Source organism: Actinomadura sp. GTD37, assembly GCF_041951365.1.
GTDB lineage: Bacteria > Actinomycetota > Actinomycetes > Streptosporangiales > Streptosporangiaceae > Spirillospora.
Genome location: NZ_JBGNUS010000005.1, coordinates 1 through 55144, shown reverse-complemented (window position 1 = coordinate 55144; position 55144 = coordinate 1). Strand labels below are relative to the sequence as shown.

The window sequence follows — 55144 nt, the reverse complement described above, 5'->3', positions numbered from 1 at the left end:
CATCGGCCGGCTCGACGAGCTGGCCGCCGCGCTCTCCGCCTGAGCAGGTGGCGGTGGCCTGGTCCGGGGGCTCGGGGTCAGGCCGGTCGCGCCGACGCCGTTCCTTTCAACGCACCCGCACTCTCCGCGCTGCGGGACCCAGGTCCCGTCCGTCCAGCATTTCGATGCCGGTCACGGCTGTTGCGGTCGTATCCAGGCTGAGCCAGATCGATTCCTCGCCGTTGCGCTGAAGCTGGATCATGAGGGAACCCGACGACCCAAGCGGCGCGGTCAAGAGATTGGCGCAGGTAGGACTGCACGTGCACGGGCCCAGGAACGGCAAATCTGCGATCGTGTCAGCGAGCGGCTCACCGTCGGCTGCCAGCAACTCAACGATATCGGCCACGAGCTCGGGGAAGACGTCCACCGCGCGATCTGAAGATCGTCTCGATGAGGGCCTCCGGGTCAGGGGCGTTGACGATCCTCCATCGCGTCCCGCCGGGGACGAGCGCCCACCACTCCTCGGTGTAGGTGCCCCACCAGCAGATGACGCCGGAGCGGTCTTGCAGGTCGGCGATCGTCGCCGCGTGGGGCTGGTCCGGGTGGGGACGAAGGATGGGGCGCTCCTCGCCTGTCCTCTCGCGCCGGTGGGTCCGGGCGGCGAGGACGGCCGCCACGTACGGGGTGAGGATCCGAGTGATCTGCTCGGCCGCGCGGATCGGCTTGGTGTGCGGGGCCAAGTCCTCGCCCGTGCTCGACCGGTACCACCAGACATCGGGCGTCGTTCCGGGGACGAGCGTGATGCTCTCGCCGAAGTCAGGGACGGCGGGGTCGAACACGCGGAGGAGCGGGCACGGGCCGTCGTAGCGCGGGACGGCCTTCCAGCCTTCCTGGATGACTTCTTGGGCAAGCCGGTCAAGATGGACGACCGGGACGCGAGATGCCGGACTGGTCGGGACAGGCGCGCCGGGCCCCGTGGCCGGTAGCGGCGATCTGCGCCGCCGCGCTCCGCGTGTCCTGCTTCGGGCGGGACAATCACGCCCATGTCCTTCGGCCGGCCCGATGCCACCCCGACCCCGATGATCAGTTTGAGGAGGCTCGCGCAGATCGGTTGCGTCACCGTCGCCGTCGCGCCCGCCTTCGTCCTCCTCCTGCTGTGCTTCTGGCTGCCGTGGTGGCTGGACGGGCCGACGCGCGACGCAGAACGGCGGGTCGAGGAGACGATGACCGCCGGCCTGGAGGCGGCGGCCCGCGCGGGCGGCCTCGACGCGCACGCCGCGCTGCGCACCGCGGAAGCGTCCCATGTCCGGCTGCTGCTCTTCGCCGACGACGCGGACGGCACGCGGATCGACGTCGAGCATCTCGGGTACGGCAGCTTCGGCGCCAGGACCGTGACGGACTTCTGCTACCGCTTCGCCGTCGAACGCGGCCCGAAAGCGCGGGTGAGAGCGATCGAGCAGGACCGGTGCGCCCGTCCGCCCTCCGCCCCCGGCCAGGCGACGGCGCGGATCCGGGAGGCCGCCGAGGAGACCCGCGCCGCACTTGCCGCCGCGAACAAGAGCGGGCCCGTCACGCGGGAGCGGGCGCGGCCCGTGGTCACCGGCGACCTGAGTGCCCTGTGGTCCTTCCAGCGGGAGAGCGTCACCGAGACCATCGCCGTCGCCGACTACATCTCCCTCACCCCGACCGGACAGGTCGAAGCCGCCGAATGCATCGAGTTCAGCATCATTCGGGAGCCGGAAAAGCGCGAGGTCACCCTGCACCGGCTCCCGGGCTGCCGAGCCCCCTGACCACCGCGGCCAGGCGCCCGTAGACGGCCGTGACCAGCGACGACCGTTCCAGGCCATGGCCCGCACATGGCCCGCACATGGCCCGCACATGGCCCGCACATGGCCCGCGAACAGCGAGCGCAAGCGGCAACCTGTGCACACCCGTGAGACAAGATCAACGCCAGCCAGGGACACGGAGCGCCCGATCCGCAGGTCGACCAACATCCTCGCGCGTCAACGGAGCGGAACCCGACCTTTCAGACACCGCCCCGCCAGAGCACCGGTTCACTTGCGGCGTGTTGTTGTTATCGGCCTGGCCATAGCAACAACACGCCGCAGGTCAACGGAGGACGGCGCTGGATCACCGCAGCACGGTCGCCGTTGAACGCGGCTGGGCACAGGCCCTGCGGCGTACCCGCGACGTGATCGACGGCCCCGATCGGGAACCGGCTTCCCTCCGGGGCGGGTCTACGGCCTGTGAGCCGTCAGGGCATCCGGGGCCACCCCTGGAGGACGAGCGGATGCGGGCCGCGCCGTCCTCGGAGTGTCGATGGCGCCCGTCAACGGTGCGGCTCCGCGTTCCGCTATCGCGGATGGCGCCGCTCGGGGATGGGCTGGGGCCGCCATGCTGTCGCGGCCATGGCGAGCAGGAGCCCGGTGAGGGTAGACCAGTAGGCGACGTCCTGCGCGTTCGGCGGCGGGTTGGCCAGGGGGGAGGCCACGCCGGGCAGGACGTAGACGGCCGCCGCCAGCGCCCAGCGCGGGCTGCGCGCGATCGCGGTGGCCAGCACCCCGGCGAACAGGATGGCGCACTCGGTGCCCGCCCTGGCCACCTGCCAGGTCTGGCCGTACTCGCGGATCCCGGGCAGGTAGGCGAGCACCACAGCGGCTGCGGGGATAACCAGCCACCACAGCGGGCGCGCGCGAAGTCTCCGTGGCCGGTCCGACCGGCCGACCGCGAGGATCACGGCCCCGAGCGCCAGCACGCCGTAGGGGGCCAGCGAGATCCAGTTGTGGTACGCGGGCCCGAAGTACTGCGGCGGCCAGGACGCCGTCTCGGCTCCCAGCAGCATGGCCCGGCTGGTCGTGAACGCCACGGCGAGGGCGAGCGGCAGGGCCACCAGTGCCCAGCCGCGCAGCAGCGCGCCCACCAGCACTGCCGAAGCAGCCAGCCACCAGGGCGGCGCATGGTCGCCTACGCCGTCCACCAGGCTGGCCAGCGCCAGCATCAGCAAGCCGAGTTGCAGGCCGTCGGTCCACCACGGCGTGGCGGTGGCCGCCCGGACCCGCGCGGCCGAGCCCGCGGCGAGGAGTCCGGCCGTCTCCCGCGCCGAGGGAACGCGGCGCGGGCCGTCGGCCAGCAGCGTGCCGACGATCTCGGCGCCGTACTCGGCGCGGTGGCCGGGCGGGAACGCGGTGAGGAACAGCCGGTACCAGCGTTCGGCGAATGATCGGCTCATGCTCCGGCGTCCCCCGTCGCCGGGAAGATGCGGCCCGTGACGACCCGGGCGGCCTGCTCCAACCGCGAAGCCTCCCGGGTGACGGCCAGGCGCCCGTCCTCGGTCAGCCGGTAGTAGCGGCGCGGACGGCCCTGGACGACCTCTTCCCGGTCCACGACGATCAGCCCGTCGCCCGCCAACCGGTCGAGTGCGCCGTAGAGGGTGCCGACGGCCAGCCGGACCCGCCCGCCCGACTGCTCCTGAGCCTTCTTGATGATCCCGTAGCCGTGTACCGGCCCGTCCAGCAGCGCGGCCAGCACGAAGTACGTGGGCTCGCTCATCACCGTGGTTCGTTTGACCATACGGGGAACGATATATCATCCGCCGAAGTATGGGAACCGGACCCGCCCGCGCCCGCTGCGTCGCCGGCCTCCAGGAAGCGGCGCGCCAAGCGCCGCCCCATGCCCTCCGCGATCGCCGCTCTGCGGGAGTCCTGCTCACCGGCGGACGCGGATCTCCGGCGGTGCGTCGCGCCCCTCACCAGAGTCGGTCAGGACGCCGTCGACCGCTCCCGCACCGACCACACCCTCGCCGCCGATGTGACCGCCCGCGACATCGCGTACCAACTGCTCGGGTTCGTCCGCATCACACCGCTGATCCTCGACTCCGAACCCGACACGGTCGGACACCACGTGGACCTCGCGCTGCGCGGCCTGGCCGCGAAGTAGCGGCGCCGGGACGGGGCGCCCCTCACGCCTGAGCGGCGGGTGCTCGCCGGACGGTTCGGCCCCGCGCGCCGCCTGTACCGGCGGCTCATCGGTGTGAGACCCGCCGAGACCGCCCACCTGGAGTTCACGCCCGGGGACCGCCGGCCCCCTCCGGCTCTGGGAAGTCGACCCTGCTCAACCTGCTCGGCCTACTGGACCGGCCCACGGACGGCAGTTACGGACTCGACGGCCTGGACATGGCGGATCTGCGCGACGCCGAGCGGGCCGCCGTCCGCGGCCAGCGGATCGGGTTCGTCTTCCAGTCGTTCCATCTGCTCCCGCACCACAGTGCGCTGGAGAACGTCCTGCTGGCCCAGCTGTACGGCAAGACATCACGCGCACGCCGCCTGGACGCGGCGAGGTCGGCGCTGCGCCAGGTCGGGCTGGAGCACCGCATGGACGCCCTGCCGACCACGCTCTCCGGCGGCGAGCGGCAGCGCGTCGCGATCGCACGGGCATTGGTGAACAGGCCGCGCCTGCTGCTCTGCGACGAACCGACGGGCAATCTCGACACGGCGACCGCGGCCACCATCCTGGGGCTGCTCGAAGAACTGCACGCGGCCGGGCAGACGGTGCTCACCATCACCCACGATCCCGCCGTGGCCGGACGGGCCGGACGGCTCGTGACGATCAGGGACGGGCGGCTCACCGACGAGGCGGCGCGGTGAAACGGTCCCGGACACCCTGGCGTGCGCCCGTCCCGCCGTCCCGGCTCGGCTGGCGGGACCTCGTCACCGAGGCGGGCGCCGGCCTCACCCAGCGGCCGGTCAGATCGGCGCTGACCATGCTGGGGACGGTCCTCGGCGTGGGCGCGTTCGTCGCGGTCCTCGGCCTGACGGCGACGGCGTCGGGGCAGATCAGCAAGCAGTTCAACTCCCTGACCGCCACCACGGTCATCGTCACGGCCGCCGACGGGCAGGCTGCCCCGGACCACGCCGCCGGCAGTCCGGGCGACGCCGCCGCCGAGACGATCCCGGCCGACAGCGATCGCCGGGTGGGCCGTCTCAACGGCGTGGTCACGGCGGGCACCTGGCGGCAGATCCGGTTCGGCGGCGCCCCGCTCATCAGCGCGTCCCCCATCGTCCGGCAGGGGGCCGAAGCCGACATGGGCGGGATCACCCCCGTCTTCGCCGGAACCCTCGGCGCGGCCGAGGCGACGGTCACCCAGGGCGTGCCGTTCAACGCCTTCCACGAGGGACGGGCCGAGCCAGTCGCCGTGCTCGGCGCCACGGCCGCCAAGCGGCTCGGCATCACCCGGCTCGACGCCGGTCCGGCGGTGTTCATCAACGACCGCGCGTTCACCGTGATCGGTATCATCGGCGACACCGAGCAGCTTCCGGAACTGCTGGCCGGCGTCGTCATCCCGCGCCCGACGGCCAGGCGCGTCTTCGGCCCACCGCCCGTCGACGGCCAGGGTCAGATGATCATCAGGACGCGGCTCGGCGCGGCCGAGGTCATCGCTGATCTCGCACCGCGCGCCCTGCGGCCCGACCGGCCCGGCCTCGTCACCGCGATCCCCCCGCCCGCCCCCAAGGTCCTGCGCGGCAAGGTGACCGACGAGCTCACCGGCCTGTTCCTGCTGCTCGCGGCCATCTGCCTGGTGATCGGGGCCGTCGGCATCGCCAACACCACCGTCGTGGCGGTGTTCGAGCGGACCAGCGAGATCGGGCTCCGCCGGGCGCTCGGCGCCCGGCCCCGGCACATCGCCGTCCAGTTCCTCGTCGAATCGACTGCCCTCGGGCTCCTCGGCGGGCTGATCGGCACGGCCCTCGCGATCACCACGGTCGTGGCCGTCGCACTCGCCAAGCAGTGGACGGCCGTGCTGGAGCCGATGTCGGTCTTCCCCGCCCCACTCATCGGCGCCGTCGTCGGACTCCTCGCGCCTCACCCGCTGCCTCCAGCACGAACTGGGCATCACCGGACTGTCCGACAGTTTCGGACCGACGACGCTGAGCACCCTGCAGGCGAAGTGGCCCACGATCAGCCAGACGTCGATCCCGCCCGCGAACATCATCCGGATCCTGCAGTCGGGCCTGTACTGCAAGGGCTACGACGGCGGCGAGATCGACGGGGTCCACAACGACCGGGTGTCCGCCGCCGTCACCAGCCTCAAGGTCGACATGGGAGTCGACGGCGCCTACCCCGGCGACGCGACCATGCCCAAGGTCTTCAAGGGCCTGCTCAACATGGACGCCTACGTCGTCGTGAGTGGCGGCTCCGGCACGATCCGCACCATCCAGAGATGGATGAACGCCCGGTACATCCACCGGCGGAACTTCTTCGTCATCCCGTGCGACGGTCACTTCTCCCGGGACGTCCAGAAGGCACTGATGCTCGCCATCCAGTATGAACTGGGCATGAGCGACGACGTCGCCAACGGGGTCTTCGGACCGGGGACCAAGGCGGGGCTGCAGGAGAACACCCTCTCTCAGGGGTCGTCCGGGGTCTGGGTGAACCTGTTCAGCGCGGCGATGATATTCAACCGCCGCAGCGGCGTGGCGTTCACCGGCACCTTCACCGCCGGCCTCGCCGACGCGGCACGTTCCTTCCAGTCCTTCGTCAAGCTCCCGGTCACCGGCCGGGGAGACTTCCAGACATGGGCGTCGCTGCTGGTGTCCACCGGCGACCCAACGCGCAGGGGGACGGCGCTCGACTGCGTCACCGAGATCACCACGCCGCGCGCCCTCGCCCTCAAGGCCGCGGGCTACCAGATCGTGGGCCGCTACCTGTGCAACGTCGCCGGCACCACGCTGAACAAGAAGATCCAGCCCTTCGAGCTGACCACGATCGCCGGCCACGGGCTCCGGGTCTTCCCGATCTACCAGACCTACGGCGGGGCCGTCACCTACTTCAACTCCAAGCAGGGCGCGGCCGACGGCTTCGACGCCATCGTGTGGGCGCGGCACCACGGGTTCAAGCCGGGTACCCGCATCTACTTCGCCGTCGACTACGACGCCATCGACGCCGACGTCACCAGCAACATCATCCCGCACTTCCGCGGGATCAAGCAGTCCATCGACGAGTACGGCGGCGGCTACACGATGGGCGTCCACGGGCCCCGGAACGTGTGCAGCCGGGTCGCTGCGCAGGGCCTGACCTCTGCGAGCTTCGTCTCGGACATGTCGACCGGGTTCAGCGGCAACCTCGGATACCCCATGCCCGAGGACTGGGCCTTCGACCAGATCGCGACGATCGTCGTCGGCTCCGGCGACGGGCGCGTCGAGATCGACAACAACATCGTCTCCGGACGCGACAATGGGCAGAGCAGCTTCGACAGCCCCGGGATATCCGAGGAACTTGACGTACCCTTCGACTCGCAGTACCTCGGCACACTGCTCTCCGACATCCGGCACTACTTCTCGACAATCGGGATCGAGGAGTCCGGCGTCGGCCAGCCGTACCCTACGGAGGAGTCCTTTCGGATCCTTATGGCCTACGACCGCCTGATCACCAACCTGGCCCGCACGCTGAGAATGCGCAAGTCGCTGATCCAGGTGCCGCTCCTGTGGGAGATATGGCACTATTCGGACCTTGACATCGTGTCCGATGAACTGGTGCGCCAGCACTACCAGAACGGGGTCGGCGGAAAGATGGACGGAAGTACTGGGCTGGGGCAGATCTTCGCGGCGACCGCCATCAATTCCCGGAACTACTCAGTCGACCACAGGGCCGCCGGCCGCCCCGCAACGTCGCCCGAACGGCGGTGGGTCCGGCTGTGAACCTTGTTCTCGGATATGCCGGAATATACCCGATCGGCATCACCTGGTACGTTCTGCAGAACACGCTTCTCGCGAGTCTGGGATTCGTCCACCGCGATCCCACCTTCGACGAGGGAATCGTCCTTCCGTTCGCGTACACGGGCTTCTTCCTGTTCACGTTCGCGGTGATCTCGGGTATCGCCAACTACTTCCTCGTGCGGATATGGCCGTTCGCGAAGAAGTGGTACTGGCCGATCGCCGCGGCACTGCTCGTCCTCCCCGGCCTCTTGGTCATCGCCAGCCCTGGTCTCTGGGATTCGATCCGGTGGCGCTAACCGTCGAAAGGACATTTCTGCGATGAAGAGCAACGACGATACACCCACCCGACGCGCGGTACTCCATGGAGCGGCCGGCACCGCCATGGTCGCCGGAATCACCACCTCGGGCGTCGCGGCATTGACGGCGCCCGCCGCGGCGACGCCCGGCCCGAAGAAGGAGGCCGCCCTCAAGAAGGCCATCAAGAAGGCCAGAGCCAGGGTCGAGACGGGCCGGCGCAGCGCCAACGGATGGGCGATGGAGAAGGCCACCGACGCCGGAGGCTCGGTCTGACCAAGACGGCGCCCGGCAGCGACGTCTCCGTCGCCTTGCGCATCGGCGACGTCGCGACCGTGCTCACCCATGTGATCCGCCGCTACCACTACGAGATCGACACTCTGGAGAACAGCGAGGTCATCGGCTCCGCAGCTGCGGTTCCCGCGCCGCTGGGAGGGCAACCACGCGTCGGGCACGGCGGTCGACATCCGGCCGGGCTGGTACCCGGCGGGCGCGAAGGGCGGCTTCTTCCCGCACCAGATGGTCACCATCCGTGACATCCTTGCGGACTGCGAGGGTGTTGTGAAATGGGGCGGCGACTTCGCCACCCCGGATGAATCGCACTTCCAGATCGACGTCCGGCCCGACGACGCGCGGCTGAGGAAGGTGGCCGACAAGCTTCGCGGCTGGAACGCCAGCCCCAGCGAAGGCGCCGGAGTGCTCGTCGACACCCTGGCCCCCCAACGCCGGGCCCGTGCCAAGGCCCTGGAGAGGCGTCAGCGGCGCCATTGAGCACCGTCCCGACCGACACCTCGGCTCCCAGCCTCCCAACGGGAGGTCAAGGACTATCTTTGAGGCGCGTCTCACGGGTCGGGGGCGCGTGCTGGGAGTCGTGGGGTGGCGGAGCTTTACCTGCGGGACGTGCTGGAAATACCCGAAGAGATCCTCGCCGGTGACTACAAGGTCGAGCTGACCGGCGGGTTCGACGAGGCCGAGCAGCGGATCGAGGAGCACGTCGTCACGCCGAGCCTGGCGCGGGCGTTCCGGGAGTCGCTGACCTGGTGAAGGCCTCCGCGCGCGCGAACAAGTCGAACGCGGAGTACCTGCACGGCGATGAGCTGATGGAGCGGCGGCTCGCGTCCGTGGCGCGGACCACACCACCGTTCGCCGCCCGCGCTGCGCGGCTACCGCAAGGACGGCGACGGGAACCGGTTCCGACGCGGTTCTGCTCGCCCCGCCGCGGGTGCACCACGGAGGCGGCGGCATTTCCTCCGCTGCCGCGCTTGGAGACCTATGCCGGCTCGATAGGACCCCGCGCCGCGCTCTGGCACGGCGGCGTCCGCCTTGCCCGCCGTCCCATCCAGCGGGTCGGCCTCTCCGCCACAGCCGGCGACCCGGACGAGCTTCTACGCGGGCGGCAAGGCGCCGGCGACCGACCCGCGCGGGCCATCGCACCCGCGGCATCACCACGTTCCTGTCCCACGCGTCCCTGAGGTTGCGTCTATGGTGACAGCGCCCGAGGCGGAGTTGCAGAAGAGCAGCAAGAGTGACAGCTCCGGTGGGGCGTGCGTCGAGGTGGCGGGCTTGGCGGCGGCCGTGGCGGTGCGGGACTCCAAGGACCCGGACGGGCCGAAGCCGGTGTTCGACCCGTCCGCCTGGCGGACGTTCGCGACCCAGGTCAAGACCGGCGGCCTCGACCTGGCCTGAGCTCCGACGAGACAGAGCCCTCGGCCCGACCGAAGCCCAGGGGCCGGGGGCTTCGTGCGTGGGGCGTCCGTGCGGGCCCGGCTCGCATGTCGGCTCGGCCCCGTACCCCCGGTGCTGTGCCCGTTTGCGTCCGGTCTCCGGTGCCGCCCACGGACGCCCAGGCAGGCACACGCTGCCTGGTTCTACGCACGACAACCGGCCTCACCGTACGAACGTGTTCCGGCGCCGCTTGCCGTGATCAGGAGCCTTGACCACGAACGACTTCTAGGCCCCACACGGTGCTGGAGCCCGGCTCGAGCAGGGAGCCGCACTCATCAACGTGAAGGGAGCCATTCCTGGAGTCCGGTGAGATGCCCGAGTTCGGACTCGATGCGTTTCCTGTCGTCCTGGGCGAGTTCCAGAGCACGCAGATCGGCGAGCCAGGGGCCGGTGGGCTCGCCGAGGACCGTGGCCAGGTCGATGAGGTGGCACAGGGCGATGGCGCGCTCGGCCAAGGCGGCGTCCGCGCCGTGCCTGCGGAGCGCGGACTTGAGGGCTCGCGCCACGTCCGAACGTGAACCCGCTTCGCGGGGGACCGCGGCCCTGAGCCACGGGTGACGGCGACCAGGCAGGGCCGGTGCGCCCCGGCCGCGTCACGTCATTCGGGGTCTTCGGTTGGGCGTGCTCGCCGTCCCGCTGTGACCACCATGGCCACGGCGGTGGCTCCGCCGAGTGCCATGACCGTTTGGACGGACGTGGCGTCCAGGACGATGCCGCCCGCCAGGGCACCGGTCGACAACGTCGCCTGGAAGGACGCCGTGAACAGCACCGAGGCCGCCTCCGGCGCGTGCGGGGCGGCCCTGGTGAACCAGGTCTGCGAGCAGACCGGGACGGCGCCGTAGCCGAAGCCCCACACGATCAGCAGGACGACCGCGCCCGGCTCTGATCGCCCGAGCGAGGGCAGCGCCAGCGTGGCGACGGCGATCAAGGCCCCGGCGGCGGCGAAGGCGGCTCGCGGGTGGCGCGCGACGGCCGCGCCCGCCACGAAGTTCCCGGCGATGCCCGCAACGCCGTACGCCAGCAGGAACACTGTGATCGCGCCGGACGACACGTGCGTGACCCGTTCGAGGAACGGCGCCACGTACGTGTAGGTCCCGAAATGCGCGAGCACGATGAGGACGGTCACGACCAGCGCGAGCCGTGTGCCGCCGCTGCGGACCATCTTGCGCAGGACGCTGAGCCGCGTGACGTGTTCGGCGGGCAGCGGCGGAACCAGCACGGCGAGCGCGATGAGGACTGCCGCCGACACCAGGCCGAGCGTCACGAAACTGGTCCGCCATCCGGCCAGGTCGCCGATCAGCGTCCCCAGCGGGACACCGAGCACCGACCCGAGCGGCACGGCCGAGAAGACCACCGCCTTCGCCCGCCGCGCGGACCTCGCCGGGACCAGCCGGTCGGCCAGGCCCGCCCCGATCGACCAGAAGCCGCCGATGACGATCCCGACGAGAACGCGGGAGACGAGCATCGCCCAGTACGCCGGTGCGGCGGCGGCAATGAAGTTCGCGGCCGCGAGCAGGAACATGAAGGTGCACAGCATCATCCGCCGGTCGATCCGCGCCGTCATCACGGTGAGCGCGGGCGCGGAGACCGCCGCCAGGTATCCGGGCAGGGTCATCATCAGCCCGGCCGTCCCGTCCGAGACGGTGAAGCCGGCCCCGATGGACGTCAGCAGCCCGATCGGCAGGATCTCGGTGGTGACGATCGCGAAGATGCCGACCGTCACCGACAGCACGGCCGGCCAGCCTGCCGGTGCCGATCGCGCAGCCGTGGCGCGGTCGCCGGACGAAGTGGTGAGCATGGATTCCACCCAACCGGCGCGCTCGGCCGGCCCCCGGCGGATTCCCGACGTCACCGTTCCCGCGAGACCATGACGTCGCTTTTCCGCGCTGTGACCCGCGTCATATGCGGGTCCTGTCAGGAATCGGGGTCCTGTCCCGCTCAACTCACGAAGAGCGGAACGAACCGACAGGAGCATCACATGAAGCACCGCATCGTCGTTCTCGGCGCCGGCTACGCCGGGGCCTACGTGGCCGGGAACCTGGCCCGCCGGCTGTCTCCGGCGGACACCGAGATCACCGTGGTCAACGCCGTGCCCGACTTCGTCCAGCGGCAGCGGCTGAACCAGCTGGCGGCCGGCCGGGAGATCGAGGCCCCGCAGCTCACCGACGTCTTCGCGGGCACGGGAATACGGCTGCGCCTGGCCCGTGTCACCGCCGTCGCCCCTGAACGCCGGGTCGTCGCCGTGGCCGACGCCGACGGCGGCGGCGAGATCGGCTACGACACGCTTCTGTACGCGCTCGGCAGCCGTGCCGCCGACCAGAGCGTCCCCGGCGTGGCCGAGCACGCCTTCGACGTCGCCGGCCGGCCCTCGGCGCTGCGCCTCCGCGAGCGCCTGGACGGCCTGGACAGGCGAGGCGAAGGCGGGAGGGTACTGGTCGTCGGCGACGGGTTGACGGGCATCGAGACCGCCACCGAGATCGCCGAATCCCGGCCCGGCCTGTCGGTGACGCTCCTCGCCCGCGGCGAGCTGGGAGCGCGGCTCTCCGCCGGAGCCCGCGGCCACCTGCGCCGGGCCTGCGACCGGCTGGGCATCACCGTTCTGGAGCACACCAGCGTCGAAGCCGTCGAGGCCACGCGGGCGCGGTTCGCCGGCGGCACCGTCATGGCGTCCGACGCGACCGTGTGGACGGCCGGGTTCGCGGTCAGCCCCATCGCCGCCGCCGCCGGGCTCGAGGTCACCGAGAACGGTCAGATCATCGTCGACCGCACCATGCGGTCGGTCTCGCACCCGGACGTCTACGCCGTCGGCGACAGCGTCCACACCCTCGGCGACAACGGGCGGCCGCTTCCGATGAACTGCGGTTCGGCCGGCTACACCGGCCGGCAGGCCATCGAGGCGATCGTGGGACGCCTGACCGGTCGCGAGATCGCGAACGTCAAGCTGGTCTACCGGTACAACGCCATCAGCCTCGGACGGCGGGACGGGATCCTGCAGCTGATCGACAGTGCGGCGCAGGCAAAGCCGAAGTACCTGGGCGGCCGGAAGGCCGTGCGGGTCAAGGCGGGCATCCAGAGGGGGGCGCTGTGGGGCGCCTCGCACCCGACCTTCGGCCTGCCCAGGCGCAGGCGCCGCGTGACCGCCGCGCCGGACGCGGTCGCCGAGCAGGCGGCCGAGTCCGCTGAGCAGGCGGCCGCGTAGCCGCCTCGTAGGGTGTTCCGCGTGGACAGCGCCGCCGCCGATCGCTTCGACACCGGCCGGTTCGAGGCCAGCCGGATCCGGCTGGCCTCACTGGCCTACCGGCTGCTGGGCTCCGCCGCCGACGCCGAGGACGCCGTGCAGGACGCGTTCCTGCACTGGCAGGCCGCCGACCGGCGGCGGATCGAGGTCCCGGAGGCATGGCTGACCAAGGTCGTCACCAACCTGTGCCTCGACCGGCTCCGCTCGGCGCAGTCCCGCCGCGAACGCACCGCCGGCGCGTGGCTCCCCGAACCGCTCCTGGACGGCGACCCGATGCTCGGCCCGGCCGACACTTTCGAGCAGCGCGAATCGGTATCCCTGGCCGTCCTGACTCTCATGGAGCGCCTGTCACCCCTCGAACGGGCCGTCTACCTCCTGCGCGAAGCGTTTTCCTACACCCACGCAGAGATCGCCGAGATCACCGGGATCACCGAGTCCGCAAGCCAGCAGCACCTCCACCGGGCCAGGCGCCGCATCACCGCGGCGCGCCCCCGCGGCGGCGAAGTCGACCCGGCGTCCGCCCGCAGGGTCGTCGAGGAATTCCTCACCGCCGCCGCCTCGGGCCGCACCGAACCGCTGGTGGCGCTGCTCACCGACGACGCGACCGCGATCTCCGACGGCGCCGGTCTGACCGAGACGCTGCTGCGGTACGAGACTCCGCAACGCATCGCCGCCGTCGCACGCGCCGGCTTCACACCCACATCCGCGAAGCGGCGATTCGCCGGGGGCACGCCCGCCGTCCACTACGCGCTCGTCAACGGCACCCCCGCCATCCTCTTCGTGCTGGGCGGCCAGGTCGTCGGCGCCGTGACGTTCGACATCACGGGCGGCAGGATCGCCACCGTCCGCGGCATCGCCGCCCCCACCCGCCTCGTCCGACTCACCGAGGCGTGGCGGCAGCACGAACCGGACACGCCGCTCATCGCCCGGTGGTGACCCGGCGCCGCCCCGCCCGCGAGGCGTACATCAGTACGCGACGCGGTACCAGTGCGCGGATTCCTCTGCGAGCGGTTCCAGCCGCACCCGCTCGCCGCCCGGGTTGTCGAACAGCGGCACCCCGTCGCCGAGGAGCACCGGGGCGACGAGGACGAGCACCTCGTCGAGGATCCCCGCCTCGATGCACTGCCTGGCGACGTCCGCGCCCAGGACGTTGACGTAGCGGTCCCCGGCGGCGGTCTCGGCCTCCGCGACCGCCGTCGTGAGGTCGGTGGCGAACGTGACCCCCGGAACGGGCTCGGCCGGCGGCCGGTGCGTCAGGACGATCGTCGGCCCGTGGTACCGCCCGCCGAACGCGCCCTCCGCCTCGGTGCCCTTGTTCGGGTCGTCGCCGCCGAAGGTGCGGTTGCCGACCAGGAGCGCGCCGACCCGCGCGAGCAGGCGTTCGGCCGCCGGGTCCGGTTCGCCCAGGTACTCGGTCAGCCAGGACATGTCACCGCCCGGTCCGGCGATGAAGCCGTCGAGCGACATCGTCGCCGAGTACAGCAGCTTGGCCACGTGTTCTCCTTCCGTCGTCTTCCCAAGAGGAGACTCTCCGCGAACCCGGGAGTCATCGGAGTCCCGGCGGGCACCGTCCACCGCCACGCGAGGCCGTCGCGCACTGCAAGGTGGGACGCTCTGCGCCAGGTGTCTCAGCCTCCTTCGCCGTGGAGGAGCCGAACCGGGATCTCCGGTCAATGCATCAGGACGATCTTGCCGCGGGCGTGGCGGGTCTCGCTCAGCTCGTGCGCGGCCGCGGCCTCGGCGAGCGGGAACGCCGCCGCGACCGGCACCCGCAGCCGTCCCTCCCCGGCGAGCGCGACCGCGATCTGCAGGCCGTGCACCGCCTGCGGGTCCGCCGAGGCGCCGAGCGCCGCGCGCGTCTCGCCGGCCGGCGCCCCGTGCGACATGTGCACGCCGTGGGCCGCCGCGCGGAAGTCGGCGATCGTCACCACCCGCGCCGGGTCCCCGGCGACGGCGATCAGGTCGGGCAGCGCCCCTCCGGCGCAGTCGAACACCGCGTCCACCCCGGCCGGCGCCAGCGCGCGGACCCGTTCGGCCAGCCCCGTCCCGTAGGCGGTGGGCTCCGCGCCGAGGGAGCGCAGGAAGTCGTGGTTGCGCTCGCTCGCCGTCCCGATGACCGCGGCGCCGCGCGCCACCGCCATCTGGACCGCGATCGTCCCGACGCCCCCGGCCGCGCCCTGCACCAGCACGGTGTGCCCGGCGCCGACCGCCAGCCGGTCCAGCACCCGGGTGGACGTCTCGACGGCGCCGGCCGCGCCGCCCGCCTCCGCCCAGCTCCACGCGGCCGGCCGGGGCGCCCAGGCGGTGAGGACGACGTGATCGGCGTTGGCGCCGCGCCTGGTCACCGCGGTCATGCCGAACACCTCGTCGCCGACGCCGGCGCCCTTGACCCCGTCGCCGACCTCGTCGACGACGCCCGCGGCGTCGAAGCCCGTCCGGTAGGGGAACGCGGTGGGCACGATGTCGCGCATCCTCCCGGAGCGGATGAGGGTCTCTCCCGCCGAGACCCCGGACGCGCGCACGGCGATGCGGATCTCGCCGGGCCCGGCGTGCGGCGCCTCGACCTCGGTGACGTGGACGACACCGGCCGGGCCGTACTCGGTGAACTGAACAGCTCTCATGCCGTGGACCGTAAAGGGCCGCCCGCTATGGCTGGCTAAAGTGAGAACGGTGACGGCCGAAGTGGGAACGCATCTCCGATCGGACGCCCGCGACAACCGCGTGCGCATCGTCCTGGCCGCCCGCATGGCCTTCGCCGCCCGAGGCGCCGACGTGCCGATCCGGGAGATCGCCCGGCGCGCGGAGGTGGGCGTCGCGACCGTCTACCGGCACTTCCCGTCCAAGGATGCGCTGTTCACCGAGGCGTTCGCCGAGCAGATGGCCGTCTGCTCGGCGGTCGTGGCGGAGGGCCTGGCGGCGTCCGACCCGTGGCGCGGTTTCCGCCTGGTGATCGAGAAGCTCCTGGAGGCGCACGCCCGCGACCGGGAGTTCCGCGCCTACGTCGCCCAGCTGCCCCGGACGGCCGACTCCACCGCCGACCGCGACCGCGCGCTGCGCATGCTCCTCGAACTGATCCGGCGCGCGAAAGCGTCCGGTGACCTGCGCCCGGACATCGTGGTGGAGGACATCGCCCTCGCGCTGATGGCGAACGACGGCATCCGCGCCGAGTCACCCGAGCTGCGGGCGGCGGCGTCGCGCCGACTCGCGGCCCTGATGATCGAGTCGTTCCGCGCGACACCGGCCGCGACCCCGCTTCCGCCAGCCGTCCGACTGCCTCTCACCGCCCGCTGAACCAGGACGATCGAAGGGCGTCCCGCCGCTGCCGCGCACACGCGTCCTGCTCCGTGGGCGCTGGTTCAGCTGCCCGGCGCCGCCAGGGGAGCTTCCGGACGCACGTCGAAGCCCGAGTTCGCGGATCGTCCACGAAGTGCAGCCTGTACCCGACGTCCGATACGTCACGGAATGCGGGCCAGATGGTGATCCACCGGGTGACGGCACAGCGGCGAGCGCACCCAGCGGTACGTGTGACGGGGTCAGGTGCCGGTGGCGGGGCTGCGGCGTTCCAGGAGTACCACGTCGCGCCAGCGGCCGTGGTGGCGGCCGATCTTCTCGCGGGTGCCGACGACGCGGAAGCCCGCGTTGGCGTGCAGGCGGAGGCTCGCGGTGTTCTCGGGGAAGACGCCGGACTGGACGGTCCAGATGCCCGCGGTCTCCGTCGAGTCGATGAACGCGCGCAGCAGGGCGGAGGCGAGGCCCCGGCCGTGGTGGCCGGGGTGGATGTAGACGCTGTGCTCGACGACGCCGGCGTACACGCACCTGTCGGACACCGGGGTCGCGGCGATCCAGCCCAGGACCTCGCCGGACGCGGCGTCGGCCGCGACGTGCCGGTGGCCGGGCAGTTTGACGCGGTCGAACGTCTCCCAGGAGGGCGCCGCCGTCTCGAAGCCGGCGCCGCCGGTGTCGAGCCCGGCCTGGTAGACCGCCAGGACTTCGGCGGCGTCCCCGGCGCGCATGGGGCGGATGACGGTGCCGGGCGGGGACGCGGGCTTCGCGGCCCGGACGGTCGCCGAGTGCGGGCCGGGCGCGGCCCGGTCCAGCGGGGTGACGGCGGCGGTGGTGAAGCCGGCGGCCAGCAGGTCGCGGCGGTACTCCTCGGCGGTCGCGTACCGGCCGGGACCGGCGGGAGGATCCGCGACGAGGTCGGCGACGCCGAAGCGCCCGCCGGGCCGCAGGACGCGGAAGGCCTCGGCGAGCACGCGGGGCTTGTCGGCCGCGAGGTTGATGACGCAGTTGGAGATGACCACGTCGACGCTCGCGTCCGGCAGGGGAACGTCCTCGATGCGGCCGTGCAGGAAGCGGACGTTGCCGGCACCGGCTTCGGCGGCGTTGGCGCGGGCGAGGGTGAGCATGGCCACACTGGCGTCCAGGCCGTAGGCGGTCCCGTCCGGGCCGACGCGGCGCGCGGACAGCAGGACGTCCAGGCCGCCGCCCGAGCCCAGGTCCAGCACGGTCTCCCCGGGCCGGAGATCCGCCACGGCGAGCGGGTTGCCGCATCCGAGGCTCGCGCGCAGCGCGGCCTCGGGCGCGTCGTCCTCGTCCAGGTACGGGGCGGCGCCGGAGCAGGATTCGCCGCCGTCCCGGGGCGCGCCGCCGGCCAGGGCGAGGCGTGCCAGCTCGGAGTACCGCTCGACGACGGCCTCGGTGTCGGTTTCGGTGTCGTCCATCACGCGCCTCCTTCGGGCGGGCAGGTCGGCGCCACCGGCGCTGGACGTCCCATCACGATGTCGGCGGCGGTGGGGAAGCAGTCGACGCACGCGGTGTTGATCCGGTAGTAGCGGGCGGTGCCGTGCTGCTCGGCCAGGACGAACCGGACCTCCGACAGCACCTTGAGATGCGCGGAGACGGTCGACTGCCCGACGTGCACGGCATCGACGATCTCGCCCACGTTCATCGGCCGCCCCCGCCGCGCCAGCAGCGAGACGATCTGGACCCGGGTCGGGTCGGCCAGCGCCTTGAACCAGGACGCGTACTCCGCGGCGGTGGGCCGGTCGAGCGGCCCCTCCTCAACTTTCATCGTTAATCGACGATAGACGATAGACGATTCTTTGGCGACGGGGAAGACCCGCGCCCGGTTCGCGACCGGCGTGCCGGTCGCGGCGGCACCCGAAGGCGGCCGGTCACTCTCGCGTGGGGGATCGGCCGGCAGGGGTCCCGACGGCGCTGTCGGGCCCGCTCCGGTTCGCGCCGGTCCCGGCCCGGCTGTGCGCGGGACCTGCCGGACGCTGGAGGCTGCGGGTTCTCAGAGTTTGAAGAGCTTGGTGAAGGGGGCGAGGATCTTGACCTTCTGCGTCCCGAAGTCGACCAGGACGCAGTGTCCGCCCTGGACCTCCAGGATGCGGCCGAGCCCGTACTTGTCGTGCGTGACGAGCTCCTCGGCCGCGAACACCTTCGCGGGCGGTGCGGCGGGCGGGGGCTTGAAGGGGCTGGTCGGGAGGTGTCGCCGCCTGGCGGGTCCGGTGGATTTCACTCTCGCAGTATGCGCGCACCCGGGGAGCGCGAGGGCCGTCTTCGGCAGGGCGTTATGGAAACGATCACACAGGACGCCGGTGCGCGGCCCGATCCCGGCCGCCATGTGGTACCTTTAAGTCAGTTGCGGTTCCCAAGACATGTGCATGCGCCTGCGGATCAACTTCAGCAGGCGCATTTTTTGTTGCTCTGGATTTTCCGGATGGGCCATCGCGGCGTCCCCGGTCGCGCAAGGTGTGCGCCCGGGAACCAGACCAGAAGGAGAACGACCATGGCCACCGGCACCGTCAAGTGGTTCAACGCGGAAAAGGGCTTCGGCTTCATCGAGCAGGACGGCGGCGGCGCCGACGTCTTCGCCCACTACTCCAACATCGCGGCCCAGGGCTTCCGTGAGCTGCAGGAGGGCCAGAAGGTGTCGTTCGACATCACGCAGGGCCAGAAGGGCCTGCAGGCGGAGAACATCGTCCCGGCCTGATAGCCGAGCGTGTGGCGGGGGGGGGGCCCCCCGCCCCCCCCCCGCCGCGCGAGGTGCCCCGAACGGGGCATCGCCTCTGGAGGGGCGCGCCGCGCCCCCACCCCGACCCGCACGTGCTGCGGGTTACGCCCCGGTTCGTCTTGAGAGCTGTCCGTCCGGCCCCCTGGCCGCGATTCCGCGCCGCGGAGCATTTCCTCGACACGCACCGCTTTCGAGGAAGGCTTCCACCATGCCCCGCACCCCTGCCCCGGCCGCCCGGTCCCGCCGCGGCGGCGGAGGCCGCCGCCGTCCGGCCCAGGCCCAGGCCCAGGCCCAGCGGCCCGACGCCGGCCCCCCGCAGACCGTCACCCCGCCGCTTCCCCCGGTCGAGTCGTTCGCCGACCTGCGGATGCCGGCCCCGCTTCTGGCGGCCCTGGCCCGCGAGGGCGTGACGACCCCGTTCCCCATCCAGGCCGCGAGCCTGCCGAACGCGCTCGCCGGGCGGGACGTCCTCGGCCGGGGACGCACGGGCTCCGGCAAGACCCTCGCCTTCGGACTGGCCGTCCTCGCCCGCACCGCCGGGCACCGCGCGGCACCGCGCACCCCCTCGGCCCTCGTCCTCGTGCCCACCCGCGAACTCGCCCAGCAGGTCACCGGCGCGCTCACGCCCTACGCGAACGCCGTCGGGCTCCGCCTGGCCACCGTCGTGGGCGGCATGCCGCTCTCGCGCCAGGCGAGCGCCCTCAAGAGCGGCGTGGACGTCCTGATCGCGACCCCCGGGCGGCTCGCCGACCTGATCGAGCGCGGCGACTGCCGGCTCGGCGAGGTGCGGATCACCGTGCTGGACGAGGCCGACCAGATGACCGACATGGGATTCCTCCCGCAGGTCACCCGGCTGCTGGAGCAGACCCCGGGCGACGGCCAGCGGATGCTGTTCTCCGCGACGCTCGACCGCAACGTCGACCAGCTCGTCCGCCGGTTCCTCAGCGACCCGGTCACGCACTCGGTCGACCCGCCGGCCGGCGCCGTCGCCACCATGGAGCACCACCTGCTGCACGTCGCCGACGCCGACAAGCACGAGACGACCGTGCACATCGCGTCCCGCGAGGGCCGGGTGATCATGTTCGTGGGCAAGAAGCACGCCGCCGACCGCCTGGTCCGCAAGCTGACGGCGCGCGGCGTCCGCGCCGCCGCCCTGCACGGCGGCAAGACGCAGTCGCAGCGCAACCGCGCGCTGAACGGCTTCCACACCGAGGACGTCAACGTCCTGGTCGCCACCAACGTCGCGGCGCGCGGCATCCACATCGACGACCTCGACCTCGTCGTCAACGTCGACCCGCCCGCCGACCACAAGGACTACCTCCACCGCGGCGGGCGCACCGCCCGAGCCGGACGCGCGGGAACGGTGGTCACCCTCGTCGTCCCCGACCAGCGCCGCGAGATGAACGACCTGATGGCCAAGGCCGGCATCACCCCGCGCACCGCCAGCGTGCAGCCCGGCGATGCGGAACTGGCGAGGATCACCGGCGCGCGGCCCCCGGCTCAGCCCGCCCCCACCGGCGCCGCGCCGGGCCGGACGCCGCGCAACGGCGCATCCGCCCCGCAGGCCGGGAACGCCCGCGGCTCCGCTCCGGAGCGCAGGCCGCGCAACGGCGCGCCGGCCCCGCAGGCGGGCACCGCCCGAGGCGGCTCCCAGGGGCGCAGGCCGCGGCGCCGCGCGTCCTCCCTCAACTCCTGACCTCCCTCAACTCCTGACCTCCCTCAACTCCTGACCTCCCTCAACTCCTGACCTCCCTGAACTCCTGACGCCGCCCGGACGGCGGCGGCCGGTCACATCGTGTCGAAGAGGTTGCGCTGGCCGGCGCGGTACCGGCGCGCGTCGAGGTCCTTCAGGCCGTCGAGTTCGGGGGGCTGGTAGAGGGGCCAGACGGGGACCTGCCCTGCGGGGGAGCCGGCGGCGTCCAGCAGGGCGTTGACGGCGGCCCTCCCCGACTCGTTGGCGCCCTCCATGGTGGCCAGGTCGACGCCCGTCCGGACGTAGTCGCCGGCCATGAACAGGTTCGGGACCCTCGTCCGGGGGCGGGGCCGGTTCTTCCAGCTGCCGACGGTGTTGACCATGAGCGGGTCGTCGTTGGCGTTGCGCCCGGTGGCCGGGTTCCAGCTGATCGCCGGGTCGAGGAACCACGAGTGCAGGAGGTCGTCCGGCAGGACGGACCGGCCGGTGTCCTCCAGGTGGTCCTTCATCTGCGCCCACGCCTCCGCGGCGATCTGGGCCGGGCTGCACCGCTTGGCCGGTCTGCCGTACCGGATGCCGGGCGTGTCCCAGTCGGAGATGTCCAGGGACAGGCAGTCCACGACGCTCCCGTCGCCGTAGTCGCGCGGGATGTCGCGGTCCCACAGCCTGCTCTGCAGGACGGCGGTGATCTGCCAGGGGGAGTCCATGAAGTTGACCTCCTGTCCGATGCCGTCCGGGGTGCGGCGCAGGAAGAACTGCAGGCCGTTCATCCACTCGGTGCGCAGGTCCTTCAGCGTCTCCAGGGAGGGGTCCAGGGCCAGGACGGCGGGGGACAGCAGGGCCCGCGCCCGCTCGACCGGCATCGCGCTGATGAACCAGTCGGCCTCGGCGGAGCGGCGGGTCCCGGCGGCGTCCACCAGGCGGACGGAGCGGATCCGGCCCGCCGCGGTCTCCAGGGCCTCGGCGGTCTGCCCCACCTCGAAGCGGACGCCGCGTCCGCGCAGGTAGTCCACCCAGGGGTCGATCCACGCCTCGTTCGTGGGGGCGTTGAGCATCCTGGCGAGGCCGCCGTCCGTGCCGAGGCCGATCCCCGACAGCACGAACGCCTGGCCCATGGCGCCGACCGTCTTGGTGCTGGCGACCTCCTCCTTGACGGCGACGAGCCCGCGCGTCAGGAACCGCGCCACGATCGCCTGGTAGTCGCGCGACCTGCCCTCCGCCCGCACGTACTCCCACCACGGGACGTTCTCCCACTGGCCGAGCCGCCGCTCGTCGCTGCTGGTGAGGTAGACGACGAACCGGTTGACGAACAGGGCCAGCTCGTCGGGCGGGATGGCGCCCGCCTGCTCGACGACGCCGGTCAGCGTCTCCTGGAGCGCGGCCAGGTCGAACCCGCCGCCCGCGCCGGAGAAGTCGGGGGTGATGATGTCCGAGCGGCCCCCGTTGCGGGCTATGCGCGTCGAGGTCAGCGGGAACATGTTGTCGTGGACGCCGTTGGCGTTCCCCGGCACCGGGATGCGCCGCATCGTGTCCGGGACGTTGCGGTAGAAGCCGGGGAAGAAGCGGAAGCCGTGCTCGCCCTGGAGGTCGCGTCGTCCGCCCCTGCCGGTGCCCTTCACCGGGATGCTCCGGGCCTTCCCGCCGAGGGCCCTGCGCTCGAACACCGTCACTTCGAAGCCGCGTTCGACCAGTTCGTGGGCGGCGGCGAGGCCGGACATGCCGCCGCCCAGCACGGCCACCCGCCGCTTCGCCCCCGCTCCCGCGCGGGCGGACGGGACGGGCAGCAGCGCCGCCGCGCCCGCGGCCGCCGTGCCGTAGAGCATCCGGCGCCGGGAGAGGTCCGCGGTGCCGCCGTGGTGTGCCGGTCGTGGCATGGTCGCCGTCCTTTGCGGGTCAGGAGCGCGGCAGCCGCGAGGGCAGCGTGCGGATGTGCTCGATGAGGCCGAGTGAGCCGGGGACGGTGCGGCCGAGCGACTCGGGCAGCGCGAGCAGGCCGGCGTCCAGGATGAACGGGTCGACGACGTGGAAGCTCCGGTCGAGGCCGGGCCGCTTCCCCTTGAGGCCCTCGGGCGTGGCGAGCAGCGACGACGGGCACGTCAGCCGGGTGGTCTCCGGGTAGGAGAACAGGCCGGACACCCGCCATTCCGACAGCCTGATCGTGGACATGCAGCCGTAGGTCCCGCGGGGCGTCGCCCGGCCGACCACGCCCTGCCAGGTCCCGTCGCCCTTCACCACGCCGCCGAGCAGGGTGGCGGTCCCGTCGGGCTCGTGGGAGACGCCCCACTCCCACCCGGAGTACCGCTGGTCGACGACGCTGAACTGCCCCCAGTTGTGGTCGTGGTAGCCGCGCCAGCCGGTCACGCTGATCCGGGACGCCCCGGGCGGCTGGAGCCAGCCCGTCACCCGGCTCGTCGCGACGGGGGACGTCCAGTACATGGTCTGCCCGCCGTCGTAGCGGATGGGGCCGCCGGTGACGCCGGGCACCGCGTCGTCGAACCAGATGTCGCCCTTGGCGAAGAGCCCATGCCAGGACAGGTGGTAGGCGCGCCGCTCCGCGTCGTAGACCAGGTCGCCGGCGCTGCTGCGGACGACCGGGCCCTCGGCCGCCCTGACGTCCAGCGCGGGCTCGGGGAGCACCAGCTTCTGCCCCTCCTCCGGATACCAGAAGATCAGCGCGGTCGGGACGGGCGCGGTGAACAGCATCGCGATGAAGGTGCGCTTCGTCGCCGGGTCCATGACGTGCGCGTACCACCACTCGGTGGCGGACCCGGGGTGCGGCCCGTCGTCCCGCGGCTCCGCGAGCTTGCCGGGCACCTGCGTGAGGTCCGAGCGGGTGATGTCCGTGCGGGGGATCCACGACCCTGGGTCGTCGGCGCGCGCCGCGGGACGGGTCGCGGCGGCGGTCAGCGCCGTGGCGGCCAGGACCAGCGCCGCCAGGGCGGCGAGGTTCCGCCGGAGGGTGTCGGGACGTACCACGTTGAGCCTCCTCGGCCGAGCCCCCCGTGACGTCCGGCCCCTGGTGCGGAGCCGTGGACCGAGTGTGGTTCGGTCGCGGAACGCTGTCAAGCACTGTGTCGACACACTGTCCGACAATGGCCGGTGGCGGGTACGCTGCGGCCATGGCCTCCACCACGCAGCCCCGCCGGAAGGTCCGCGAACGCCGCGAGGACGTCCGGAACCGGGTCCTGCGGGCGGCGACGGAGATGATGGCCGACGGGACGCCCTACACCGAGCTGCCCGTCCAGCGCATCGCCGAGCGGGCCGACGTCGCGCGGTCGACGTTCTACCTGCACTTCCCCGACAAGGGCCGGCTGCTGATCGCGCTCGCCGAGCAGGCGGTCGAGGCGCTGTTCGGCGAGGCCGTCAGCTGGTGGCGGGCCGACCACTCCGGCGGAGAGGAGGGCGTCGCGCACGCCATGCGGCAGATGATCGCCGCCTACCGCGAGCACCGCCGGGTCCTCGACGCCCTGGGCGAGGTCGCCGGCTACGACCCGGACGTCGCGGCGTTCTGGCGCGACCGGATGCGGCGGTTCGACGAGGTCGTGCGCGACCGGCTCGACGCCGAGCGGCGGGCGGGCACGGTGGACCCCGCGATGCACGTCCCGCCGACCGCGCAGGTGCTCATCTGGATGGTGGAACGGACCATCGCGGGGCACTGCCACCACGACGAGGGCCCGGGGGACGAGCAGATCGCCCGCACCCTCGCTCGCGCGATCTGGCTGACGGTCTACGGGGCGCCGCCGTCCCCGCCCGTCCGCCCTTGATTGTGGACAGCTGTCCAGACTAGATTCCACCTCGTGCAGAGCGCTGATCTCCCCGAACTGGGCTGCTACGGGCTCGCCGGTCACTCCGGCAGCCCCCGCGATCTCCTCGGCGAGGTCGCCGACGCCGAACGGCTGGGCCTCGGCGCGGTCTTCCTGTCCGAGCGCTTCACCACCAAGGAGGCCGCCGCGCTCGCCGGCGCCGCCGCGGCGGTGAGCGAGCGGATCGGCATCGCGACCGCCGCCACCAACCACAACACCCGGCACCCGCTGCTGACCGCGACCTTCGCGACGACCGTGCACCGGCTGTCCGGCGGGCGCTTCGCGCTCGGCCTGGGCCGCGGCTTCGACATGCTGTTCGACGTCATGGGCCTGCCCCGCGTCACCACCGCGCAACTGGAGGACGTCATCGGCGTCCTGCGCCGCCTCTGGCACGGCGAGGCCGTGGCCGGCCACGACGGGCCCGCCGGGAACTTCCCCTACCTCAGCCAGGACCCGTCGTTCGACGAGGACATCCCGGTCATCCTCACCGCGATGGGGGAGCGGACGCTGGAGTTCGCCGGACGGGTCGCCGACGGCGTCGTCCTGCACACCTTCTTCACCGACGAGACGCTCGCCAAGTCCGTGGCCGCCGTCCGGCGCGGAGCCGACCAGGCGGGGCGCGACCCCGCGTCCGTCCGGGTCTGGTCGGTGCTGGCCACGGTCGGCGACCACCTGGACGAGGAGGCGCGGCTGCGCAAGCTCGTCGGCCGCCTCGCCACCTACCTGCAGGGATACGGCGACCTGCTGGTCAGGGTCAACGGCTGGGACCCGGCGGCGCTGGCCGGGTTCCGCGCCGACGACCTCGTCGCCGGCTATCCCGGCGCCTTCGACGTGATCGGCACGGCAGCCGACCTGCGGCACGTCGCGGACCTCGTCCCGGACGAGTGGCTCGCCGCGTCCGCCACCGGGTCGCCCGAGCGGTGCGCGGCCCGCGTCCTCGACCAGTTCGACGCGGGCGCCGACGGCGTGATCCTGCACGGCGCGACGCCCGCCGAACTCGCCCCCGTCCTGGACGCCTACCGGCGCGTCCGGCCGGACGGGTTCGGCGGCCTGCCCCGCAACCCCGGACGGACCCGCCCGTGATCACCGCGCCCTGGCTCGGCGGCGTCCTGGACGGCCGGGTCGACGAGGTCGCCATGGAGCCGATCGGCACCGGCCAGATCGGCTCGGTGTACCGGCTGAGCCTCGCGGGCAGCGGCGTCCCTCCCCGCCTCGTCGCGAAGCTCCCGCTGGCCGACCCCGCCGCCCGCGCCATGCTCGGCGGCACCTACCGCACCGAGGTGCTCTTCTACCGCGACATCGCCGGAACCGTCGCCATCCGCACCCCGCGCTGCCACCACGCCGAGATCGACCCCGACACCTTCGAGTTCGTCCTGCTCCTGGAGGACCTCGCCCCGGCGGTGCAGGGCGACCAGCTCGCGGGCTGCTCGGCGCGGGACGCGCGCGACTGCGTCGGCGGCCTCGCCGGTCTGCACGGCCCCCGCTGGTGCGATCAGTCCCTCCTGGAGGTCGGCGGGCTGAACCGCCCGACCGGGGCGGACGCCGCGACCCTCGCCGAGGTCTACGGCCCCGCCGTCGAGATCTTCATCGACCGGTTCCCCGGCCGGCTCGGCCCCGAGGACGCGGACACGCTGCGGAGCACGGTCGACGCCGTCGGCCCGTGGCTGGTCGGACGCTCCGAGCGGTTCGGCCTCGTCCACGGCGACTACCGCCTCGACAACCTGCTCTTCCCGCCGGAGGACGTCCCGGTCACCGTCGACTGGCAGACCCTCACCATCGGGTTGCCCGCACGCGACCTGTCCTACTTCCTGGCGACCAGCCTTACCGTCGCCGACCGCCGCACCCATGAACGGGACCTCGTCGCCCACTACCACCAGGCGCTCGAAGGGCACGGTGTCCGCGGCTATCCGCTCGACCTCTGCTGGGACGACTACCGCTTCGCGCTCCTGCAAGCGCCCCTCATCATCGTCCTGGGCTGCGCCTACGGAACTCCCACCGAGCGCGGCGACGCCATGTTCCTCGCCATGGCCGCCCGCGCCTGCGCCGCGATCCGCGACCATTCGTCGTCCCGTGAGGGGTAGGGTCGCCCGGTGGCCCCGACACTCCGGACCGACCGCCTGCTCCTGCGCCGCTGGAAGGACGCCGACCGCGGGCCGTTCGCCGCGCTGAACGCCGACCCCGAGGTCATGGAGCACTTCCCCGCGCCGCTGACCCGCGGGGAAAGCGACGCGATGATCGACCGCCTTGAGGCCGGATTCGACGAGCGCGGGTTCGGCCTCTGGGCCCTGGAGACCGCCGCCGGCGAGTTCATCGGCTTCGCCGGGCTGTCGGTGCCGCGCTTCCGCGCCCACTTCACCCCGGCGGTGGAGATCGGCTGGCGGCTCGCCCGCTCCGCCTGGGGCCACGGCTACGCGACCGAGGCCGCCCGCCGCGCGCTGGCCTTCGCCTTCGACGAGCGCGGCCTGGACGAGGTCGTCTCCTTCACCAGCGTCCCCAACCTCCGGTCCCGGGCCGTCATGGAGCGCGTCGGGATGTCGCGCGACCCGTCCGGCGACTTCGACCACCCCCTCGTCCCCGAAGGCCACAGCCTGCGCCGCCACGTCCTCTACCGGACCACCGCCGCCGACTGGGCGGCCCAGGCCCTCCCCGGGACGGACGTTTGACCCCTGGTGACGCCGAGCCCGGACGAGACGGGCGGGGCGGACCGCGCCGGACGGAGGATTCTCAGGGCTCTTCCGCGGGCGGGTGATCCTCCGTGGGCGGAAGAGGGGTCTCCTTCGTCGGGGGCTGGAGGAAGGTGTGCGCGACCGCGGCGACGACGGCCCCGACCATGGGGGCGACGATGAACAGCCACACCTGCGACAGGGCCGTCCCGCCGACGACCAGGGCCGGGCCGAGGCTCCGCGCGGGGTTGACCGACGTGCCCGTGATCGGGATGCCGATCAGGTGGACGGTGGTGAGCGCGAGGCCGATGGCGACACCGCTGACGGACGCGATCGCGGCCGGGCTCGTCATCGCCAGGACGGCGAACACGAACAGCGCCGTCAGGACGACCTCGGTGAGGAAGGCGCCGCCCAGGTTGATGCGGATCATGCTGGCGGCGCCCCAGCCGTCGGTGCCCAGGCCGACGGTGGAGCGGCCGTAGAGCGGGGAGCCGGCGAACGTCGCCCAGAGCAGCAGCGCGCCGGCGATCCCGCCGATGAACTGGGCGATCCAGTAGCCGACCGCGTCGAACGGGGTGATCCGGCGGGCCAGCAGCACGCCCAGCGTGACGGCCGGGTTGACGTGGCAGCCGGAGATCGGGCCGATCGCGTAGACGAGGACGAGCAGCACGAGCCCGAACGTCAGCGCCGTCGCGATCACCCCCGCCGACAGGCTCCGGCCGGTGACGCCGAAACCGAAGGACAGGGTCGCCACGCCCACGGCGAAGTAGACGAGGAGCAGCGTGCCGACGAGTTCCGCCGCGAATCTCCTGATCACGGACTTCCTTCCCGCAGGGGACCTTGGCCCCTGCGGCCTACCCCGCGGGACGCCCGGGATCAGCGGAGACGATCATTCCTGGCGAAGACTTGGCCCTCCGCTGACCCTCGCGGCCGCCGGGGCCGTCAGCTGCTGGCCAGGGCGGCCCAGTTCTCGTCCCAGAGCGCCTCGCGGCGGCGGTCGCAGCGGCGGCGCGCGAGCAGGTAGCCGGCCAGGAGCGGCAGGCCGACGACGGTGACCGCCAGGGTCGCGGACGCCGCCGTGGTCGCGACGGTGTCGGCGTGGGTGCGCGGGGCGCGGACCAGGGAGCCGGAGGCGTCGACCCAGATCCGGTGGCTCATCCCCGGCTTGACGGACCTGTCGGCCGGGACCACCGCCGTGTGCGGCCGGCCGTCGGGGTACGTCCAGGCCAGCTCGGCGTAGGTGTGCCGCACGCCCGCGCCGTCCTGCGCCGCCGTCCCGGTGACGCGGGCGTCGACGCGGTGGTTCGCGGCCTGCTGCCGCTCGGCGGCGACGCCCGTCCGGTAGGCCTGGACGGCGAGGACGGCGGAGGCCGGCGGCGCGAGGCCCGCGAACAGGACGGCGGCGCCGACGCCCACCGTCCACTGGCGGCGGTCTACGGGGCGGCGCAGCTCGTTGCGGTCGAAGCCGAACCGGCGGCGGACACGTTCCAGCCTTCGCATCTCTCCTCCTCCCCTCCGAAGGTAATCGGTGCGCAAAGTACTCCGGCACGGCCCGCCGGTCCCCGCGCGGGGGGACCTTCGTCCTCTATTGGGACGGGCGGGCGGCGCGCAGACTGGCAGGAGGGAGGCAGGCATATGAACGGCGAAGAAAGGACACGGTGGCCGCACATCCTGTTCGGGTTCGACGGGACGGCGGAGAACGACGCGGCGCTGCGCTGGGCGGTGGAGGACGCCCGGCTCCGGGGGATCGGGCTGGTGATGTGCCACAGCTGGCACTGGCCCTACCCGGCGGGCCACACCGACCCCGACATCGAGGCGATCATGAAGCGGGCGGGGGAGAACCTCCTCGACAGCGGCGTCCGCCGGGCCTACGAGCTGGGCGTGCCGGGCGCGGTCCGCAGGCGGCTGCGGCGCGGGCCGGTCGTCGAGGCGCTGCTGCGCGCGTCCGGCGGCGCCGCACTGGTCGTGCTCGGGCAGTCCGGGGAGCCGGCGGCGGGCTCGGTGGCGCTGGAGCTGCCGGCCCGGTCGGCGCGTCCGGTGATCATGGTCCGGGACGCGCCCGCGCCGCGCCGGGTGGTCGTCGGGGCCGACGGCTCGCCCGGCTGCGCGACCGCCCTCGGGTTCGCCGCCGAGGAGGCGGCGCTGCGCGGCTGGGACCTGCACGTCGTCCACGGCTGCTGGGAGCCGGGGGCGGTCGCCGAGTCCGAGCTCGCGCTGTTCCGCGACCGGGAGCTGCTGGAGCGGACCCGCGCCGCCGAGCTGGACGGGGTCGTGGCGCCGCTGCGGGCGCGGTACCCGGACCTGCGCATCGAGGCGTCGCCGCTGCTGGAGCGGCCCTTCGACGCGCTGTGGGACGCCGCGCAGGACGCGGGGCTCGTGGTGCTCGGCGACCGGGGCACCGGCTTCGACCCGCTGGGCGCGACCGCCACGGCGGTGCTGCGCCGGGCCCCGGGCACGGTCGCGATCGTGCCGGGACGAAGGTCCCGGGAGACCCGGACTCTCGCCTCTGACCGGCGCGTTCCCGCCCGGCAAGGCTAGGGGAAGCGAAGGGAGCGACGATGACTGAACGACGCGGTGTGGTCGTGGGCTACGACGGGTCCCGGCAGAGCGAGGCGGCCGTCCGGTGGGCGGCGGAGGCGGCGCGGCTGCGGGGGGTTCCGCTGACCGTGGTGCACGCCTGGGAGATGTTCTCGGCCGTCGGGCCGATGGCGATACCGGTCGCCGACCTGCGGGCGGCGGCCGAGGAGGTCGTGGCGGAGGGGGCCCGGCACGCGCGCGACGTGGCCGCCGGGGTGGACGCGCACGCCGTGCTCGGCCGCGGCGGGCCGACGACGGCGCTGATCGAGGCCGCTGCGGGAGCCGAACTGCTGGTCGTGGGCTCGCGCGGCCGCGGCGGGTTCACCGACCTGGTGCTCGGCTCGACGGGCGTGGAACTCGCCGCGCACGGCCCGTGCCCGGTCGTGGTCGTCCGCGAGCACCGGGTCGAGGGCCCCGTGGTGGTAGGGGTGGACGGCTCCGCGGCCGCGCAGGAGGCGCTCGGGCTGGCGTTCACCGAGGCGCGGCTGCGCGGCGCGGACCTGGTGGCGCTGGTCGCCTGGCCGGCCGACGCCGACCCGGGCCCCGCGCCGCTCGTGGACGCCGCCGGACTGCGCGAGTTCGCCGGCGACCGGCTCACCCGGATCGTCGCGCCCTGGCGGGAGAAGCACCCGGACGTCGCCGTCCGGACCGAGGTCGTCACCGGCCCGCCCCGCCAGGTGCTGCTCACCGCCGCGAAGGACGCCGGCCTCCTCGTCGTCGGCTCCCGCGGCCTCGGCGGTTTCCGCGGGCTGCTGCTGGGCTCGGTCAGCCACGCGCTGCTGCACCACGCCGCCTGCCCGGTCGCCGTCGCGCACGCCCCCCGCGACTGACCGGGCCCCGAGACGCGCGGGCGGCCCGGCGAGGGCGCCCGCGCGTCGTGCCGTCGCGCCCGCGCGTTCTGCCATGGGGCCCGCGCTCCGTCCCGCCGCGCGGGTCACGGCTCGGCGACCAGCGCCTCCGTGGCGTCCAGCGCGGGAGCGGTCGGCAGGTCGGGGTCCAGGATCAGCTGGAGCAGCAGGCCGTCCAGCATCGCGGTGAACAGCATCGCGGTGCCCTCGCGGCGCTCCGCCGGCCAGTCCGGGCACAGGTGGCCGAGCCGCGCCGCGATCCGGGCCCGGACGGTGCGCGACCAGTCCCGCCGCTCGGCGCCCATCCGCGGGTCGCGCAGCGCCCGCACCAGCAGTTCGGCGGCGAGCCGCAGGTTGCGCTCGCCGGCCGCCATGCGCGGCACGAGGTCGCGCAGCGCGCGCAGCGCGGCCGGGGTGTCGGGCGCGGCGACCAGCGCGTCCACCACCGGGTCGACGATCATCTCGCTGGCGCGCTGCGCGACCGCGACGTGCAGGCCCGGCAGCCCGTTGAAGTAGTGGTGGAGCAGGCCCGGACGGGTGCGGGCGCGGTCGGTGACGGCCCGCGCGGTGACCGCCGGCCAGCCGCCCTCGGCGAGCAGGTCGAGACCGATCTTCACGAGCTGGTCCCGGCGCGCCCGCCCGCGCGGAGTCGACGCGGGACTCACGACGGCGGGGTCCTCGTGGGTCATGCCGCCCAAGCTATCCCAACGCTTGCAGCGTGCAAAGATCGTCGCCCGGCGGCCGCGGCGATTCCGGGACCGGCCCCCGGGCATGCGGCAGGCGGGCACGGCGGCCGTGTACGACGGCCCCCGCGCCCTCCTGGACGACCGGGACGCGACCCCGCTCGCGTAGGGGTCCGCCCTACGACGCGCGCTCGCGCTCCGCGCGGAGCTGGAGCGCCACGTCGATGATCATGTCCTCCTGGCCGCCGACGTAGCCGGCCTCGCCGACCTTCTGCAGGATCTCGTGCGCCGGGACGCCGTAGCGCTCGGCGGCCCGCTCGGCGTGCAGCAGGAAGCTGGAGTACACGCCCGCGTACCCCTGCGTGATCGCGCCCCGGTCGGCGAACGGCAGCCGGTGCAGGAACGGCTTCACGACGTCGTCCGCCGCCGCCAGCGCGCCCTGCACGTCCACGCCCGTCGGGACGCCCAGCCGCTCGAACGTCGCGACCAGCACCTCGGTGGGGGAGTTGCCCGCCCCCGCGCCGAGCGCGCACAGCGCCCCGTCGATCTGCCGGGCGCCGTTCTGCTGCGCCAGCACCGAGTTCGCGACGCCCAGCGACAGGTTCTGGTGCCCGTGGAACCCGACCTGCGCCTCGTGCCCGATCTCCTTCACCAGCGCGCTGATCCGCTCCTGCGCGTCGCCGAGGACGAGCGCGCCGGCGGAGTCGACGACGTAGACGCACTGCGCGCCGCCGTCCACCATGATCCGCGCCTGCTTCGCCAGCTCCTCCGGGCCGACCCGGTGCGACAGCATGAGGAACCCGACGGTCTCCATGCCGAGGTCGCGGGCGGCGGCGAAGTGCTGCAGCGACACGTCCGCCTCGGTGCAGTGCGTCGCGACCCGCGCGACCGACGCGCCCGCGTCGTGCGCCATCTTCAGGTCGTGGACGGTGCCGAGGCCCGGCAGCAGCAGGACGGCGATCTTGGCGCGGGTCGTCTCGTCCACGGCGGCGGCGACGAGCTTGACGTCGTCCTCCAGCGAGAAGCCGTAGTTGAAGGACGAGCCGCCGAGGCCGTCGCCGTGCGTGACCTCGATGACCTCCACCCCGGCCGCGTCCAGCGCGTGCACGACCCCGCGGACCTGCTCCTCGGTGAAGCGGTGCGCCATCGCGTGGCTGCCGTCCCGCAGCGTCGAGTCGGTGATCCGGATCTTGTCCGCGGTCACGATGCCACCTTCCTGCGCGCGAGCTGCTCGCCCACCCGGGCGGCGGCCGCGGTCATGATGTCGAGGTTGCCGGCCCAGGGCGGCAGGTAGTCGCCGTTCCCGCGGACCTCCAGGAACACCGCGACGCGGGCCATCCCGTTCCAGATGTCGCGGGGCTCGTCGAACTGCGGCTCGGCGCGCAGCGTGTAGCCGGGCACGTAGGCGGCCACTTCGGCGACCATCGTGTCGATCGACGCCGAGATCGCCTTGGTGTCGGCGTCGGACGGGATCGCGCAGTACACCGTGTCCCGCATGATCATGGGCGGGTCGACCGGGTTCAGGATGATGATCGCCTTGCCCCGCCCGGCGCCGCCGACCTGCTCGATCGCGCGGGCGGTGGTCTCGGTGAACTCGTCGATGTTCGCGCGCGTGCCGGGACCGGCGGACCGCGACGCGATCGACGCGACGATCTCCGCGTACGGGACCGGGACGACCGACGACACCGCGTGCACGATCGGGATCGTCGCCTGCCCGCCGCACGTGATCATGTTGAGGTTCGGGGCGTCCGACAGCGTGTCCAGGTTCACCGGCGGGCACACGAGCGGGCCCGCCGCCGCCGGGGTCAGGTCGATCGCGGTGATCCCGGCCTCCGCGTAGCGCGGCGCGTTCGCCAGGTGCGCCTTCGCCGACGTCGCCTCGAACACGATGTCGGGGAGCGTCGGCTGCTTCAGCAGCCAGTCCACGCCCTCCGCCGACGCCTCGACGCCCATCTTGCGGGCGCGCTCCAGGCCGTCCGACTCGGGCACCACGCCGATCATCGAGTGGACGTCGATCAGCTCGCTGCGCGTCAGCTTGACCAGCAGGTCGGTGCCGATGTTGCCCGGCCCGACGATCGCGGCCGTCAGTCCGCTCATGCCCGCTCCCCCCGGTTCACTTCGCTCATGTCAGCTCCTCTTCTCCGAACCGGGCGGTCACGGAACCGATCCCGGCGAACGTCGCCGTCAGCGTCTCCCCGGGCGCGACCGGCACGGCGGCGGTGATCGAGCCGGGCAGCACCACGTGGCCCGCCTCCAGCGACACGCCGCGCTCGCCGAGCACGTTGGCCAGCCACACCAGCGCGTTGATCGGCGAACCCAGCACCGCGCCGCCCGCGCCGGTGTCGATCAGGTCGCCGTCGCGGCGCAGCAGGCAGCCCATCAGTGACAGGTCGTGGTCGTCGAGCCGGACGGGACGGGTGCCGAGCACGACGCCGCCGCTGGAGGCGTTGTCGGCGATCGTGTCCGGCAGGGTGATCTTCCAGTCCGCGATGCGGGAGTCGATGACCTCCAGCGCCGGCAGCACGTACTCGACGGCGGCGACGGCGTCGGCCGTCGTCGCGCCGGGCCCGGCGAGCGGCCGGCCCAGCACGAACGCGATCTCCGGCTCGATCCGGGGCTGCAGGAACCGGCCGGTGTCGATCGGGGCGCTCTCCTGCAGGAACATGGTGTCGAGCAGGACGCCGAAGTCCGGCTGGTCCACGCCCATCTGGCGCTGCATCGCGGCCGAGGTCAGCCCGACCTTGTGGCCCTTGATCCGCGCCCCGGCGGCGGTCCACGCCTCGACCTGGGCGAGCTGGACCGCGTAGGCGTCGGCCACCGACATGCCCGGATGGTCCTTCGTCAGCGGCGGGATGGGAGTGCCGGTGGCGTACGCGTCGAGCAGCGCCGCCGCGGCCTTCTCCACGGAACCCGGGTCCATTGGGCCGTCCTTTCGTTGTCTGCGCAGGCCCGAGCCTCTCCCGCGCGGGGCGCCGCGGGCAATGCGGCCGTCCCGCGTGGTGGGACACTTCTTCTACAGTGGGCGCCATGCCGCCGGACGACACCTTCCTGCGCCGCGCCGTCGCCGTGCTGACCGCGTTCCGGGCGGACGACGACGGGCTCGGCGCCGCCGAACTCGCCCGCCGCAGCGGCCTGCCGCGGTCCACCGCCCACCGGATCGCGCTCGAACTCGCCGAGGCGGGCCTCCTGGAACGCGACGGCACCCGGGTGCGGCTCGGGCTGAAGCTGTTCGAGATCGGGCAGCGGGTGCCGCGCCAGCGGGTCCTGCGGGACGCGGCCGCCCCCTACATGTCGGACCTGCGGGAGGCGACCCGGCAGACCGTCCACCTCGCGGTGCTGGAGGGCACCGAGGTCGTCTACGTGGAGATCCTCGGCTCCTCGGGCGGGCCCCGGCTGCCGTCCCAGGTCGGCGGGCGGCTGCCCGCGCACGTCACCGGGGTGGGCAAGGCGATCCTGGCGTTCTCCCCGCCGGACGCGGTGCGGGCCGTCATGGACGGGGGCCTGGTCAAGCGGAGCACGCGCAGCGTCGCCGCGCCGGGGCTGCTCGCGAAGGAGCTGGCGAAGATCCGCCGCGAGGGCGTCGCCTACGACCGGGAGGAGTCCGGCGCCGGGATCGTGTGCGCGGCGAGCCCCGTCCTCGGCCCGGACGGCCTGGCCCTGGGCGCCCTGTCGGTGTCGGGCTGGGCGACGAGGATGCGGCTGGCCGCGGTGGCCCCGGCCGTCCACACCGCCGCCCTGACCCTCTCCCGCACCCTCCAGGGCTAGCCGCCGGGCAGGTGGCGGGCCAGGAGCTGGGCCAGGTGCTCGCCGCCGCGGTCCGCCAGCTCGCTCAGCTGGGTCCGGCAGCTGAACCCGTCGGCGAGGACGACCCCGTCCTCGCCGGTCCTCCGGACGGCCGGGAGCAGCGACGTCTCGGCGACCGCGACCGAGACGTCGTGGTGGCCCTTCTCGACGCCGAAGTTCCCGGCGAGGCCGCAGCAGCCGCCGACCCGGCCGACCTCCGCGCCCGCCCTCCGCAGCAGGGCCGCGTCCTTCGCCCAGCCCATGACGGCGTGGTGATGGCAGTGCGGCTGCGCGATCCCCGTCACGCCGGACAGGTCGGGCGGCGTCCAGTCGCCGGTCTCGGCGAGCAGCTCGGCCAGCGTGCGGGTCGCGGCGGCCACCTCGCGCGCGGCGGCGGCGTCCACGCCGCGCAGCAGCTCTCCGGCGTCCGACCGCAGCACGCCCGTGCAGGACGGCTCCATGCCGACGACCTTCGCGCCGCCCCGGACGTGGGGGAGCAGCGCGCGGACGGCCCGCCGGGCCTGCGCGCGCGCCCCGTCCAGCTGGCCCGTGGAGATCCACGTGATCCCGCAGCACACGGGCCGCTCGGTGACCGTCACGCGGTAGCCGGCGTGCTCCAGCACCTTCACCGTCGCCTCGCCCACCTCGGGGGAGAACGCGTCGGTGAAGCTGTCGACGAACAGGACGACGTCGCCGTTGCGCCCCTCCGGGCTCCGGTGCGACGCGAACCGGCGCCGGAACGTCACGGGCGCGAACGCGGGCAGCGTCCGCCGCCGGTCGATCCCCGCGCCCCACGCGACCAGCGGCTTCAGGGCGCGCGACCGCATCGCCGCGTTCACCGCCCGGATCGACGCGGGCGCCCTCGCCGCGAGCCGCGTCCAGCGCGGAAGCCACCCCAGCGCGTAGTGGGCGCGCGGCCGGACCCGCCTCCGGTACCGCTGGTGCAGCGCCTCCGCCTTGTAGGACGCCATGTCGACGCCGGTCGGGCAGTCGGACGCGCACCCCTTGCACGAAAGGCACAGGTCGAGGACGTCGTGCAGCGCGCCGGACTTCCAGCCGTCCGGCCCGAGCTTCCCGCTGACGACCTCCTGGAGCACCCGCGCCCGCCCCCGCGTGGAGTCCTTCTCCTCCCGCGTGGCCAGGTAGGACGGGCACATGACGCCGCCCGCCGCCGTGTTGTCGGCGCGGCACTTGCCCACGCCGGTGCACCGGTGCACGGCCCGCGACAGGTCGCCGCGGTCGTCCCGGTAGGCGAGACCGAGGCCCCGGTTCAGCGGGACGAGCCCCACGGCGCGCAGATCGCCGTCCACCGGCGCGGGCCGGACGATCACTCCGGGGTTCAGCACGTCGTCCGGGTCGAACACGTCCTTGACGGCCGAGCACAGCGCGAGCGCCTCGGCGGAGTACATGTGCGGCAGCAGTTCGCTCCGTGCCCGCCCGTCGCCGTGCTCGCCCGACATGGTGCCGCCGTGCCGCGCCGCGAGCGCCGCCGCGTCGTCGAGGAAGCCGCGGAAGATCCGCGCCCCCTCCGCCCGCCCGAACGGGAAGTCGATCCGCACGTGGACGCACCCGTCCCCGAAGTGCCCGTAGGGGACGCCGAACAGCCGGTAGCCGTCCAGCAGCGCCTCGAACTCCCGCAGGTAGGCGCCGAGCCGCTCGGGCGGGACGGCCGCGTCCTCCCACCCCGCGTGGGCCTGCTCGCCGCCGGGCGTCCGCGCGACGAGCCCGGAGCCGTCCTCCCGGATGCGCCACAGCGCCTCGGCGAGCGCCGCGTCCTCGACGAGCATCGAGCCGAGGCATCCGGAGTCGCCGGCGACCTTCCGCGCGGTGGCCCGCAGCGGCCCGATCGCGTCCCCGGCGAGCTCCACGAGCAGCCACCCGGACCCGTCCGGGAGCGGCGGCACGGCGTCCGCGCCCCGCCGCTCCCGCACGACGTTCGTGATCCGCGAATCCAGCCCCTCGCACGCCACGGGCCCGTGCGGCAGGATCGCCGGCACGGCGTCGGCGGCCTCCGCCATCGACCCGTACCCCAGCACGACGAGCACCCGGCACGCGGGCTCCCGCACCATCCGGACCCGCGCGGCCAGCGTCAGGGCCAGCGTCCCCTCGCTCCCCACCAGCGCCCGCGCGACGTCGAAGCCCTTCTCCGGCAGCAGGTGTTCGAGCGAGTAACCGGAGACCTGCCGCCCGAACCGCCCGAACTCCGTCCGGATCAGCGCGAGGTTCTCGCCCGCCAGGCCCCGGAGCCGCTCCAGGAGGCCGCTCTCCGCCGCGCCGCCGGGGACGTCCCCGAGCCGGAGCCGCTCCCCGGTCCCGGCGACCACGTCGAGCCCGAGCACGTTGTCGCTCGTCCGCCCGTATCCGAGCGCCCGCGACCCGCACGCGTTGTTCCCGATCATCCCGCCCAGCGTCGCACGCGTCCGGGTGGACGGGTCGGGCCCGAACCGCAGCCCGTGCCCGGCCGCGACCTGGTGCAGCCGCGCCTGCACGATCCCCGGCTCGACCAGCGCCGTCCCCGCGTCCGGATCGATCTCCAGCACCCGGTTCAGGTGCCGGCCGACGTCCACCACGACACCCGGCCCGACCGCGTTGCCCGCGATGGACGTCCCGCCGCCCCGCATCGTCAGCGGGGCCCCGGCGGCCCGGCACACCTCCAGCACGACCGGCAGCTCCCCGGCCTCCCGGGGCGTGACGACGACCGCCGGCGGCACCCGGTACAGCGAGGCGTCGGACGAGTACATCGACCGCGCGAGCGCCGAGTCGTCCACCCCCGAGACCCCGGCCCGCCGCAACGCCTCCGCGACCTCGCGATGCTCGCCCACCGAACCTCCGTCCCCAGCAGCGGACTCCCCACAGCCACGTTAGTACCCGCGGCCCCGTCCACCCCCGGCCAACGCCGGGGAAGACGCGGCCGCCGCGCCTGGAACAGCCGTCCTGAGCCGCGCCGCACCGGCCGCCGGCGGCGCCCGCCACCAGGACGTTCGGCGGGACGAAGGTCCCTTCTGACCGGTCCGCGCGTCCGCGAGGGTGGGTACCGGCGGGATGACGATCATGGTTATCCCGCCTGTGCTTGGGGAAGGCCCAACGGAATGCGCTGGGAGCGATGGAAATGGTGCGGCAGGTGACGGAAGCTCGGCAGGAAGACGGGCCGGCGGGGTCCGGGCGCGCCGCCGGCGGCGGGCGGGCCGTGGTCATGCTGGCGATGGCGACCCTCGGGTTCGCGGTGAACTTCTGGGCGTGGGCGCTGCTGAGCCCGCTCGGCCCGCGGTTCAAGGACTCGCTGGCGCTGACGTCGTTCGAGCAGTCGCTGCTCGTGGCGGTGCCGGTGGTGGTGGGGTCGCTCGGGCGGATCCCGGTGGGGGCGCTGACGGACCGGTTCGGCGGGCGGGTGATGTTCCCCGCGGTGTCGCTGATCACGATCGTGCCCGTCCTGTACCTGGGGCTCGCCGGGCACTCCTCGCTGCCGGCGCTGCTGGTCGGCGGCTTCTTCCTCGGCATCGGCGGGACGGCGTTCGCGGTCGGGGTCCCGTTCGTGAACGCCTGGTTCCCGCCGGAGCGGCGCGGGCTCGCGATCGGGGTCTTCGGCGCGGGCATGGGCGGCACCGCGATCAGCGCGCTGACGACCGTCAAAGAGGTCGACCGGTTCGGGATGGAGTTCCCGTTCGAGGTGATGGCCGCCCTGCTCGCCGTGTACGCGGTGGCCGCGTGGTTCGTGCTGCGGGAGGCGCCGGGGCGCACCGCGCCGACCGAGCCGCTCGCGAAGCGGCTCGCCGCGACCGCCCGGATGGGCGTCACCTGGCAGATGTCCGCGCTGTACGCGGTGGCCTTCGGCGGCTACGTGGCGTTCTCGGTCTACCTGCCCACGTACCTGAAGGCGGAGTACGGGCTGGCGCAGGCGGACGCGGCGAACCGGATGGCGGGGTTCGTGCTGCTGGCCGTCGTGATGCGGCCGGTCGGCGGGTGGCTCTCGGACCGGATCGGCGCGGTGCGGGTGATGACCGCCGCACTGGCCGTGACGGTGCTGGGCGCGGTCGCCCAGTCGTTCGCGCCCGCGCTGATGCCGGTGGGGACGATCGCGTTCCTGGCGATGGCGGCCGCGCTCGGCGCCGCCAGCGGTGCGACGTTCGCGCTGGTCGCCCAGCTGGCCCCGGCGAACAGGGTCGGCGCGGTCACGGGTGTGGTCGGCGCCGCGGGCGGCCTCGGCGGGTTCGTCCCGCCGCTGGTGATGGGCGCCCTGTGGGGCAGCCTCGGGGAGTACCGGATCGGCCTGCTCCTCCTCGCGATCGTCGCCGCCTCGGCCGGGGTGTTCACCGCGACGTCCGTCCGGCGCGCCGTGGCGACGCGCCGGGCGACCTGAATCGCGGCATCCCGCCGGGGACCGGCGGGATGCCGCCGCCTGGGGGCAATTTGTCCCAGATTATTCGGAAGAAGGGGATCCGACTTGAGTTCGACCCACGGCCGGCCAGGGATGGACGGCCCGCTGGAAGACGCGCTGGTGAGCACCCGCAGGTACTTCACCCGCACCCGCGTCTCGCCCGATCTGCGGACGATGACCAAGAAGGGCGGCCGGGAGGCCGACGCCTTCTACCGCGACCGCTGGTCGCACGACAAGGTGGTGCGCTCGACCCACGGGGTGAACTGCACGGGGTCGTGCTCCTGGAAGGTGTACGTCAAGGACGGCATCATCACCTGGGAGGCGCAGCAGACCGACTACCCGTCGGTCGGCCCCGACCGCCCCGAGTACGAGCCGCGCGGCTGCCCCCGGGGCGCCTCGTTCTCCTGGTACACCTACTCGCCGACGCGGGTCAGGTACCCCTACGTGCGCGGCGTCCTGCTGGAGATGTACCGGGAGGCCAGGTCCCGGACCGGCGACCCCGTGCAGGCGTGGCGCGAGATCGTCTCCGACCCGGAGAAGGCCCGCGTCTACAAGGACGCGCGCGGGCGCGGCGGCCTCGTCCGGGCCACATGGGACGAGGCGACCGAGATGATCGCCGCCGCGCACGTCCACACGATCAAGGAGTTCGGCCCCGACCGGGTCGCCGGGTTCTCCCCGATCCCGGCGATGTCGATGGTGTCGCACGCGGCCGGCTCCCGGTTCGTGTCCATGCTCGGCGGGACGATGCTGTCGTTCTACGACTGGTACGCCGACCTCCCGGTGGCGTCCCCGCAGGTGTTCGGCGACCAGACCGACGTCCCCGAGTCGGGCGACTGGTGGGACGCCGGCTACCTCATCATGTGGGGCTCCAACGTGCCGGTGACCCGCACCCCCGACGCGCACTGGATGACCGAGGCCCGCTACCGGGGCCAGAAGGTCGTCGCGGTCTCCCCGGACTACGCCGACAACGTCAAGTTCGCCGACGAGTGGCTCGCCGCGCAGCCCGGCACCGACGGCGCCCTGGCGATGGCCATGGGGCACGTCGTCCTCAAGGAGTTCTTCGTCGACCGGCAGGTCCCGTACTTCACCGACTACGTGAAGCGCTACAGCGACCTGCCGTTCCTGGTGCGCCTGGAGGAGCGCGGCGGGACGTACGTCCCCGGCAAGTTCCTCACGGCCGCCGACCTCCCCGGCGCCGAGTCCGAGTCCGAGCACGCCGCGTTCAAGACCGTCCTCCTGGACGCGAACACCGGCCTTCCGCTCGTCCCGAACGGGTCGCTCGGCTTCCGGTACGGCGACGCCGGCGAGGGCAAGTGGAACCTCGACCTGGGCGACGCCGACCCGCTGCTGTCCGTCGCGGGCGGCGCGGCGGTCGAGATCGAGCTGGCCCGGTTCGACGGCGTCGACGGCGCGCCGGGAACGCTCCGGCGGGGCGTGCCCGTCCGCGACGTCGGCGGCCACCTGGTCACGACCGTGTACGACCTGATGCTCGCCCAGTACGGCGTCGCGCGGGACGGCCTGCCGGGCTCCTGGCCGACCGGGTACGACGACGCGTCCGAGCCGGGCACCCCGGCGTGGCAGGAGACCATCACCGGCGTCCCGGCGCAGGCCGCCGAGCGGATCGGCCGCGAGTACGCCGCGAACGCCGAGGAGACCCGCGGCCGCTCGATGATCATCATGGGCGCGGGCACCAACCACTGGTTCCACTCCGACACGATCTACCGGACGTTCCTCGCGCTGACCACGCTGACCGGCGGGCAGGGCGTGAACGGCGGCGGCTGGGCGCACTACGTCGGGCAGGAGAAGTGCCGCCCGGTCACCGGGTGGGCGCAGCTGGCGTTCGGGCTGGACTGGTCCCGCCCGCCCCGGCAGATGATCGGGACGGCGTTCTGGTACCTGCACACCGACCAGTTCCGCTACGACCAGTTCGACGCGGGCACCCTGTCGGCGGCGACCGGCGGCGGCACGTTCGCCGGGCGGTCCACCGCCGACGTGATCGCGCAGGCGGCGCGGCTCGGCTGGATGCCGTCCTACCCGACGTTCGACCGCAACCCCCTCACCCTCGCCGACGAGGCGGAGGCCGCCGGGAAGCCGGCCGCCGAGTACGTCGTGGACGAGCTGAAGGCGAACCGGCTCAAGTTCGCCTGCCAGGACCCGGACGCGCCGGAGAACTTCCCCCGCGTCCTGACGGTCTGGCGGTCCAACCTGCTCGGGTCGTCCGCGAAGGGCAACGAGTACTTCCTGCGGCACCTGCTCGGCGCGGCCGACGCCGTCCGGGCCGAGGAGACGCCGCCGGGCCTCCGGCCGGAGGAGGTCGTCTGGCGGGACGAGGCCCCCGCGGGCAAGCTCGACCTGCTGCTGTCGCTCGACTTCCGGATGACCAGCACCACCGTCTACTCCGACATCGTGCTGCCGGCGGCGACCTGGTACGAGAAGCACGACCTGAACACGACCGACATGCACCCGTTCGTGCACTCGTTCAACCCGGCGATCGGGCCGCCCTGGCAGACCCGCAGCGACTGGCGCGCCTTCCAGGACATCGCGGACGCGTTCAGCCGCCTCGCCGAGGGCCGCCTCGGCGTCCGCAAGGACGTCGTCGCCATGCCGCTGCTGCACGACACCCCCGACGAGATGGCGAACCCGCACGGGCGCGTCCTCGACTGGGCGAAGGGCGAGTGCGAGCCGGTCCCCGGCGTGACGATGCCGAAGCTCGTGACGGTCGAGCGCGACTACCCGGCGCTCGCGGCGAAGATGACCGCGCTCGGCCCGCTCGCCGAGCGGCTCGGCGCGACCACCAAGGGCGTCACGTTCGAGCTGGGGAAGCAGGTCGAGTACCTCAAGCACAAGAACGGCGTCGTGCGCGGCGGCCCGGCCGACGGCCGCCCGTCGCTGCGGCGGGACGTGCACGCCTGCGAGATGATCCTCGCGTTCTCCGGCACGACGAACGGGCAGCTGGCCACCCAGGGCTTCAAGACGGTGGAGCGGCGCACCGGCACCAGGCTCGCCGACCTCGCCGCCGAGCACGAGGGCAAGCAGATCACGTTCGCCGACACCCAGGCCCGCCCCGTCCCGGTCATCACGTCCCCGGAATGGTCGGGGTCGGAGAGCGGCGGGCGCCGCTACTCCCCGTTCACGATCAACGTCGAGCGCCTGAAGCCCTGGCACACCCTCACCGGGCGGCAGCACTTCTACCTCGACCACGACTGGATGGCCGAGCTCGGCGAGCAGCTGCCGACGTTCCGGCCGCCGCTCAACATGTCCGCCCTGTTCGGCGAGCCGGAACTGGGGGAGACCGGCGAGCTGGGGCTGACCCTCCGCTACCTCACCCCGCACAACAAGTGGTCGATCCACTCCGAGTACCAGGACAACCTGTTCATGCTGTCGCTGTCGCGCGGCGGCCCGGTCATCTGGATGAGCGGGGTGGACGCCGCCAAGATCGGCGTCCGCGACAACGACTGGATCGAGGCGGTCAACCGCAACGGCGTCGTCGTCGCCCGCGCGATCGTCACGCACCGGATGCCCGAGGGCACCGTGTACATGTACCACGCGCAGGACAAGCTGATCGACGTCCCGCGCGCGGAGACGTCCGGCCGCCGCGGCGGCATCCACAACTCCCTGACCCGGTTGCTGATCAAGCCGAGTCACCTCATCGGCGGGTACGCGCAGCTGTCGTTCGCGTTCAACTACCTCGGGCCGACCGGCAACCAGCGCGACGAGGTCACCGTCATCCGCCGCCGCTCCCAGGAGGTGCAGTACTAGATGCGCGTCATGGCGCAGATGTCGATGGTCATGAACCTCGACAAGTGCATCGGCTGCCACACCTGCTCCGTCACCTGCAAGCAGGCGTGGACGAACCGCAGCGGCGTCGAGTACGTCTGGTTCAACAACGTCGAGACCCGTCCCGGCCAGGGCTACCCCCGCCAGTACGAGGACCAGGAGAAGTGGCGCGGCGGCTGGACGCTCAACAAGCGCGGCCGGCTCGCGCTCAAGGGCGGCAGCCGGATGCGCAAGCTGCTGACGATCTTCTCCAACCCGAAGCTGCCCGGGATCGACGACTACTACGAGCCCTGGACCTACGACTACGAGACCCTCACCGACGCGCCGCTGCAGGAGCACACGCCGGTCGCCCGGCCGAAGTCGCTGCTGTCCGGCAAGGACATGAAGGTCTCCTGGTCGGCGAACTGGGACGACGACCTCGGCGGGTCCGTGGAGCACGGCGGCAAGGACGTCCTGCTCAAGGAGATCTCCGACAAGGTGAAGATGGAGTTCGACAAGACCTTCATGTTCTACCTGCCGCGGATCTGCGAGCACTGCCTCAACCCGTCCTGCGCGGCGTCCTGCCCGTCCGGCGCGATCTACAAGCGCGCCGAGGACGGCATCGTCCTGGTCGACCAGGACAAGTGCCGCGGCTGGCGGATGTGCGTGTCCGGCTGCCCGTACAAGAAGGTGTACTTCAACCACCGGACCGGCAAGGCCGAGAAGTGCACCTTCTGCTTCCCGCGCATCGAGGTCGGCCTGCCGACGGTGTGCGCGGAGACGTGCGTCGGGCGGCTCCGCTACATCGGCCTGGTGCTGTACGACGCCGACAAGGTGCTGGAGGCCGCGTCCACGCCCGACGACAAGGACCTGTACGAGGCGCAGCGCGGCGTGTTCCTCGACCCGAACGACCCGGAGGTCATCGCGGGGGCCCTGCGGGAGGGCATCCCGCAGGACTGGATCGAGGCCGCGCAGCGGTCCCCGATCTACGCGCTCATCAACACCTTCAAGGTGGCGCTGCCGCTGCACCCGGAGTACCGGACGATGCCGATGGTCTGGTACATCCCGCCGCTGTCGCCGGTCGTGGACGTCATCCGCGACACCGGCCACGACGCCGAGGACAAGGGCAACCTGTTCGCGGCGATCGACGCGCTGCGCATCCCCGTCGAGTACCTGGCGGAGCTGTTCACCGCCGGCGACGCCGCGGTCGTGGACGGCGTCCTGCGCCGGCTCGCCGCGATGCGCTCCTACATGCGCGACATCAACCTAGGCCGCGAGCCCGACCCCACCATCCCCGAGGGCGTCGGGATGAGCGGCGAGGAGATGTACGACATGTTCCGGCTGCTGGCGCTCGCGAAGTACGACGAGCGGTACGTGATCCCCACCGCGCACGCCGAGCAGGCGCACAGCCTGGAGGAGATCGCCACCGAGTGCAGCCTGGACTACGACGGCGGCCCCGGCATGGGCGGCGCCGGGCTGCCGGGCGGCTCCGGCCCGTTCGGCGAGGCGTCCGGGCGCCCCAACCCGATCGCGGTGGAGAACTTCCACATGCTGCGGGAGCGGCAGACGTCCGACAACCCGGTCGACCCGGCGGACAAGCACAAACGCGTCAACCTGCTCAACTGGGACGGCAAGGGGGCGCCCACCGGGCTGTTCCCCGAGCGCGGGGGAGACCCGGGCGTCGGACCGGACGGCACCAACCCGCCCGCCGACTCGGGCGCCGCCGGAACGGAGCCGAAACCGTGAGGATCAGAGCCCCGAAGACCGCCGGGTTCGGCGACACCGAGCTGGCCACCGCCTGGCAGGCGGCGTCGCTGCTGCTCGGCTACCCCGACGAGGAGCTGCTGGCACGGCGCCCGCTGCTGCGCCGCGCCGTCGCGGACCTGCCGGAGCGGGCCGCGGAGCCGCTCGGCCGCGTCCTCGACCACCTCGACGCGACGCCGCCGGGCGACCTCGCCGCCGAGTACGTCGCCACGTTCGACTACCGGAAGCGGTGCTGCCTCTACCTGACGTACTACGCCTACGGCGACACCCGCAAGCGGGGCATGGCCCTGCTGCGGTTCAAACAGGCGTACCAGGCGGCGGGGCTCGACCTCGGCGACGGCGAGCTGCCCGACCACCTGGCCGTCGTCCTGGAGTTCGCCGCGACCGCCGACCCGGCGCAGGGGCGGCGGCTGCTGATCGAGCACCGCGCCGGCCTGGAGCTGCTGCGCATCTCGCTCACCGAGGCGGGGTCGCCGTGGGCGCCCGTCCTGGACGCGGTCTCGGCGACGCTGCCGCCGCTCACCGGCCGCAACGAGGACGTCCTCGCCCGCCTCATCGCCGAGGGGCCGCCGGACGAGACGGTCGGCCTCGCCCCCTACGGCGCCGACGCGGGCGTCATGGGTCCCGTCCTGCTGCCAGATCCCGTCGTTGGAGCCCCCTCATGACCAGCACCCTGCCCGTCCTCGCCGCCGAGAGCGGCGGCGGCGACCCGGGCGTCCTCGGCACCCTGCTGTGGGTCGCCCTGCCCTACGTCACCATCGCGGTGTTCGTCCTCGGGCACGTCTGGCGGTACCGCTACGACAAGTTCGGGTGGACGACCCGCTCGTCCCAGCTGTACGAGCGGCGGCTGCTGCGCATCGGCAGCCCGCTGTTCCACTTCGGGATCCTGCTGGTCGCGGGCGGCCACGTCGGCGGGCTGATCATCCCGGACGGCTGGACGGAGGCGGTGGGGATCTCCGAGCACATGTACCACGTCGTCGCGGTCGTCCTCGGCACGGCCGCCGGGTTCTGCACCCTGGCGGGCCTCGCGATCCTGATCTACCGGCGCCGGACGGTCGGCCCGGTGTTCCTCGCGACCACCCGCAACGACAAGATGATGTACGTGGTGCTGGCCGGGACCATCGTCATCGGGCTGGCCGCGACGGTCGCCGCCAACGTCATCGGCGACGGCTACAACTACCGGGAGACGATCTCCCCGTGGTTCCGGTCGGTCTTCTACTTCCAGCCGGACCCGGACCTGATGACGGGCGTGCCGGTCCTGTTCCAGGTGCACGCGCTCAGCGCGCTGCTGCTGTTCTGCATCTGGCCGTTCACGCGGCTGGTGCACATGCTGACCGCGCCGATCGGGTACCTGACGCGTCCCTACATCGTCTACCGCAGCCGCGACGAGCACCTCGGCATGCACGAGACGCGCCGGGGCTGGGAGCGGGTCCAGTAAGCCCGGCCGACACGGGGAACGCTCCCACTCCGGCGCCGGAATGGGAGCGTTCCCCGTATCGGCCCGGGATCAGCGGATCCAGAGGTCGGGGCCGAACACCTCGTAGTGGATGCGCTCGTCCGACACTCCGGCGGCGAGCAGGCCCCGCCGGATCTCGCGCATGAACGGCAGCGGCCCGCACATGAAGACGCGGGCCTTGTCCGGCAGCGGCAGCGCGGCGACGTCGATCCGGCCGGGCCGGACGTCCTCGCCGAGCGCGGCCTCGCCGGGCTCCTCGTACCAGGTCAGCTGCCGGAACCCGGTCATCCGCCCGCCCGCCTCGGCGATCTGGCCGCGCAGCGCGTGCGCGCCGGGGTCGCGGTCGGCGTGGACGGCCAGCACCGGGCGGTCCGGGGCGGTGACGGCCAGGTGGTCGATGATCGCGGCGGCGGGCGTGACGCCGATGCCCGCGCTGATGACGACGAGCGGGTCCTCCCCGTCGTCCAGCACGACGTCGCCGAACGGGCGGGACAGCTCCAGCTCGTCTCCGGCCGCGACGTGGTCGAACAGGTACGCCGAGACGGCGCCGTCCGGTGCGGAGTCCTCGCCGCGCACGCGGCGGACCGTGATCTGGATCGTGTCGCCCGCCGCCCGCGACAGCGTGTACTGGCGGGGCTGGCGCAGGCCGTCCGGCAGCGTCACGGCGACGGAGACGTACTGGCCGGGACGGTGCGCGGCGACCTCCCCGCCGCCCGCGGGCGCCAGCACGAGCGAGATCACGTCCGCCGCCTCGTCCCGCCGCTCCACGACCCGCCACGGCGTGCACGGGACGGCCGGGTCGCAGCCGGCCTCCTGGTACAGCCGCGCCTCCTCGGCGATCAGCAGCGTCGCGAACAGCCAGTACACCTCGGACCAGGCCGCGTGCACCTCCGGCGTCACCGCGTCGCCGAGCACGTCGGCCACCGCGTCCATCAGGTGCCGCCCGACGATCGTGTACTGCTCGGGGCGGATGCCGAGCGAGGCGTGCTTGTGCGCGATCCGCGGCAGCATCTGCTGGAACGGCGTCGCGGACCCGGGGTCCACCAGGTGCGAGGCGAACGCGGCCACCGACCCGGCGAGCGCCTGCCGCTGCTCGCCGTTGGCCTGGTTCCCCTGGTTGAACACGTTCCGCAGCTCGGGATGCGCGGCGAACATCGCCGCGTAGAACCGGCCGGTGATCTCGACACCGTTGGCGCCGACGGCGGGCAGTGTGGCGCGCACTGTGTCGGCGTGGTCGGACGACAGCATCAGGAGCCTTCCTCTGGGGGACGAAATGATCGTAGGCCCTTATTGGCGCTACGCCAATAAGGGATTGTCTCAACGGGCGGACGGGATGCGGCGGCCGGTGACCCGCCACAGCGGGACGCGGACGAAGTGGTCGCGCGGACCCGGCGCCCACGGCCGCAGCGGCAGCCGCGCCAGCCGCGCGGCCTCCGCCGGGTCGGTCACCGCACGGGCCTGCCCGACCACGGTCACCGACCAGCCCGTCCGGGCGGCCGGGTCGAACGCGTCCACCTCGAACGCGACGATGGCGCCGCGCAGCGCCGCGTCGAACTTCGAGCCCGGCGCGGTGCGGACGACCACGGCCTCGTCCCCGTCCAGGACGAAGGTGACCGGCTGGATCGCGGGCAGCGCCTGATCGGTGTAGACGACGCGCCCCACCGGCGCGGACCGCAGCAGCGCCACGCACTCCTCGCGGCCGAGGGTCTCCATGGCTTCTCCGACGGATGTCATGGCACCAGCGTCTCCGCCGGCGGGCATCGGCGGGCAGAGGCGAACGTCCTGTTCAGCGCGCGGGAGCGGCGTCCAAGGTCCCCTCCGGGCACGGGCCCGCGCCCCTGCCGGGCGCCCGCCGCGGGACGGCGGCCGGAGATCGGACGAGCGCACCCGGGACGGCCCGCCGGGGGGCCGTCACGAGGCGGCGGCCGCGGGCCCGCCGATCCGGCGGCCGGTGATCAGCTCGGGCCGGATCCGGATGAAGTGGTCGCGCTCGCCGGGGGCCCAGCTGCGCAGCGGCAGGGCCTCCAGCGCGGCCGCGTCGCCGGGGTCGGCGACGTGCCGGGCGGGACCGACCGCCACCACCGACCAGCCCGTCTCCGCCGCGGTGTCGAACTCGTCGATCTCGAAGGCGACGATCGTGTCGGCGGCGGCCTTGGCCAGCCGCGACGTCCGCGACGTCCGGAACACGATGGCGCCGTCGCTGACGGCGAAGTTCACCGGCTGGACGGCCGGCAGCGCGTGATGGGTGAACACGATCCGCCCGATCGTCGCGCGTGACAGGAGGGCGCGGCACTCGTCCTCGTCGAGGATCTCCAGGCCGCTGTGGTCGAGCTGCATGCGTCCAGCGTGGAACGCCCGCACGCCCCGCCGTTAGGGACGAAGGTCCCCAATCCCGGGGTGGTGCCGGAACACGCCGGAGAGGCCGGTAACGTCCCGGTAATTCGATCGACGCCCGGTACATCCTGGAGGCCCCGTGCTCGCCCTCACCACCGCCGACGTGCGCCTCTTCCTGCACGTGCTCGCCGCGACGATCTGGGTCGGCGGCCAGATCACGCTCGGCGCGCTCGTCCCCGCGCTGCGCGGCCACGAGGGCGTCACCAAGATCGCCGCGCGCCGCTACAACCTGATCGCCTGGCCCGCGTTCGGCGTGCTCGTCCTCACCGGGATCTGGAACATCACCGCGGGCGACATGGGCGGCGCCGCGCAGCGGACACTGGAGGTGAAGCTCGTCTTCGTGCTGCTGTCGGGGGTGGCGGCGTTCCTGCACACGCGCGCCGCGTCCAAGGCCGGGCTCGCCGTCTGGGGCGCGCTCGGCGCGGTGGGCGCCCTCGCCGCCCTCTTCTTCGGCGTCCAGCTCGGCTGACCCCGCCGTCCGGAGGTGCTGAAGGGACCGCGGCCCGCGTGCACGACGCAGGGGTTCTCGTCCTGATCGTCTAGGTTTGCCCCATGAGCGATTCTGTGGCGGTGGGGCTGGTCGGGGCGGGTCCCTGGGCCGGGATGGTGCACGCGCCCGCGCTGGCGGGCGGGCCGTCGACGCGGCTCGCGGGCGTGTGGGCGCGGCGCCCCGAGGCGTCCGCCGGACTGGCCGGAAAGCACGGGGCGCCCTCCTTCGAGCGCATCGAGGACCTGTTCGACGCCTGCGAGGCCGTCGCGTTCTCCGTCCCGCCGGACGTCCAGGCCGACCTCGCCGCGCGGGCCGCCCGCGCGGGCAAGGCCGTCCTGCTGGAGAAGCCCCTCGCCATGGACCTGGACGGCGCGCGCGGGCTCGCCGGAGCCATCGCCGACGCGGGCGTGGTCTCGCAAATGGTCTTCACGCTGCGCTACTCGCGCGCTGCCCGCGACTTCCTCGGCCGGGTGAGCGGCCTCGACCCGTTCGGCGGCTACGGCTCGTTCGTCTCCTCGGTGCTGAGCGGCGGGCCGTTCGCCACCCCGTGGCGGCTGGAGAAGGGCGCATTGCTCGACCTCGGCCCGCACATCGTCGACCTGCTGGACGCCGCGCTCGGCCGCGTCACCGGCGTCCGCGCGCACGGCGACCCGCTGGGCTGGCTGGGCCTCACGCTGGAGCACGAGGGCGGCGCGGTCAGCCAGGCGTCCGTCTCGATGGCGGGGACGGGCGAGCTGCCGCCCGCCCGCGTCGAGGTGTACGGCCGCAAGGGACACGCCGTCCTCGACTGGTCGCAGCTGGGCGACGACGCGTTCGCGACGATGGTCGCCGAGTTCGCCGCCGCCGTCCGGGGCGGGCCCGCACCGCCGCTGGACGCCGCGCACGGCCTGCGCATCCAGGAGGTGCTCGCGTCCGCGGACGCGCAGCTCAGGGCGTGAGCCTGGCATGCTGAAACCATGACACGAACGATCGATGAGATCCTCGCCGACGCGCGCGGCAGGCTCGAACGGCTGGACCCCGGCACGGCCCACGCGGAGGCGCGCGAGGGCGCGATCCTGGTCGACATCCGCCCGGCGGCCCAGCGGGCGGACGAGGGAGAGGTCCCCGGCGCGCTGATCGTGGAGCGCAACGTCCTCGAATGGCGCTTCGACCCGGCGTCCCAGGCCCGGCTGCCCGAGGCGACCGGCCACGACGTGCGCGTCATCGTGCTCTGCTCGGAGGGCTACACCTCCAGCCTCGCCGCCGCGTCCCTGCACGACCTCGGCCTGACCCGCGCGACCGACGTCGTGGGCGGGTTCAAGGCGTGGCGGGCCGAGGGCCTGCCGGCGACCGGGGGAGCGGGCGGGTAAAGGGCCGCAGCCGGGCGGGCGCCCCCGGCGAGGGGGGCGCCCGCACACCCAATTCGCCTATTTCGGCGGTCTATATCGCACTCGCCTTAGGACTCGGTTCCGCATTTTTATCGGACTTCTACAGAACACGATTTTCTTTCACATCGGGTCTTGATTTCCTGGATCACTCGGGTAGAAAAAATGAAACTCTCTTCCCGAGGAGGAAACCCCCCGTGAAAGCTCCCATCCTCCGGCTGGTCGCGCCGCTGGCCGCCGCGTCCGCCGCTCTGGCCCTGACGGCGACCGGCGCGTCCGCCGCCACCACCACCATCCGCCAAGAGACCGCCACCGGTGCCGCCTACTCCGGAAACTGGCAGGTCTCGACCGTCGGGCCCCTCACCTTCTCCGTCGTCTACCTGGGCTCCACCGTGACCGGCTCCTGCGAGAGCGCGACCCTCCAGGGCGCGGTCGAGTCGACGGGGGCCGGCGAACTCACCGCGGCGTCCATCGGCGCCTGCCAGACGTCCAACGGGCTCAGCTCGCCCGCGACGGACCTCGACCTGTCGCAGCTCCCCGACCGCAGCGGCCAGATCGCCTACGACCCCGTCGCCGGCGGCCGCGACGGCGTCCTGTCCATCAACGGCGGCCTCACCTTCAAGCTGGAAGGCAAGATCCTCGGCATCCCCATCACCTGCAACTACGGGTTCCAGACCGGCGGCACACCCGGGCTGAGCTTCGACGTCTACAACCGCGACAACCCGAACCGTCCGCTCGCGGGCCAGGACGACGCCCAGGGCAAGACCGACAACATCACCCTGGTGCGGCAGTCCGGAAGCAGCAGCCTCTGCCCCGCCAACGGCACCGGCAGCGGCGCCGGGATCGCCCGCGGGGAGACCACGCCGGGCTCCGGCGTCTTCGACCGCAAGCTCTACCTGACCTCGTAGCGAGGAGAGGCGGCCGGACCCCGAGACCGGTGCAAGGGAGTGATCATCCACCTCGGGGCCCGGCCGCACTCACTTGGTCCTCGCGGTGCTGGGTCGCCGTGTCGGAACGGCCGGGGGCGTACGGCCGGGATCCCGCTGGACGAATCGCGAGGAATTCGAGCGTAACTCCGCTGGTCAGCACTATGTAATGACTCGGTGCTTACAGTTGTTTCCCACCGGTGTCCGGAACCCGCCGTGGCAAAATCACCCGCGCCGGGCACCGCGTCCCGTCCGGGGCCGACCCCCGGCATCGAGATGCGGACGGACGTCACCGGTCTGTTCCGCATAGGGTTCGCTCGCCTCCCTGCGGAACAATGGGGGTGTGAGAGTCGTGGCCATTTCCGACACGCACGCGCCCCGGCGCTGGAAGTCGTGCCCGCCGCGCGTGGCCGAGCACCTGCGCGGCGCGGACGTGATCCTGCACGCCGGTGACGTGTGCACCGCGTCCGTCCTGGACGAACTGGCCGAGTACGCGCCCGTCCACGCCGTCCTCGGCAACAACGACGGGCCGGACGTCGCGGCCTGGGGCGCCCCCGAGCGCCTCGAACTCGACCTGGGCGGCCTGGCCGTCGCGATGGTCCACGACAGCGGCCAGGCGCGCGGCCGGACGGCCCGCATGCGCCGCTGGTTCCCCGCCGCCGACCTCGTCGTCTTCGGCCACTCGCACATCCCGCTGGACGAGACGGGCGACGGCGTCCGCGTCTTCAACCCGGGATCGCCCACCGACCGGCGCCGCCGGCCGCACGGCACCCTCGGCCTCCTCGACGTCCACGACGGCCGCCTCACCGCCGTGAAGATCGTCCCTGTGACCTGAGCGGCGCGGGCCGCCCTCGGCGAGGGCCTTCATCGATCGAGTCCGCCCACCATGCCGACAACGACGTCCGAGGCACGGAGAGGCGAGGGAGTGCAGGAACAGCGCGGTGACCAGGTCGTAGGCCCCTCCGGGGGGCGCGGATCGCCGGACGCCTCCACCGCGTGCCCGCGCGGACCGACCGTGGGGGCGGTGACCGTCCACGCGCCTTCGGCGAGATCAGGGGAGGCCGCTCTCGACTGGCCGCGGCGCGCGTGGAATCGTCCCTGGGAATGATCGACTCGATGGAGGGGAGCGCGGCATGACCGACCGCGTCAGCGTGAACGTCCACGAAGGGGTCGCCGACGTGCGGCTCAACCGGCCCGACAAGCTGAACGCCCTCGACATGGCCACGTTCGAGGCGCTCGCCGAGACGGGGGACGCGCTCGCCGCGGACGCGTCCGTCCGGGCCGTGGTCCTGTCGGGGGAGGGGCGCGCCTTCTGCGCCGGGCTCGACTTCGCCAACTTCGCCGCCATGGCCGGCGACTCGCCGCCGGCCGGCGGCGGCGAACGGTTCACGCGTCTCGCGAACGACATCACGGACCGCGAGCCGGGACGCATCACCAACCTCGGGCAGCAGGCCGTGCACGTCTGGCGGGAACTGCCGCAGCCCGTCATCGCCGCGGTCCACGGGCACGCCCTCGGCGGCGGGCTGCAGATCGCGCTCGGCGCCGACATCCGGATCGTCGCCCCCGACGCGAGGCTGTCCGTCCTGGAGATCCGCTGGGGCCTCGTCCCCGACATGACCGGGACCGCGGCGCTGATCCGCCTCGTCGGCGAGGACGTCGCGAAGGAACTCACCTTCACCGGCCGCATGATCTCCGGCGAGGACGCCGCCCGGATCGGCCTCGCCACCCGCACCGCGGACGACCCGCGCGCCGCCGCGACCGAACTCGCCCGCGAGATCGCCGGCAACAGCCCGGAAGCCGTGCGCGGCGCCAAGCGGCTGCTCAACCGCGCGGCGGACCACGACCTGGCCGGGCAGTTCCTCGACGAGTCGCGGACGCTCGGCGCGCTGCGCGGCAGCCCCAACCAGGCCGAGGCCGTCCGCGCCTACTTCGAGAAGCGCCCGCCGTCCTTCACCGACCCCGCCTGACGCGCCGGATCGCGGCGTGCCCGCCCTCGGGACGGACCGCACGAGAGCGGCACGCCGCGCCGGAACGGCCGGTCGCCGGGCTAGACCGCCCAGAAAGAGGAGGTCCTCGCGGCGGCCGCCCCGCCCTGCGCGAGCCCCGCGTTCGCCGACGGGGTGCGGGTGGACGGGTCCAGCGGGTCGTCGCCGAACGCCGCCAGCGACGCCTCGTCCGGGACGATCACCTCGACGCGGCCGCCCCTGCCCTCCACCTCGGCGACGTCCGCGGCCGGCACGGGGCCGTCCATCGGCGCGATCAGCAGCACGCGCCCATGCCCCGCCGCGAGATCGAGGTTGTTCGGCGACCGCACCCCGCCGTCCACGTAGCGGATTCCCCCGATCGTCACCGGCGGCCAGATCATCGGGATGGCGCAGCTGGCCGCGACCGCGTCCACCAGGGAGACGCCCGAGTCGCGGTCGAACACGCGCAGGTCACCGGTCAGCGCGTTCACCGCCGTGACCCGCAGATCCCGGGCCGGCCATTCGTGGACGGGCAGCCGCGCCTCGATCACGGCCCGGCGCTTGGTCTCGTCGACCGTGTCGGTCGCCAAAGCCCGCGCCCCGAGACCCCGGCGGATCGCCGCCGGATCCGGGTCCTTCTCAGCGAGCCGCATCCAGATCTCCCCGAACTCGGTGAGCGAGACACCCCCGGAGGGGACCAGCTCGGGGTTCTGCAGGGCCGGGTCGGCCTGGCGCGCGAACAGCTCCCCGAGGGCGAGGCCGCTGCCGATCTGCGCGGCCACCGCCGCCCCCGCCGAAGTGCCGAGCAGCAGGTCCGCGCCGGTGACGTCCGTCCCCTCGCCGGTGATCCCCGCGAGCACACCCGTCAGCCAGGCGATCCCCGCGACACCGCCGCCCCCGAGCACCAGGGCGCGTCCGTTCTCACTCATGACCAGTCCTTCCCCTCGAAGACCGTCAGAGCGTAGAAGCGCGGTATGACACTTCCGCGCCGGGCCGGGGCACGCGTGGAGCGGCCCGGCCGGGCGCGCCGATTTGACGGTGCCGCTCCGACCACGTAAGTTAACCCCTCGTCCCCCTCACGGATGCAGGACGCCCGCATGGCGGCCGGCCGGACGACGGGGAAACCCACTACGAACCAGTTAATGCGGCTTCGCCGTGTCCGCTGTGCCGTGGTGGCGTCGGAAAAGGCTCGGTTTTGACAATCCGGCTGGATCTGATGAAATAGCTCCACCGCCCGGAAGGCGCCGCGGAAGCGGCAACGGAAGGGTGTTATCGGAGAAAGCCGAAATTGACAGACCTGCCGGATCCGATAAAGTAAGGCGAGTCGCCCCGGAGCGGGAAACGCGAAAGCGGGTCCAGCGCGGTGGGTGTCCGTTTCTTGAGAACTCAACAGCGTGTTAAAAGCCAGTGCCTTTATCGGCTCGGTCTTCTTTTTGGGGGCCGGGTCGCCCCGCGATCATCTTCGGATGGTCGGGGATTTCTTTGAGGCAATGCACGGCCCTCTTTTGTGGGGGTGCGTGTTTGCTGGGATTTTCTTCGAGGTTTGGCCGGCTGGGGTTCGCCCCTTGGTTGGTCGTTTGGACCTTAATGGAGAGTTTGATCCTGGCTCAGGACGAACGCTGGCGGCGTGCTTAA

Annotated in this window: 58 protein-coding genes and 2 pseudogenes (1 of these 60 cut by a window edge); 36 read left to right on the top strand and 24 right to left on the bottom strand. The window is 73.1% G+C overall.

From position 1 onward, the window contains the following. Positions 1-43, top strand: the end of a protein-coding gene (locus ACA511_RS24895; protein ID WP_375027006.1) for a nuclear transport factor 2 family protein. 359 nt of this gene lie to the left of the window's left edge; only the last 43 of its 402 coding nucleotides appear in the window; its start codon lies beyond the left edge, outside the window; its stop codon occupies positions 41-43. 63 nt (positions 44-106) lie between these two features. Here the strand turns inward: ACA511_RS24895 and ACA511_RS24890 are convergent, their stop codons facing one another. Both ACA511_RS24890 and ACA511_RS24885 read right to left on the bottom strand, forming a co-directional pair. Continuing rightward, on the bottom strand, positions 107-406 hold the full coding sequence (locus tag ACA511_RS24890) for a hypothetical protein (protein WP_375027005.1): 300 nt from the start codon (positions 404-406) through the stop codon (positions 107-109). Continuing rightward, complete coding sequence (locus ACA511_RS24885; protein ID WP_375027004.1) at positions 369-818, bottom strand: hypothetical protein; 450 nt, start codon at positions 816-818, stop codon at positions 369-371. Before ACA511_RS24885 ends, ACA511_RS24890 begins: the two co-directional genes overlap by 38 nt. A 240-nt stretch (positions 819-1058) precedes the next feature. Between ACA511_RS24885 and ACA511_RS24880 the strand changes: the two genes are divergently transcribed. After that, a complete protein-coding gene (locus ACA511_RS24880; RefSeq protein WP_375027003.1) occupies positions 1059-1769 on the top strand; it encodes a hypothetical protein in 711 nt (236 codons plus the stop codon). Positions 1770-2332: 563 nt separating this feature from the next. Here the strand turns inward: ACA511_RS24880 and ACA511_RS24875 are convergent. Then, positions 2333-3208 (bottom strand): hypothetical protein, encoded by an 876-nt coding sequence (locus tag ACA511_RS24875; protein WP_375027002.1) that lies wholly within the window; start codon positions 3206-3208, stop codon positions 2333-2335. Further along, positions 3205-3549 (bottom strand): PadR family transcriptional regulator, encoded by a 345-nt coding sequence (locus ACA511_RS24870; RefSeq protein WP_375027001.1) that lies wholly within the window; start codon positions 3547-3549, stop codon positions 3205-3207. The genes ACA511_RS24875 and ACA511_RS24870 overlap by 4 nt, the downstream gene beginning before the upstream one ends. 99 nt (positions 3550-3648) lie before the next feature. Between ACA511_RS24870 and ACA511_RS24865 the strand changes: the two genes are divergently transcribed. From ACA511_RS24865 to ACA511_RS24820, 10 genes and pseudogenes are all read left to right on the top strand, one after another. Next, positions 3649-3915, top strand: a complete 267-nt coding sequence (locus ACA511_RS24865) for a hypothetical protein (protein WP_375027000.1) — start codon at positions 3649-3651, stop codon at positions 3913-3915. 158 nt (positions 3916-4073) lie between these two features. After that, positions 4074-4622: pseudogene (locus tag ACA511_RS24860) on the top strand (ABC transporter ATP-binding protein); the annotation flags it as partial. A gap of 116 nt (positions 4623-4738) precedes the next feature. Continuing rightward, positions 4739-5821: pseudogene (locus ACA511_RS24855) on the top strand (ABC transporter permease); the annotation flags it as partial. Between the two features lie 253 nt (positions 5822-6074). Then, positions 6075-7673, top strand: coding sequence for a glycoside hydrolase domain-containing protein (locus tag ACA511_RS24850; RefSeq protein ID WP_375026999.1), 1599 nt, complete (start codon positions 6075-6077; stop codon positions 7671-7673). Then, positions 7670-7987: a hypothetical protein gene (locus ACA511_RS24845; RefSeq protein ID WP_375026998.1), complete on the top strand. Its 318-nt coding sequence runs from the start codon at positions 7670-7672 to the stop codon at positions 7985-7987. The genes ACA511_RS24850 and ACA511_RS24845 overlap by 4 nt, the downstream gene beginning before the upstream one ends. Before the next feature lie 22 nt (positions 7988-8009). Next, positions 8010-8261 (top strand): hypothetical protein, encoded by a 252-nt coding sequence (locus ACA511_RS24840; protein WP_375026997.1) that lies wholly within the window; start codon positions 8010-8012, stop codon positions 8259-8261. Next, positions 8219-8521 carry a hypothetical protein gene (locus ACA511_RS24835; RefSeq protein ID WP_375026996.1) on the top strand — a complete coding sequence of 101 codons (303 nt, stop codon included), beginning with the start codon at positions 8219-8221 and terminating at the stop codon, positions 8519-8521. The genes ACA511_RS24840 and ACA511_RS24835 overlap by 43 nt, the downstream gene beginning before the upstream one ends. Further along, positions 8451-8756 carry a hypothetical protein gene (locus ACA511_RS24830; protein ID WP_375027490.1) on the top strand — a complete coding sequence of 102 codons (306 nt, stop codon included), beginning with the start codon at positions 8451-8453 and terminating at the stop codon, positions 8754-8756. The genes ACA511_RS24835 and ACA511_RS24830 overlap by 71 nt, the downstream gene beginning before the upstream one ends. Positions 8757-8861: 105 nt before the next feature. Beyond that, positions 8862-9029, top strand: a complete 168-nt coding sequence (locus ACA511_RS24825) for a hypothetical protein (protein ID WP_375026995.1) — start codon at positions 8862-8864, stop codon at positions 9027-9029. Positions 9030-9467: 438 nt separating this feature from the next. Beyond that, positions 9468-9671 (top strand): DUF397 domain-containing protein, encoded by a 204-nt coding sequence (locus tag ACA511_RS24820; RefSeq protein ID WP_375026994.1) that lies wholly within the window; start codon positions 9468-9470, stop codon positions 9669-9671. A 314-nt stretch (positions 9672-9985) separates the two neighbouring features. Here ACA511_RS24820 and ACA511_RS24815 read toward each other — a convergent pair whose 3' ends face one another. Both ACA511_RS24815 and ACA511_RS24810 read right to left on the bottom strand, forming a co-directional pair. After that, positions 9986-10216, bottom strand: a complete 231-nt coding sequence (locus ACA511_RS24815; RefSeq protein WP_375026993.1) for a hypothetical protein — start codon at positions 10214-10216, stop codon at positions 9986-9988. 92 nt (positions 10217-10308) lie between these two features. Continuing rightward, positions 10309-11442, bottom strand: coding sequence for an MFS transporter (locus ACA511_RS24810; RefSeq protein ID WP_375026992.1), 1134 nt, complete (start codon positions 11440-11442; stop codon positions 10309-10311). A gap of 246 nt (positions 11443-11688) precedes the next feature. Here ACA511_RS24810 and ACA511_RS24805 point away from each other — a divergent pair, with 246 nt between their 5' ends. Then, complete coding sequence (locus tag ACA511_RS24805; RefSeq protein WP_375026991.1) at positions 11689-12909, top strand: NAD(P)/FAD-dependent oxidoreductase; 1221 nt, start codon at positions 11689-11691, stop codon at positions 12907-12909. A gap of 21 nt (positions 12910-12930) precedes the next feature. Beyond that, positions 12931-13884, top strand: coding sequence for a sigma-70 family RNA polymerase sigma factor (locus ACA511_RS24800; protein ID WP_375026990.1), 954 nt, complete (start codon positions 12931-12933; stop codon positions 13882-13884). 30 nt (positions 13885-13914) lie between these two features. Here the strand turns inward: ACA511_RS24800 and ACA511_RS24795 are convergent, their stop codons facing one another. Then, positions 13915-14442, bottom strand: a complete 528-nt coding sequence (locus ACA511_RS24795) for a dihydrofolate reductase family protein (RefSeq protein WP_375026989.1) — start codon at positions 14440-14442, stop codon at positions 13915-13917. 176 nt (positions 14443-14618) lie between these two features. Then, positions 14619-15569, bottom strand: coding sequence for an NADP-dependent oxidoreductase (locus ACA511_RS24790; protein ID WP_375026988.1), 951 nt, complete (start codon positions 15567-15569; stop codon positions 14619-14621). 49 nt (positions 15570-15618) lie between these two features. Here ACA511_RS24790 and ACA511_RS24785 point away from each other — a divergent pair, with 49 nt between their 5' ends. Further along, positions 15619-16239 carry a TetR/AcrR family transcriptional regulator gene (locus ACA511_RS24785; protein ID WP_375026987.1) on the top strand — a complete coding sequence of 207 codons (621 nt, stop codon included), beginning with the start codon at positions 15619-15621 and terminating at the stop codon, positions 16237-16239. A 242-nt stretch (positions 16240-16481) separates the two neighbouring features. Here ACA511_RS24785 and ACA511_RS24780 read toward each other — a convergent pair whose 3' ends face one another. The 3 genes from ACA511_RS24780 to ACA511_RS24770 all read right to left on the bottom strand — a co-directional run bounded on the left by ACA511_RS24780 (position 16482) and on the right by ACA511_RS24770 (position 18475). Continuing rightward, complete coding sequence (locus tag ACA511_RS24780) at positions 16482-17672, bottom strand: GNAT family N-acetyltransferase (protein WP_375026986.1); 1191 nt, start codon at positions 17670-17672, stop codon at positions 16482-16484. After that, a complete protein-coding gene (locus ACA511_RS24775) occupies positions 17672-18022 on the bottom strand; it encodes an ArsR/SmtB family transcription factor (RefSeq protein WP_375026985.1) in 351 nt (116 codons plus the stop codon). The genes ACA511_RS24780 and ACA511_RS24775 overlap by 1 nt, the downstream gene beginning before the upstream one ends. Positions 18023-18247: 225 nt before the next feature. Next, positions 18248-18475: a hypothetical protein gene (locus tag ACA511_RS24770; RefSeq protein WP_375026984.1), complete on the bottom strand. Its 228-nt coding sequence runs from the start codon at positions 18473-18475 to the stop codon at positions 18248-18250. A gap of 270 nt (positions 18476-18745) precedes the next feature. Between ACA511_RS24770 and ACA511_RS24765 the strand changes: the two genes are divergently transcribed. Together ACA511_RS24765 and ACA511_RS24760 are read left to right on the top strand one after the other, a co-directional pair. Further along, complete coding sequence (locus ACA511_RS24765) at positions 18746-18949, top strand: cold-shock protein (protein ID WP_024936225.1); 204 nt, start codon at positions 18746-18748, stop codon at positions 18947-18949. Between the two features lie 229 nt (positions 18950-19178). Beyond that, positions 19179-20666 carry a DEAD/DEAH box helicase gene (locus ACA511_RS24760; protein ID WP_375026983.1) on the top strand — a complete coding sequence of 496 codons (1488 nt, stop codon included), beginning with the start codon at positions 19179-19181 and terminating at the stop codon, positions 20664-20666. 92 nt (positions 20667-20758) lie between these two features. On the opposite strand, the gene ACA511_RS24755 is transcribed toward ACA511_RS24760, so the two are convergent. Together ACA511_RS24755 and ACA511_RS24750 are read right to left on the bottom strand one after the other, a co-directional pair. Continuing rightward, positions 20759-22537, bottom strand: a complete 1779-nt coding sequence (locus tag ACA511_RS24755; protein WP_375026982.1) for an FAD-dependent oxidoreductase — start codon at positions 22535-22537, stop codon at positions 20759-20761. Positions 22538-22556: 19 nt separating this feature from the next. Next, the gene (locus ACA511_RS24750; protein WP_375026981.1) at positions 22557-23639 is read right to left on the bottom strand and encodes a hypothetical protein; all 1083 of its coding nucleotides are present in this window, start codon (positions 23637-23639) and stop codon (positions 22557-22559) included. Between the two features lie 143 nt (positions 23640-23782). Between ACA511_RS24750 and ACA511_RS24745 the strand changes: the two genes are divergently transcribed. Genes ACA511_RS24745 through ACA511_RS24730 form a run of 4 tightly spaced genes read left to right on the top strand, consistent with a single transcriptional unit; the run spans position 23783 to position 27129 of the window. Further along, positions 23783-24427 (top strand): TetR/AcrR family transcriptional regulator, encoded by a 645-nt coding sequence (locus ACA511_RS24745; RefSeq protein ID WP_375026980.1) that lies wholly within the window; start codon positions 23783-23785, stop codon positions 24425-24427. A 33-nt stretch (positions 24428-24460) separates the two neighbouring features. Then, positions 24461-25549 carry a TIGR03857 family LLM class F420-dependent oxidoreductase gene (locus ACA511_RS24740; protein WP_375026979.1) on the top strand — a complete coding sequence of 363 codons (1089 nt, stop codon included), beginning with the start codon at positions 24461-24463 and terminating at the stop codon, positions 25547-25549. Next, the gene (locus tag ACA511_RS24735) at positions 25546-26547 is read left to right on the top strand and encodes a phosphotransferase family protein (RefSeq protein ID WP_375026978.1); all 1002 of its coding nucleotides are present in this window, start codon (positions 25546-25548) and stop codon (positions 26545-26547) included. Before ACA511_RS24740 ends, ACA511_RS24735 begins: the two co-directional genes overlap by 4 nt. Positions 26548-26556: 9 nt before the next feature. Next, entirely contained in the window at positions 26557-27129 is a 573-nt protein-coding gene (locus tag ACA511_RS24730; RefSeq protein ID WP_375026977.1) for a GNAT family N-acetyltransferase, read from the top strand. Positions 27130-27190: 61 nt separating this feature from the next. Here ACA511_RS24730 and ACA511_RS24725 read toward each other — a convergent pair whose 3' ends face one another. Then, on the bottom strand, positions 27191-27946 hold the full coding sequence (locus ACA511_RS24725) for an aquaporin (RefSeq protein WP_375026976.1): 756 nt from the start codon (positions 27944-27946) through the stop codon (positions 27191-27193). A 125-nt stretch (positions 27947-28071) separates the two neighbouring features. Beyond that, positions 28072-28629, bottom strand: a complete 558-nt coding sequence (locus ACA511_RS24720; protein WP_375026975.1) for a hypothetical protein — start codon at positions 28627-28629, stop codon at positions 28072-28074. A gap of 135 nt (positions 28630-28764) precedes the next feature. Here ACA511_RS24720 and ACA511_RS24715 point away from each other — a divergent pair, with 135 nt between their 5' ends. Next, the gene (locus ACA511_RS24715) at positions 28765-29667 is read left to right on the top strand and encodes a universal stress protein (protein WP_375026974.1); all 903 of its coding nucleotides are present in this window, start codon (positions 28765-28767) and stop codon (positions 29665-29667) included. A 20-nt stretch (positions 29668-29687) separates the two neighbouring features. Further along, entirely contained in the window at positions 29688-30536 is an 849-nt protein-coding gene (locus tag ACA511_RS24710; RefSeq protein WP_375026973.1) for a universal stress protein, read from the top strand. A 104-nt stretch (positions 30537-30640) separates the two neighbouring features. Here ACA511_RS24710 and ACA511_RS24705 read toward each other — a convergent pair whose 3' ends face one another. Next, on the bottom strand, positions 30641-31243 hold the full coding sequence (locus tag ACA511_RS24705) for a TetR/AcrR family transcriptional regulator (RefSeq protein WP_375026972.1): 603 nt from the start codon (positions 31241-31243) through the stop codon (positions 30641-30643). Positions 31244-31265: 22 nt separating this feature from the next. Between ACA511_RS24705 and ACA511_RS24700 the strand changes: the two genes are divergently transcribed. Next, positions 31266-31406: a hypothetical protein gene (locus ACA511_RS24700; protein ID WP_375026971.1), complete on the top strand. Its 141-nt coding sequence runs from the start codon at positions 31266-31268 to the stop codon at positions 31404-31406. Positions 31407-31415: 9 nt separating this feature from the next. Here ACA511_RS24700 and dmpG read toward each other — a convergent pair whose 3' ends face one another. Genes dmpG through ACA511_RS24685 form a run of 3 tightly spaced genes read right to left on the bottom strand, consistent with a single transcriptional unit; the run spans position 31416 to position 34157 of the window. Continuing rightward, positions 31416-32441 carry a 4-hydroxy-2-oxovalerate aldolase gene (gene dmpG, locus ACA511_RS24695; RefSeq protein ID WP_375026970.1) on the bottom strand — a complete coding sequence of 342 codons (1026 nt, stop codon included), beginning with the start codon at positions 32439-32441 and terminating at the stop codon, positions 31416-31418. Further along, positions 32438-33334, bottom strand: a complete 897-nt coding sequence (locus ACA511_RS24690) for an acetaldehyde dehydrogenase (acetylating) (protein ID WP_375026969.1) — start codon at positions 33332-33334, stop codon at positions 32438-32440. Before ACA511_RS24690 ends, dmpG begins: the two co-directional genes overlap by 4 nt. Before the next feature lie 25 nt (positions 33335-33359). Beyond that, a complete protein-coding gene (locus tag ACA511_RS24685; protein WP_375026968.1) occupies positions 33360-34157 on the bottom strand; it encodes a 2-keto-4-pentenoate hydratase in 798 nt (265 codons plus the stop codon). Between the two features lie 107 nt (positions 34158-34264). Between ACA511_RS24685 and ACA511_RS24680 the strand changes: the two genes are divergently transcribed. Next, positions 34265-35002 (top strand): IclR family transcriptional regulator, encoded by a 738-nt coding sequence (locus tag ACA511_RS24680; RefSeq protein ID WP_375026967.1) that lies wholly within the window; start codon positions 34265-34267, stop codon positions 35000-35002. On the opposite strand, the gene ACA511_RS24675 is transcribed toward ACA511_RS24680, so the two are convergent. After that, complete coding sequence (locus ACA511_RS24675) at positions 34999-37761, bottom strand: FAD-binding and (Fe-S)-binding domain-containing protein (protein ID WP_375027489.1); 2763 nt, start codon at positions 37759-37761, stop codon at positions 34999-35001. The genes ACA511_RS24680 and ACA511_RS24675 overlap by 4 nt on opposite strands. A 380-nt stretch (positions 37762-38141) precedes the next feature. On the opposite strand from ACA511_RS24675, the gene ACA511_RS24670 reads away from it, so the two are divergent. From ACA511_RS24670 to narI, 5 genes are all read left to right on the top strand, one after another. After that, positions 38142-39377 carry an MFS transporter gene (locus ACA511_RS24670; RefSeq protein WP_375026966.1) on the top strand — a complete coding sequence of 412 codons (1236 nt, stop codon included), beginning with the start codon at positions 38142-38144 and terminating at the stop codon, positions 39375-39377. Between the two features lie 111 nt (positions 39378-39488). Continuing rightward, complete coding sequence (locus ACA511_RS24665; protein WP_375027488.1) at positions 39489-43154, top strand: nitrate reductase subunit alpha; 3666 nt, start codon at positions 39489-39491, stop codon at positions 43152-43154. Beyond that, positions 43155-44897 carry a nitrate reductase subunit beta gene (gene narH, locus ACA511_RS24660; protein ID WP_375026965.1) on the top strand — a complete coding sequence of 581 codons (1743 nt, stop codon included), beginning with the start codon at positions 43155-43157 and terminating at the stop codon, positions 44895-44897. After that, the gene (narJ, locus tag ACA511_RS24655; protein ID WP_375026964.1) at positions 44894-45580 is read left to right on the top strand and encodes a nitrate reductase molybdenum cofactor assembly chaperone; all 687 of its coding nucleotides are present in this window, start codon (positions 44894-44896) and stop codon (positions 45578-45580) included. Before narH ends, narJ begins: the two co-directional genes overlap by 4 nt. Continuing rightward, positions 45577-46353 carry a respiratory nitrate reductase subunit gamma gene (gene narI, locus ACA511_RS24650; RefSeq protein WP_375026963.1) on the top strand — a complete coding sequence of 259 codons (777 nt, stop codon included), beginning with the start codon at positions 45577-45579 and terminating at the stop codon, positions 46351-46353. Before narJ ends, narI begins: the two co-directional genes overlap by 4 nt. 69 nt (positions 46354-46422) lie before the next feature. Here the strand turns inward: narI and ACA511_RS24645 are convergent, their stop codons facing one another. The 3 genes from ACA511_RS24645 to ACA511_RS24635 form a co-directional block, all read right to left on the bottom strand. Then, positions 46423-47619, bottom strand: a complete 1197-nt coding sequence (locus ACA511_RS24645) for a globin domain-containing protein (RefSeq protein WP_375026962.1) — start codon at positions 47617-47619, stop codon at positions 46423-46425. A 69-nt stretch (positions 47620-47688) separates the two neighbouring features. Next, entirely contained in the window at positions 47689-48105 is a 417-nt protein-coding gene (locus tag ACA511_RS24640) for a pyridoxamine 5'-phosphate oxidase family protein (RefSeq protein WP_375026961.1), read from the bottom strand. Positions 48106-48282: 177 nt separating this feature from the next. Next, positions 48283-48708: a pyridoxamine 5'-phosphate oxidase family protein gene (locus ACA511_RS24635; protein ID WP_375026960.1), complete on the bottom strand. Its 426-nt coding sequence runs from the start codon at positions 48706-48708 to the stop codon at positions 48283-48285. A gap of 136 nt (positions 48709-48844) precedes the next feature. On the opposite strand from ACA511_RS24635, the gene ACA511_RS24630 reads away from it, so the two are divergent. From ACA511_RS24630 to ACA511_RS24605, 6 genes are all read left to right on the top strand, one after another. Further along, positions 48845-49234, top strand: coding sequence for a hypothetical protein (locus tag ACA511_RS24630; RefSeq protein ID WP_375026959.1), 390 nt, complete (start codon positions 48845-48847; stop codon positions 49232-49234). Between the two features lie 83 nt (positions 49235-49317). Beyond that, entirely contained in the window at positions 49318-50193 is an 876-nt protein-coding gene (locus ACA511_RS24625; RefSeq protein ID WP_375026958.1) for a Gfo/Idh/MocA family protein, read from the top strand. Between the two features lie 18 nt (positions 50194-50211). Continuing rightward, positions 50212-50604, top strand: a complete 393-nt coding sequence (locus ACA511_RS24620; protein WP_375026957.1) for a rhodanese-like domain-containing protein — start codon at positions 50212-50214, stop codon at positions 50602-50604. A 212-nt stretch (positions 50605-50816) separates the two neighbouring features. Continuing rightward, a complete protein-coding gene (locus tag ACA511_RS24615) occupies positions 50817-51527 on the top strand; it encodes a hypothetical protein (RefSeq protein WP_375026956.1) in 711 nt (236 codons plus the stop codon). 370 nt (positions 51528-51897) lie between these two features. Then, positions 51898-52380, top strand: coding sequence for a metallophosphoesterase family protein (locus ACA511_RS24610; protein ID WP_375026955.1), 483 nt, complete (start codon positions 51898-51900; stop codon positions 52378-52380). Between the two features lie 298 nt (positions 52381-52678). Then, positions 52679-53512, top strand: coding sequence for a crotonase/enoyl-CoA hydratase family protein (locus ACA511_RS24605; protein ID WP_375026954.1), 834 nt, complete (start codon positions 52679-52681; stop codon positions 53510-53512). A gap of 80 nt (positions 53513-53592) precedes the next feature. Here ACA511_RS24605 and ACA511_RS24600 read toward each other — a convergent pair whose 3' ends face one another. Then, complete coding sequence (locus tag ACA511_RS24600; RefSeq protein ID WP_375026953.1) at positions 53593-54438, bottom strand: patatin-like phospholipase family protein; 846 nt, start codon at positions 54436-54438, stop codon at positions 53593-53595. Between the last annotated feature and the right edge of the window lie 706 nt (positions 54439-55144).

Bases quoted from the DNA above. Each gene is read 5' to 3' on its own strand.
- ACA511_RS24880 (WP_375027003.1), top strand. From the start codon at position 1,059: ATGATCAGTTTGAGGAGGCTCGCGCAGATCGGTTGCGTCACCGTCGCC.
- ACA511_RS24875 (WP_375027002.1), bottom strand. From the start codon at position 3,208: ATGAGCCGATCATTCGCCGAACGCTGGTACCGGCTGTTCCTCACCGCG.
- ACA511_RS24870 (WP_375027001.1), bottom strand. From the start codon at position 3,549: ATGGTCAAACGAACCACGGTGATGAGCGAGCCCACGTACTTCGTGCTG.
- ACA511_RS24865 (WP_375027000.1), top strand. From the start codon at position 3,649: ATGCCCTCCGCGATCGCCGCTCTGCGGGAGTCCTGCTCACCGGCGGAC.
- ACA511_RS24850 (WP_375026999.1), top strand. From the start codon at position 6,075: ATGGGAGTCGACGGCGCCTACCCCGGCGACGCGACCATGCCCAAGGTC.
- ACA511_RS24840 (WP_375026997.1), top strand. From the start codon at position 8,010: ATGAAGAGCAACGACGATACACCCACCCGACGCGCGGTACTCCATGGA.
- ACA511_RS24835 (WP_375026996.1), top strand. From the start codon at position 8,219: ATGGGCGATGGAGAAGGCCACCGACGCCGGAGGCTCGGTCTGACCAAG.
- ACA511_RS24820 (WP_375026994.1), top strand. From the start codon at position 9,468: ATGGTGACAGCGCCCGAGGCGGAGTTGCAGAAGAGCAGCAAGAGTGAC.
- ACA511_RS24805 (WP_375026991.1), top strand. From the start codon at position 11,689: ATGAAGCACCGCATCGTCGTTCTCGGCGCCGGCTACGCCGGGGCCTAC.
- ACA511_RS24790 (WP_375026988.1), bottom strand. From the start codon at position 15,569: ATGAGAGCTGTTCAGTTCACCGAGTACGGCCCGGCCGGTGTCGTCCAC.
- ACA511_RS24780 (WP_375026986.1), bottom strand. From the start codon at position 17,672: ATGGACGACACCGAAACCGACACCGAGGCCGTCGTCGAGCGGTACTCC.
- ACA511_RS24775 (WP_375026985.1), bottom strand. From the start codon at position 18,022: ATGAAAGTTGAGGAGGGGCCGCTCGACCGGCCCACCGCCGCGGAGTAC.
- ACA511_RS24765 (WP_024936225.1), top strand. From the start codon at position 18,746: ATGGCCACCGGCACCGTCAAGTGGTTCAACGCGGAAAAGGGCTTCGGC.
- ACA511_RS24760 (WP_375026983.1), top strand. From the start codon at position 19,179: ATGCCCCGCACCCCTGCCCCGGCCGCCCGGTCCCGCCGCGGCGGCGGA.
- ACA511_RS24755 (WP_375026982.1), bottom strand. From the start codon at position 22,537: ATGCCACGACCGGCACACCACGGCGGCACCGCGGACCTCTCCCGGCGC.
- ACA511_RS24745 (WP_375026980.1), top strand. From the start codon at position 23,783: ATGGCCTCCACCACGCAGCCCCGCCGGAAGGTCCGCGAACGCCGCGAG.
- ACA511_RS24720 (WP_375026975.1), bottom strand. From the start codon at position 28,629: ATGCGAAGGCTGGAACGTGTCCGCCGCCGGTTCGGCTTCGACCGCAAC.
- ACA511_RS24715 (WP_375026974.1), top strand. From the start codon at position 28,765: ATGAACGGCGAAGAAAGGACACGGTGGCCGCACATCCTGTTCGGGTTC.
- ACA511_RS24710 (WP_375026973.1), top strand. From the start codon at position 29,688: ATGACTGAACGACGCGGTGTGGTCGTGGGCTACGACGGGTCCCGGCAG.
- ACA511_RS24705 (WP_375026972.1), bottom strand. From the start codon at position 31,243: ATGACCCACGAGGACCCCGCCGTCGTGAGTCCCGCGTCGACTCCGCGC.
- ACA511_RS24690 (WP_375026969.1), bottom strand. From the start codon at position 33,334: ATGAGCGGACTGACGGCCGCGATCGTCGGGCCGGGCAACATCGGCACC.
- ACA511_RS24685 (WP_375026968.1), bottom strand. From the start codon at position 34,157: ATGGACCCGGGTTCCGTGGAGAAGGCCGCGGCGGCGCTGCTCGACGCG.
- ACA511_RS24680 (WP_375026967.1), top strand. From the start codon at position 34,265: ATGCCGCCGGACGACACCTTCCTGCGCCGCGCCGTCGCCGTGCTGACC.
- ACA511_RS24675 (WP_375027489.1), bottom strand. From the start codon at position 37,761: ATGTACTCGTCCGACGCCTCGCTGTACCGGGTGCCGCCGGCGGTCGTC.
- ACA511_RS24665 (WP_375027488.1), top strand. From the start codon at position 39,489: ATGGACGGCCCGCTGGAAGACGCGCTGGTGAGCACCCGCAGGTACTTC.
- narH (WP_375026965.1), top strand. From the start codon at position 43,155: ATGCGCGTCATGGCGCAGATGTCGATGGTCATGAACCTCGACAAGTGC.
- narI (WP_375026963.1), top strand. From the start codon at position 45,577: ATGACCAGCACCCTGCCCGTCCTCGCCGCCGAGAGCGGCGGCGGCGAC.
- ACA511_RS24645 (WP_375026962.1), bottom strand. From the start codon at position 47,619: ATGCTGTCGTCCGACCACGCCGACACAGTGCGCGCCACACTGCCCGCC.
- ACA511_RS24640 (WP_375026961.1), bottom strand. From the start codon at position 48,105: ATGACATCCGTCGGAGAAGCCATGGAGACCCTCGGCCGCGAGGAGTGC.
- ACA511_RS24635 (WP_375026960.1), bottom strand. From the start codon at position 48,708: ATGCAGCTCGACCACAGCGGCCTGGAGATCCTCGACGAGGACGAGTGC.
- ACA511_RS24625 (WP_375026958.1), top strand. From the start codon at position 49,318: ATGAGCGATTCTGTGGCGGTGGGGCTGGTCGGGGCGGGTCCCTGGGCC.
- ACA511_RS24620 (WP_375026957.1), top strand. From the start codon at position 50,212: ATGACACGAACGATCGATGAGATCCTCGCCGACGCGCGCGGCAGGCTC.
- ACA511_RS24605 (WP_375026954.1), top strand. From the start codon at position 52,679: ATGACCGACCGCGTCAGCGTGAACGTCCACGAAGGGGTCGCCGACGTG.
- ACA511_RS24600 (WP_375026953.1), bottom strand. From the start codon at position 54,438: ATGAGTGAGAACGGACGCGCCCTGGTGCTCGGGGGCGGCGGTGTCGCG.